This window comes from Frankia gtarii (assembly GCF_025403375.1).
Taxonomy (GTDB): domain Bacteria; phylum Actinomycetota; class Actinomycetes; order Frankiales; family Frankiaceae; genus Frankia; species Frankia gtarii.
Genome location: NZ_JAMPTM010000003.1, coordinates 1 through 57671 on the forward strand (window position 1 = coordinate 1; position 57671 = coordinate 57671).

A 57671-nucleotide genomic window follows, 5' to 3' on the forward strand; every position below is an offset into this window, starting at 1 on the left:
CCCCGGCAGCGGGGTGGCGGCAGCGGGGTGGCCGCTGCCGGGGCGGGTTCAGGCCGGTGCCGCGCCGAAGGAGTAGACCGGCCGCGGCGGCGGCCCGAAGAAGGTGCTGATGGTCTCCAGCCGCGGCCGCTCGGTGAAGGTGACGACGTCGAGGCCCATCAGCACGATCTGCCCGATGCCGTTGCGCAGCCCCCACTCCCAGCGGGCGCGGCGGTGGTGCACGTCGACCCCGCTGGTGCGCACCGGACGATGACCCGGGTAGGGCGCGAGGAACTCGCCGATGAGATCGGCGAACTCGATGATGCCGGCGGCCTCACCGAGCGGGTTGGCGTAGGTCACCGCGGGGATGCAGCAGTCGGCGAGCAGCTCGTCGCGCCGGGATACCGCCGGCTCGGCCCAGGCGGCGTAGAGGCCGTCGGCCAGGGCGGCGAGCCGTTCGGCCGTGACGGCGTCGCTGCCCGCCCCGACGCTGTGCGCGTCATGCCGCGCGGCGGGCTGGGTGCTCATGGGGTGAACCTCCGTCTGGCCTCGGCCCGCTGCAGCTTCCCGGAGGGGGTCTTGGGTACCGAGCCCGGGTCGAGCACCAGCACCGCATGTGGGGTCACTCCGAGCGCGGCGCGGATCTCCCCGGCGACCGCGCTCTTCAGCGCTTCGGGATCGGCGCCTCGGGTCTCGACGGCCACGGCGAGGCCCTCCCCGCCGAGGTGGCCGGGGCGCGGGTAGGCGAACGCGACGATGTTGCCCGCGCGGGCACCGTCCGCCCGCGCCGCGGCCCGCTCCACCTCCTCGGGATAGATGTTGCGGCCGCCGAGGATGATGACGTCCTTGCGGCGACCGCAGACGACGAGTTCGCCGTCAATGAGGTAGCCGAGGTCGCCGGTGGCCAACCAGCCGTCGCGGGCGCGCAGGGCCGCCGCCGATTCGGGATCGTCATGGTAGGACGCGGCCACCGAGGTACCGCGGACCTGGACCTCGCCGACCTTCCGCTCGGGCAGGACCCCACCTGCGTCCGGGTCGACCACGCGCACCGACAGGCCGGGGATCGGCTCGCCGAGCAGGGCCAGCCGCCTCGTGCGCACGCCGGTGTCGGCGTGCTCGGGCGGCACGAACCGGGCCGCGCCCGCGGCCAGGGCGTCCGCGTCGACCGTGTCGTAGCGCGCCCCGCGTCCCACCGCGGAGAACGTGACCGCGACCGTTGCCTCCGCGAGCCCGTAGGCAGGCATGAAGGCGGCCGGGTGGAAGCCGTGGCCGCCCGCGGCGTCGAGGAAGTCGTCGACGACCGCGGGGTCGATCGGCTCCCCGCCGCACAGCGCGTAGGCCAGGCAGGACAGGTCCAGCCGGGGGCCGGCGCGCAGCAGCCGGGCCGCGATGGCGTAGGCGGAACCGGGTCCCACCGTGTTGGTGACACGGTGGTGGGAGATCAGCTGCATCCAGCTCGCCGGCCTGGCCAGGTACTCGGTGGGTGAGGACAGCAGCGCGTCGCAGCGGCCGCAGGCCATCGGCAGGATGAACCCGCCGATGAGCCCCATGTCGTGGGACAGCGGCAGCCAGGACAGCATCCGGCCGTGCACCGTCTCGTGGCTGGTCGCCACCCGGATGCCCTCGACGTTCGCCGCCAGGTTGCCATGGCTGATCCGGGCGATCTTCGGCGCGCCGGTGGTGCCGCTGGTCAGCTGCAGGATCGCGGGGGCGTCCGCGGTCAGCATGGGCGGACGCCACGGGACCGCCGGCGTGGTGCCGACCGCCTCGGTCAGCCCGATGACCCGCCCGGCCCCGCCGGACAGCGCGGGCACGGCGTCCACCCACGGCGCTCCGACCAGCACGAGCGGCTCGCCGAGCGAGTCGAACCGGTCGCGGGTGTCGGCGAGGTACCGGGCCAGGTCGACGGTGCGGGCGGGGGTGGGGGCCATGGTGAGGCTGCCACCGGCGAGCCACGCCGCCATCGCCGCGGTGATCGTCTCCCGTGACGTGTCGGCGAGGATGACCACCGGGCGGCCCGGTCCGACTCCGCGCGACTGCAGGCCCGCGGCGACACGGCGGGCGTCCGAGTACAGCTCGGCCCAGCCGACCCGTTGACCGCCGTCCGGCGCGAGGAAGGTCACCGTGTTCGGACCGGTGCTCGCGCGCTTCATGCGATCCAGCAGATAAACCATTGTCGACGCCCTCTCCCGGCGGACGATCCCGTTATCGGGCGTCGCCGTCCGCACTGTCCCGGTAGACGGCGAGAATGAGACGGTCCCAGTAACGGCCGTGATAGAAATCGTGCTTGCGCAGCCGTCCCTCGATTGCGAGCGCCCCGCCGGGCGAGTTCTTCCGGTCCGCCCCCGCGAACTGCGGATAGTTGAACTCGGGCACCTCGAAATACAGCTTTCGGAACGGCCAGATGTCGAAGACGTAACGAACGAACAGGTCCAGTGCCTCGACGGCCAGACCCGAGCCGGTGTAGTCGGCCGAGATCGCCGCGCCCACGTAGGCGTACCCCAGGGTGAACTCCGGGTTGTAGCAGATCGCGTGGCCGACCGGCCGAGCCGTCTCGATCGACTCGATCAGGAACTGGGTCAGCACGCCCTGCCACAGCTCCTGCTCGAACTGCGGGTACGACGGCACCGAGCCCCGGTAGCGCCAGCGGAAGCCGATCTCCGGGGTGACCGCGAGCTCGTAGAGGAACGGCGTCGACGCCGGCAGTACCGGCATCAGCCGCAGGAACCGCCCGGCGAACCGCGGCGGCGGCGGCATGAGCGCATCGGCGGTCGCGGTGCCGGCCGCAGCCGGTACCGTGCTCCCCGCGTGAGCGGCGCCCAGCGCCGGGGCGGCCGCGGCGGGCGGGCCGGCACGGTAGCGGCTGTACAGCTCGCCGACCGTCTCGATTTCCAGCCAGTTCGCCTCGGAGAGGTCGACGCCGAGCTCAATCACATACAGGCAGAGTTCCATGAGCCGGAAGGAATCCAGCCCAAGGTCCTCGTGGAGCCGGCTTCCGCCGGTGACCGGCGAGCCGGCGAGACCCATTTTCCGGGCGATGAGCTGCTCGAATTCGTCTTGTCGGAGCATGCTACCTGTTCTGCGTGCGCGAAAGACGGAATTAAATCTGGACGATTTCGGGCAGTTCGGACATTAGTGACGTTAGCAAACGAGCCGAAGGGCCGCAAAGCCGGATTACCCGTTTCGGCTAACGCCCCGGTGTCACCCGCGGTCAGTAGGAGCGGGCGATCAGGCAGACCAGGTCGTCGGGGTCGCCGCCGGCCGCCGGGATCTCGCCGTCGGGCGTCTGCAGGCAGCGGACGGTCAGGGCCTCCTCGGCGAGGCGCGCCTCGCCCTCCTCGCCGACGAGGCGCCACGGGATCCGGGCGAAGCCGGTCTGCGCCGCCTGCGCGGCGTCCGCGACCGTGGTGACGTCCGCGGTCCGGCTCTCGCGCAGGGCCAGGGCCTCGGCGTGCAGGCCGGCCTGCACCTCGTCGAGCAGCACCGGGACCCGCCCGGCCGCCTCCGCGAGCGGCACCGGCGTCTTCGCCGAGGTGTCCCGGCGGACCAGGGTGACGTTCCCGGCAGCCAGGTCGCGCGGGCCGACCTCGACCCGCACCGGGATGCCCTTGATCTCGGCGTCGGTGACCCGGCGGCCGAAGGAGAGCCCCGGGCGGGCATCGACCTGCACCCGCAGGCCGGCATCGGTGAGCGCCGCGCCGATCTCGCGAGCCTTCGCGACGACGGTCTCGTCGTCGCGCACCGGCAGCACCACGACCTGGGTCGGCGCGAGCCGGGGCGGAATGCGCAGGCCGTTGTCGTCGCCATGCGCCATGATCAGGCCGCCGACCATTCGGGTCGAGCTGCCCCAGGACGTCGTCCAGGCGAGGTGCTGGGCGCCGTCAGCGCCGACGAAGTCGATGTCGAAGGCGCGGGCGAAGTTCTGCCCCAGCTCGTGGCTGGTCGCCATCTGCAGGGCCTTGCCGTCGCCCATCATGCCCTCGCAGGTCATGGTGTTCGTGGCGCCGGCGAAGCGCTCCTTGCGGGTCTTCACCCCGATGAACACCGGGATGGCAAGCACGTCGGTGAGGAAGTCGCGGTAGACCTCCAGCGCGATCCGGCGGGCGTAGGCGGCGGCGTCGGCCTCGTCGACATGCGCGGTGTGCCCCTCCTGCCAGAGGAACTCGCTGCTGCGCAGGAACAGCCGGGGACGCAGCTCCCAGCGGACCACGTTGGCCCACTGGTTGAGCAGCAGCGGCAGGTCGCGGTAGCTCTGCGTCCACTTGGCCAGGTACTCGCCGATGATGGTCTCGCTGGTCGGCCGCACGATCACCGGCTCCTCCAGCTCCTTGCCGCCGCCGATGGTGACCACGGCCAGCTCGGGGCTGAAGCCCTCGACGTGCTCAGCCTCCCGGCGCAGGTAGCTCTCCGGGATGAACAGCGGGAAGTAGGCGTTGACGGCGCCCGCGGCCTTGATCCGGGCATCCACGTCTGCCTGCATGCGTTCCCAGATCGCGTAGCCGTACGGTCGGATGACCATGGTCCCGCGAACGGGGCCGTTCTCGGCCAGCTCGGCCTTCGCGAGCACGTCCTGGTACCAGCGGGGGAAGTCGGTCGCGCGGGAGGTGAGTACAGCCACCCCGCCACGATATTGCCTACGCGGCGCCATCGGGGCCACCGGGACGGGTGGGTTGGCGCGACGCGGGCACCGGCGAGGTGCCGCTCGGGGTGCCCGCGCCGGTGTCCGCGCCGATTCCCGGGCGGTCGACCAAGCGGCCGGGTCAGCGGTGATGCAGACCTCGGCTGTGCGGCAGTGGGCCGGCGGCGGGCTCGGCCCGCCCATCCTCCCCGCTGGGAAAGGGCCGGGTGACCTCCTGGAACACCAGCGAGACGTCGACGTCGCCGTGATGGCTGACCAGGCAGGCCGTGGGCGGGACGAGGATCATGGCGGTCGTCAGGTCGGCTGCGGTGGCTCCTGGCGCCAGGAGCAGCTCGTGCCGGATCGCCAGGCCGTCGTGGATGGTGACCACTTCGGCGAGGGAACCGGGCCGTCCGCCGGTGATCGGCCGGGGCTCCGGCAGGAGATCGTCGTTGTCGACGGTGTTCATCTTCTGGCCGTCCTCCTGTATGCGTGTCGGTCCGATGCGTGCGCGTGTGGCCAGCACCGGCCTGGCGGGCGTCGGGCTTTTCCCGAGCCGGGACAACTTCGTTACGTTGCTTTGATGTTTCTCATTGCTACTGTCATGCGAAATCGTTCCCCGTATTGAGACTGTCGGGTGTTGACGGGATGCTTTCAGCAACATCGATGTTGCTTGCAAGCAAAGCACAGGAGCGGGCGGAACGCCACCGGCGATCTCCGGGCAGAGCGGACGTCCGGTGACTGAGGGCGCAAGTCCTGATCATTTGCGTAACGCCGCGTGCGGGATGGCCGCTTCGCCGGCTCCGTCCCACTGCGTCGCCGGGCGCAGCGGGCTCCGTCGGGCATGACGCGCACCGATGAACATTCGGTATCAGTGGCGCAAGTTTCCCGAGTGGCTAGATGTCGTTTGATGACGTTGAAAGGCCCGAATCCGGGCGGCGGGCCGGCCGGCCCGCCGACGCCTGGGCGGCCGCGCCATCGTGGCGGGCGGGCCGTCCGCCGTCCCGACCTCCACGCCGCCTTGTCCTCGACTTGTCCGGCAGTTGTCCCCGGGTTTGCGGGTGTAGGGGCGGCTCGCGCCCCCTGGCCGGGGGGACCGGTCGGCCGCTGCCGGCCGCTGGATGTGGTTCCTGACGGCGGACAACTGCGGGCTGCGAGCCGTCGCCGGGGCGACCCGCGGCCCCTCCGGCGGGCAGGAGCTCGTGCGGTGCCGGGCTGTCGACCCGTCGCCCGTTGATTACGGAGTGCTTATAGTTCAGTACCCGGTGTTTCGTTGGGGTGGCGTCCGGTCTGGTCAACAGGCCATAAATCGTCCGGCATGGATGTGTTCCGGTTGGTGACGGGTTGGCGTATGCGCTTGTTCATCCTTCGTTCACTCCGAATCGCTTCGATTCTCGCCGGCACCCCAGTCCGGGGGGCGGACGACATTCGGCGCCGTGAACGGCGCGAGGACGAAGGGTTGCTTGTGATCCGAGGCAAGCGTCAGGCCGCCGTCGGGGCCGCGATGGTGGCACTGCTCACCGTGGCGGCGTGCGGAACTGACGACAACAACGACTCCGGCGGCGGGAACGCGGCGCCGTCGAGTTCGGCGGGCGCGATCTCGTGCGTGAAGGGGTCCATCACGGGCTCCGGCTCGTCCGCGCAGAAGAACGCGATCGACGAGTGGGTCAAGGCGTACCAGAACGCGTGCTCCGGCGCGACGATCAACTACCAGTCGACGGGCTCATCGACGGGTCGCCAGCAGTTCATCAGCAAGCAGGTCGCCTTCGCTGGTTCGGACTCCGCGCTGAAGGACCAGCAGAAGACCGACGCGGACGCGCGCTGCACCGGCGGTGCCGCGGCCGACCTGCCGATGGCCGTCGGCCCGGTGGCGCTGATGTACAACCTGTCCGGCGTCGACGGCCTGCAGCTGTCCGCTCAGACTCTGGCGAAGATCTTCGCCGGCAAGATCACCAAGTGGAACGACCCGGCAATCAAGGCCGAGAACAGCGGCGCCTCGCTGCCGGACGCCACGATCGCGGCGGTGCACCGTTCCGACGGCTCCGGCACGACGGACAACTTCACCAAGTTCCTCAAGGGTGCGGGCGGCGCCGACTGGACGTTCGACTCCGGCTCGGACTGGAAGGCCCCCGGCGGCCAGGGCGCCAAGGGTAGCGATGGCGTCACCTCGACCGTGAAGTCCACCGAGAACTCGATCGGGTACGCCGAGCTGTCCTACGCGGAGAACGCCGGGCTGTCGACCGTCAAGGTCAAGAACGCCGCTGGCGAGTACGTCGCGCCGAGCACGGACGGTGCCTCCCTGGGCCTGAGCACCGCCAAGATCGCCGACGGTGACGACCTGAAGCTGACCTTCGACTACGCCACCGCCACGAAGGGCGCCTACCCGGTCTACCTGGTCACCTACGAGATCGCCTGCACCAAGGGTCTCTCGGCCGACCAGGCCGCGCTGGTCAAGTCCTTCCTGACCTACACCGCCTCGGAGGCCGCTCAGTCCTCGATCGGCGACCTCGGCTACGCGCCGCTGCCGGACGCGGTCGCGACGAAGGTCCGCGCGGTCGTCGCCAAGCTGGCCTGACCCGCAGCTAGCACCACGGCCGCCCCGGCCGGCCTCGGCCCATGACACGGTTCGGGCCCGGCCGGGGCGACCCGACCGGCCCGGCCGGTGCCCACGGTGGAGCGAACGACCCACCGTGGATTCGTCGATGTACGGCGGCCGCGGCACCCACGTCCCGCCGCGCGTGCCGCGCCCGGGACCTTGATCGCCAAGCCCCGCTCGGGCACCAAGGAGAAGATCATGACGACGGAGCCGGACCGCTCGGCGGGCGCCGCCGAGCAGCGGGGGGCCGCCACGGCGACGGCCCCGCCGGAAGACCCACCGCCGGCTGACAGGCCCGCGGTTGCATCCGCGGGCAGGCCCAAGGTCGGGATGGCCGACCTGATCTTCAAGAATCTCACCCGCACGGCCGGCCTCGGGCTGCTGGCGCTGATCGTCGTGATCGCCGTCTTCCTGGTGCTGCACGCCACCGACGCCCTCAGCGCCAACACCGGCAACTTCCTCACCACCGAGGAGTGGTCCCCGAACGCCTCCCCGCCGAAGTTCGGGGTGGCGGCGACGCTGTACGGCACGGTCGTCTCGGCGGCGGTCGCGATGATCATCGCGGTGCCGGTGGCGGTCGGGATCGCGCTGTTCATCACCGTGTACGCGCCCCGGCAGCTGTCCTCCTTCCTCGGCTACATCGTCGACCTGCTCGCCGCCGTGCCGAGCGTCGTCTACGGCCTGTGGGGCCTGCTTGTCCTGGCGCCGCACATGAAGGGCATCCAGCTCTGGCTGAACGACTACTTCGGCTGGATCCCGCTGTTCGACGCCGACTCGGTGGGGCGTTCGCTCTTCGTCGCCTCCGTGGTCCTGGCGATCATGATCCTGCCGATCGTCGCCGCCCTGTCCCGTGAGGTCTTCCTCCAGGTTCCGATCGCGCACCGCGAGGCGGCCCTGGCCCTCGGCGCGACCCGGTGGGAGATGATCAGGGTCGCGGTGCTGCCCTACGGCAAGCCCGGGGTGATCAGCGCGTCGATGCTGGGTCTCGGCCGAGCGATGGGCGAGACGATCGCGGTCGCGCTGGTCCTGCCCGCCTCGTTCGACATCTCCGCGCACATCCTCGAGCCCGCCGGCAACACGATCGCCGCGAACGTGGCGAACGGCTGGGGCGAGGCCAACGAGATCGGCCGCGGCGCGCTGATCGCCTCCGGCCTGGTGCTGTTCGTCGTCACGATGATCGTGAACATCATCGCGCGAGCCATCGTCGCGCGCCGTCGCGAGTTCTCCGGGAGCGCCGCATGAGCACCGCGACCGTGTCCGGACCGGCCGTCGGCGACACCGCGGACCGCCTGGGCCTGCGCGGGCAGAGCCTGCCGCGCTGGATGCCGCTCGCCGTCGCCGCCGGCGCGGTGGTCGTGTCCCTGCTGATCTACCTGCTCACGCCGGTCGACAGCGAGATCCAGATCGTGCTGATGGCCGCGCTCGGATTCGTGATCGCGATGACCGCCCTCTCGACAGCGGTGGAGGGCGGGCGCCGGGCACGGGACCGGTTCGCGACGACGCTCGTCTACACCGCGTTCCTGCTCGCCGTGATCCCACTGGTCGCGGTGCTGGTCAGCGTGATCGGCAAGGGAGCCGGTCGACTCGACGCCGGCTTCTTCACCCATTCGATGAACGGCATCGGCGCCCGGGACGTGGGCGGCGGCATCTACCACGCCATCATCGGCACGGTGGAGCAGGTCCTGCTCGCCAGCGTGCTGGCGGTGCCCTTCGGCCTGCTGGTGGCGATCTACCTGGTGGAGTATGGCCGCGGCCGGGTCAGCCGGGTGATCAGCTTCTTCGTCGACGTGCTTACCGGCCTGCCGTCGATCATCGCGGGTCTGTTCATCCTGGCCTTCTGGGTGATCGCTCTCGACCAGGGATTCTCCGGGTTCGCGGGCGCGCTCGCGCTCGCCGTGCTGATGATCCCCACGGTGGTGCGCTCCGCCGAGGAGATGCTCAAGCTGGTCCCCAACGAGCTGCGGGAGGCCGGATACGCGCTCGGTGTGCCCCAGTGGCGGACCATCCTGCGAGTGGTCGTGCCCACCGCGCTGCCCGGGATCGTGACCGGTGTCATGCTCGCGGTGGCCCGGGTGGCGGGCGAGACCGCCCCGGTGCTGCTTACCGTCTTCGGCACGAACCTCATCAACTCGAACCCGTTCTCGGGTGAGCAGTCGTCCCTGCCGCTGTACATCTACTCGCAGGCCGGCCAGCCGCAGCAGTCCGCGGTCGACCGGGCGTGGGCGGCCGCCCTGGTGCTGATCATCATCATCATGGTGCTGAACCTCGCCGCCCGGCTGTTCGCCGGACGCAACCGGTTGAGATGACCCAGCCCCGGGCCGGTGGCGTCGCCGCTGCCGTCGCCGGCCCGCACCACCAACGTTTCGCCCGAGCACCGCACAGCGTCCAGACAGATCGTGAGTCGAGGTTGCCATGGCCACCCGCATCGACGTAACCGGATTGACGGCGTACTACGGCAAGTTCAAGGCTGTAGCCGACGTGAACCTGACCATCGAGCCGAAGAACGTCACCGCATTCATCGGGCCGTCCGGGTGCGGAAAGTCGACGGTGCTGCGCACCCTCAACCGGATGCACGAGGTGCTTCCCGGTGCCCGCGTCGAGGGGAAGGTGCTGCTCGACGGCGAGGACCTCTACGGGGCCGGCACGGACCCGGTGAACGTCCGTCGCACCGTGGGGATGGTCTTCCAGCGGCCGAACCCGTTCCCCACCATGTCCATCTACGAGAACGTGATCGCCGGCCTGAAGCTCAACGGGGTGCGCAAGAAGGCGCTGCTCGACGAGCGGGTCGAGGAGTCGCTGCGCGGCGCGAACCTCTGGGAGGAGGTCAAGGACCGGCTCGGCCGGCCCGGCGCCGGCCTGTCCGGCGGCCAGCAGCAGCGGCTGTGCATCGCGCGGGCAATCGCCGTCGAGCCCCAGGTGCTGCTCATGGACGAGCCCTGCTCGGCGCTCGACCCGATCTCCACCCTCGCCATCGAGGACCTGATCACGAAGCTGAAGTCGAGCTTCACGATCGTCATCGTCACCCACAACATGCAGCAGGCCTCCCGGGTCAGCGACACCACCGCGTTCTTCTCCCTGGAGAAGACCGGAGACCCCGGCCGCCTCGTCGAGTTCGACAAGACCTCGAAGATCTTCACCAACCCGACGGAGAAGCGCACCGAGGACTACGTCTCCGGGCGGTTCGGCTGACGGCCACGGCGCAGGTCAGGTCGACCGGTCAGCCCTCGCTACTGATCGCCGACTCCGAGGTCGACGACGGAATGCTCGACGCCATCGTCGGCGGCGGGGTCGAGGTGAGCGTGGTGGCCGACGGCGCGCGGGCCCTGCTGGAGATCGGTCTCCAGCACCCCACCGCCCTGCTGATCAGCGCCCGGCTGCCGGTCGTCGACGGGGTCACCGTCGTGCGGACGGTACGCAGCGTCCCCGGCCACGATGATGTGCCGATCCTGCTCGCGGTCGGTCCCGACGACCGGCCGGCCGCCGCGGCCGGCCTGGACGCGGGCGCCAGCGCCTGCGTGGGCAAACCGTACCGGGTGCCGGAGGTGCTCGCGATGGTCGGTGTGATCGGGACGGGGCGACCCGGCGCGCACCAGCCCCGGCCGGTCGGGGACGACGTCCTGCGCGGCGGGCCGGTGCTGCTGGACCGGGCGGCCCACGAGGTCCGCTTCGACGGCGCGATCGTGCCGGTCCCGCCGCGGGAGTTCCGGCTGCTCGCGCTGCTGCTGGAGCAGGCCGGGCGGGTCGTCCCGCGGGAGACCCTGCTGCGGGAGGTCTGGGGCTCGGCGCATACCGAGACCAACACCCTCGCGGTGCACGTGCGCCGGCTGCGCCGCCGCCTCGGCGAGGCCGCCGGCGAGCCGACGGTCATTGAGAGCATCCGCGGGGTCGGCTACCGGTTCCGCGCCGCGCCCGATCTCACCTGAGGTGGACCTCGCGACGGGTCAGCCTGGCAGGGCGTAGACGCCGGGGGCGACGCGGACGATCAGGCCGTCGTCGATCAGCCCGGCCAGCGCGCGGTCCCGCTGGACCGGGTCGTCCCAGACCTGGTCGAGGAGGTCCTGGCCGACCACCTGCTCGGCGTCGCGCAGGACGGCCAGCAGCCGGCCGCGAACCTGGCGGTCGGTGCCGGCGTAGCCCTGGGGTCGGCGAGCAGGGCCAGTCCCGGCCGGGCTGCCCGCCCCCACCCAGGCGCAGCGGTGCAGCAGCGGGCAGGCGGCGCAGCGGGGGGTACGGGCCACGCAGACCAGCGCCCCGAGCTCCATCAGCGCGGCGCTGGTCATGGCGGCCGTCTCGGGGTCGGCCGGCAGCAGCTCGGCGACGGCGGCCAGGTCGCGGCGGCTGACGGTGGCCGGCGGGTCGGCCCGGCCCTCCACGGCGCGGGCGAACAGCCGGCGCACGTTCACGTCGACGACCGGGTGGCGCTGGCGGAAGGCGAACGCGGCAACCGCGCGGGCCGTGTACGTCCCGATCCCGGGCAGGGCGAGCAGCGCATCGAGGTCCGCCGGGATCTCGCCGCCGTGCCGTTCGACGATGGCCACTGCGGCCTGGTGCAGCCTCAGCGCCCGGCGGGGGTAGCCCAGCCGGCCCCAGGCCCGCACCGCCTCGCCGGCGGGCTGCGCGGCCAGCGCCGCCGGGGTCGGCCACCGGTCCAGCCAGGCCTCCCAGACCGGTAGCACCCGGGCGACCGGGGTCTGCTGCAGCATGACCTCGCTGACCAGCACCGCCCACGGCGTCGTCCCGGGGCGCCGCCAGGGCAGCTCCCGGGCGGCGGTGGCGAACCAGCCGAGCACCAGTTCGCCGAGCGTCTGCGGCCCGGCCGGCGCCTGGGCCGAGATCGGGCCCGCAGCCAGGGTCGGGGGACCGGCGACGGTCCGCGGTGCGGTGGTCATCCAGGCCATCGTGCCAGGCCCGCCGATGGCGGGCGCGGGGCGGGTCAGACGTAGCGTTCCAGGATGCTCGACTCGGCCAGCCGCGACAGGCCCTCGCGCACGGCGCGAGCCCTGGTCTCGCCGACGCCGTCGACGGTCTGCAGGTCGTCGACCCCGGCGGCGAGCAGCTTCTGGAGCGTGCCGAAGTGGTCGACGAGCCGGTCGACCACCATCCGCGGCAGCCTGGGCACCTTGGCCAGCATGCGGTAGCCGCGCGGGCTGATCTGCCGGTCGAGGATGTCCGCCCCACCGGAGAAGCCGATCACTCGGGCGAGCACGGTGAGGTCGAGCAGGTCGGTCGGTGACATCGCCGAGAGCTCGGCGAGGACCTGTGCGGCCGACCCCGCCTTCGACCCGGCGGGCAGGTAGTCGCGCACGGTGAGTTCGCGCTCGGTCTCGACGCCGGCCATCAGCTCCTCGAGCTGCAGCGACAGCAGCCGCCCGTCGGTGCCGAGCTCGACGACGTAGCCCTCGATCTCGTCGGCGATGCGGCGCACCATCTCCAGCCGCTGGCTCACCGAGATCGCGTCCCGGACCGTGACCAGATCCTCGATCTCCAGCGCGGACAGGGTGCCCGCGACCTCGTCGAGGCGAAGCTTGTAACGCTCCAGGGTGGCCAGCGCCTGGTTCGCCCGGGACAGGATGGCGGCTGAGCCGTCGAGCACGTAGCGCCGCCCGGCCACGTAGAGCGCGATGATGTGCATCGACTGGCTGACCGAGATCACGGGGTACTCGGTCTGCTTGGCGACCCGCTCCGCGGTGCGGTGGCGGGTGCCGGACTCCTCGGTGGGCACGGTCGGGTCCGGCACCAGATGCACCGCGGAGCGCACGATGCGCTGCAGGTCGGAGGACAGCACGATCGCGCCGTCCATCTTGGCCAGCTCCCGCAGTCGGGTGGCCGAGAACTCGACGTCGAGCTCGAAGCCGCCGGTGCACAAACCCTCGACGACCTTGTCATGGCCGAGCACAATCAGCGCCCCGGTATGCCCGCGAAGGATGCGCTCCAGGCCGTCGCGAAATGGAGTTCCGGGGGCGACCGCGGCCAGTGTCGCCCGGAAGATGTCGTCTCCGGGTGGTCCCGCCATCAGGCTCCCTCAGCTCCTCGGCTCCCCGCTGTTTCCCACCTCTGCCGCGATGCTATCGGGGCGATCGGAGTCGGGGCGGTCCAGCTCTTCATGGGGTAACGAAATTACTCAAAACCGACATATTTCTGGTTACGCTTCATGCATTCGGGTTATGGCAGCGATCAGATCGGGCACCTCGGTGACTTTCATGCCCTCGGGAGCGGCCCCGGCACCCACGGGTACGAGCGCCTGCCGGAATCCCAGCCGCGCCGCCGCGGCGAGCCGCTGGCGGACCGCACCCACAGCGCGCACCTCCCCGGCGAGCCCCACCTCCCCGACTGCCACGAGATCGGCCGGCAGCGGCCGGTCCCGCGCCGCGCTCACGACCGCGAGTGCCGTCGCCAGATCGGCCGCGGGTTCGGCCAGACGCACGCCACCGACAGTCGCGGCGTAGACGTCGGCCCGACCGAACCGGACCTTCGCCCGACGCTCGACCACGGCAAGAATCATCGCCACCCGGGCCGGATCCAGCCCGGACACCGCCCGCCGGGGCACCTGGGCGGATGTCTCGGCAACGAGGGCCTGCACCTCCGCGACGAGCGGCCGGCGGCCCTCCACCGTCACGGTGACACACGTTCCCGGCACCGCCTCCAGACTGCCCGCTCCCGAGCGGGACAGGAACAGCCCGCTGGGATCGGCAATCCCGTGGATGCCGGAGTCGTCCATCTCGAAACAGCCGACCTCGTCGGCGGGGCCATACCGGTTCTTGCCCGCTCGCACGAGACGAAGCGCGGAGTGCCGCTCACCCTCGAAATGCAGAACCACGTCCACCAGATGTTCCAACAGGCGTGGCCCGGCCACCAGACCATCTTTTGTCACATGGCCGACAAGTATCGTCGCGAGGCCGAGCGCCTTGGCCGTGCGGATCAGCGCGGCGGTGACCTCGCGCACCTGGGTGACGCCGCCGGCCGCCCCCTCGACCCCGGCCGCGGAAATCGTCTGCACCGAGTCGACCACCAGCAGGGCCGGCGAGACCTCCTCGACGTGGCGAAGCACGGCACCGAGATCCGTCTCGGCGGCGATCCACAGATCCTCGTGGAGAGCGCCCGTCCGCCCCGCTCGCAGCCGCACCTGGGCCGCGGACTCCTCGCCGGTGACGACCAGGGCCCGGGACCCGCCGGCCGCGCTGCGGGCGGCCACCTCCAGCAGCAGCGTGGACTTGCCGACGCCCGGCTCCCCGGCGAGCAGGATCACCGCGCCGGGGACGAGACCGCCGCCGAGCACCCTGTCCAGTTCGTCGATACCCGTGCGCCGGCGGCGGGCGGCCGTGACGTCGACGGACATCACCGGCTGCGCCGGCGCCGTGACCTCCGTGGCCACCGCCGCTCGCCCCACGCTGCCGAGGCCCGCGGCGCGGCGCGGCGCCGGCGCCTGCGCCTCGAGGGTCCCCCACTCCTGGCAACGCGGGCAGCGCCCGGCCCAGCGGACGGACTCCGTCCCGCAGCCACTGCACCGGAAGCCCGCCGTCGCACGGCCGGATGCCCGGCTGCCGGCCGCCGGCCGAGTGGATGTCATGGGCGCCACGTTAACCGGCCGGTCCGACATGTCGGAGCCAGCCGCGCGTGGGGGCGCCCACAGGTGGCGTCTGACCAGGACCTGGGCCCGGCGACGCCGTACCGGCCGCAATCGCCGCCCAGGGCAGATCACCCTTCGATTCGCTTCCCGACGGGAGGGTTCGATGCCCGGGCTGGCGGTGGCCCGCGGAGATCGGGTGTAACGGAGATCTGCGTTGGGATGACGCGAGGATGACCCGCGGCCGCCGGTCGGGCATCAGCGTGGTGAACGCGCAACCGTGTCGCGTCCCGGCCCCGGGCTCTGGCCCCGGGCTCTGGCCCCGGGCTCTGGCAATCTTGGTGTTCCGCGAAACCGTGCCGCGTGTCCGGGCGAATCCCGGCGCCCCTATTCCCTCCCGGGCGCCGCCAACCTGCCAGCCCCCGGCGGTTGCGCCGGGAATTGCTGGAGCCTGATGACGGTCGCGGGCCGGCGAACCGGGATTAACCTCCAGCATCTGCTGACCGCTATGTGGCCAGGACCGGCATCAACCGACCTGCACATCTTTGCGTGACCAGCCAGGCGCAGCAGTGAGCCGAACGATGGTGCGGTCCGCGGCCCAAGGACCTTGGCGCGCTTCCGTGCGCGATTGGTGACAGAACAAAGCGATCGATGTGGCGGTCGGTGGGGCACGTCGGCGGCCGTGGTCCGGGTCCGCCCACCGAATGCCGCCCCGCCCCGGCCCGCGCTGCGGTGACCGGGACCGGGGTCGGGAACGGTGGCCTCAGCCCGCGGTCGCGGTGGCCGTCGCCGACGGGGCGACGGCGCCGGCGGTCGGGCTAGCGCTGCCGGCCGCCGGGGTGGCGCCGGCGCTCGGTGTGGCCGATCCGGTGGCGGGTGTCTGCTGCGCCGGGCTGGCGGTGGTGTCCGGGCTGGCGGAGGTCTCCGTCGGGGCACCGGAGGCGCCGGTGGCGGCCGGCTCCACCGGCACGTCCAGGGTCACGCTGCCGGCCTTCGCGAAGGTGAAGGTGATCGGGAGCTGGGACCCGATCAGCAGGTTCTGCGTCACGCCCAGCAAGGTCGGCGCGGAGGCATCGGCGATGAAGATCCGACCACCGCCGGATGGGAGGTCCGCCGGCTTCGGCGGCTGGCCGCCGCCGGCTTCCGGCGACGACACCGAGACCAGGGTGTCCGGCTCGCCGCCCGCGTTGAAGAACGCCGACACGATCGGCGCCGAGCCGCCCTGGGACACGGGTCCGGCAACGTAGACGTTGCGCAGCGTGATGGCGCCGACGGACCCCGCGACGCTGTTGGTCGTGGTTCGCGCGAGGTTTGTCAGCGCGTCGTTGCCGGAGGCGCAGCTCGCCAGGCCGGCCGAACCGATCACCGAGGCCAGCATGGCGACGCCCACCCGGCGCGACGTCATCCGTCGCCGGAACGCGGAGCGCGAGGCGTCGTCGTCGCGGGGTGCCGCGGCGGCGGTCGTCGCATCGGCGACGGCGTTGACTGACGAGAAACAGGCACCCGGACGGCGGTTCACAGCTCGGTGGCTCCTCCTGCACAAGACCGGCGCGTGGACGGCGCCGGTGCTGGTCGACGGCCGTCGCTGAGGACGGCCACCCGGCGGCGCGCCCCGGTGCCGGTAGGTCGGACCCGGCGTGCAGGGGGTTGCCCCGGTGCCCGGAGGACCGCCGCCGACGGCCCGGTGCGCAGGGTCGTCCACGGGAGGTCTCCGTGCCGGACTAACACTAGTCACCCGGCGGCGCCACATGCCCAGGCCGACGGCCCGGTCAGCCCGCGTGGGCCGGTGCGCGGCGCGGGTCGAGGGCTTTGCGCGGGCCTCGGAATCGGCGCTGACCGGCCCGACAGGCCACGAAGGGCCGGTCGATGACGTGGGCAGAGTCACGCTCCGCCGCGGACGGCGTGCGGGCGGCCGATCGCCGCCCCGGCCGGGGCGCGCCGTCGTCGTACCGGCCACCCTTGTGTCGGCGCGCAGGCGGGGTCCATCCGCGCTACGTTCGCGGTGCGGTTGACGCTCAACGCGCAGCCAACGCCCGTCGACCTGTCGCCTGTTTTACCTGGTAGGGCTGTTCGGTGTCGTTGCGCGGTGATGTGGGGTCGGTGCGCGGATCTGTGGTGGGCGGTGTCCGTCGTCGCGAACGGTGGCTGGAAGACCCCGCCGAGCCCCTCAGCTTGGCGTTGCGGCCCTTGCGCTTGCAGCGCGCGTCTGACCTGCGGCGATGCGTGCGTGTTACGCTGGTAGAGGCGGAAGGGGCACGTGACACATGGCGTTCCAAGTCGGCGAGACCGTTGTTTACCCGCATCATGGTGCTGCTCTGATTGACGCGATTGAAACCCGCGTCATCAAGGGCGAGGAAAGACTCTATCTCGTGCTGAAGGTCGCTCAGGGCGATCTGACTGTCCGGGTGCCGGCCGACAACGTCGGCATGGTCGGGGTACGCGACGTCGTCGGGCAGGATGGGCTGGAACGGGTGTTCGAGGTGCTCCGGGCACCCCACACCGAGGAGCCCACGAACTGGTCCCGGCGTTACAAGGCAAATCTAGAAAAGCTCGCCTCCGGTGACGTGAACAAGGTTGCCGAGGTCGTTCGCGATCTCTGGCGCCGCGATCGCGAACGCGGTCTTTCCGCGGGTGAGAAGCGCATGTTGAGCAAGGCGCGGCAAATCCTTGTCAGTGAGCTCGCGCTCGCGGAGGGCACCAACGAGGACAAGGCTGAGGCGATGCTCGACGAGGTTCTCGCCGGCTGATCCAAGGCCTTGTCAACCCGGTCGTAATAGATCGGGTGCCGGCTGATCGTTCGGCCGGCACGATATCCCGGAAATATGATTTCCGGTCGGGAGGTCGGCTCCTCCGGACGCTCTGCCGTCCGGTGGGCCGGGTTCGCCGGCCGGCGCGGTCCGATGGCGGCGTACGCACCGCTCGGCTGCGCACGCCCGATCGGCGTACCGGTCGGCCGGCTCGCGTCCGGTCGGCCGGATAGGCCATGCTCTCGTGGTGGATGGCACACGGGAGGTCTGAATGATGGGCGAAGGTCTCCAGCCGCGGGCGGTCGGTCCGCGGGTTGCGGCGATCGTGCCGGCTGCCGGCCGCGGCGAGCGGCTGGGCGGGGGCACCCCGAAGGCGCTGCGTGCCCTGGGCGGTCGGCCGATGTTGGTACGTTCGATCGAAGCGCTGCGACGCGCGGAGTCGGTGACGCAGATCGTGGTGGCCGCACCACCCACTCTGGTGGAGGTTGTGGCGCAACTGCTCGGGCGGGACGTACGCGTGATTGCCGGAGGCGCGGAGCGGGTGGACTCGGTCCGCCGGGCCCTGCTCGCGGTGGACGACGACATCTCCGTCGTCCTCGTTCACGACGCGGCCCGGCCGCTGACCCCACCTTCCCTCGTTGACGCGGTCGCCGCGGCGGTGCTGGCCGGCCATCCGGCGGTGATCCCCGTGCTCGGCCTGACGGACACCGTCAAGGAAGTCGGCCCGGACGGACGGGTGATCCGTACCCCGCCCCGCGACGGGCTGCGGGCCGTGCAGACCCCGCAGGGATTCCGGCGTGACGTGCTCGCCGCCGCGTATGCCCTGAAGGACATTCCGGTGACGGACGACGCCGGTCTGGTGGAGGCTCTCGGGGTGCCGGTGATGACCGTCCCCGGCGCGCAGGAGGCGTTCAAGGTGACCCAACCGCACGATCTCGTACTCGCCGAGGCGCTGCTGGCCCGTTGCGCCCCGGGCGACGCCTCCGCGGGTGCCGACTCCCGCGGCGGGGCCGACTCCCGCGGCGGCCTGGATGTGCGCGGTGGCTCGGATGTCCGGAGTCCCGGGTGAGCCCGGACATGCCCACGTCGGCGGACGGCGGCGTGGCCCCGACGGACCGGCCGGCCCCGGCCTCGAACGCGGTGACCACCGCGGTGCTGCCGCGCGTCGGCATCGGCATCGACGTGCATCCGTTCGCGGCAGGTCGGCCGTGCTGGGTCGCCTGCCTGGAGTGGCCGGGGGAGACGGGCCTGGCCGGGCACTCGGACGGTGACGTCGCCGCGCACGCGACCTGTGACGCACTGCTCACCGCATCGTGCCTCGGTGATCTGGGGAAGGTCTTCGGCACCGACCGGCCCGAGTACGCGGGCGCCTCCGGCGCGGTCCTGCTGGCCGAGACGGCCCGGCTGCTGGCCGTCGGCGGCTGGGTCATCGGGAACGTGTCGGTCCAGGTCATCGGCAACCGCCCGCGGATGGCGGCGCGCCGCGAGCAGGCCCAGGAGGCGATGTCCGCGGCCCTGGGCGCCTCGGTGAGCCTCTCGGCGACGACCACCGACGGGCTCGGCCTGACCGGCCGGGGCGAGGGGCTCGCGGCGATCGCCACGGCCCTGGTCGTGCGGGCCTGAGCGCTGGCCGCGCCCGAGGGGTATGCCGATCCGGCATCGCTCGGTAGTGTGCCGACGGTGAGTGAAAGGCTGGGCCGTCGTTGGCCGCGCCCCGAGGAGTCTGATGGCTGGTCGCCTTCCCGAGCCGGTGCGGGCCCTCGCGGACGCGCGGATCCACGTGGTCCTGGCCACGGTCCAACCCGACGGCTCGCCGCGGATGACTGTGCTCTGGGTGGATCGCGACGAGGACGAGCTGCTGCTGTCCACAGTGCGCGGACGCGCGAAGGAACGGGACATCGCCCGTGATCCGCGGGTCGGGCTGATGTTCCTCGACCAGGAGAACCCCTACTCCTACGTCGAGGTGCGCGGCACCGCGACGCTGACCGCGCAGGGGGGCCGAGAGCTCATCGACCGGCTGTCGCTCAAGTACACCGGCGACATCTACCGGTGGGACGATCCGGGCGAGGTCCGGATCGTCATCCGGGTCGTGGCCGACCGGGTGCTGACCGTCGGCTGACGGCCGGCTGACCCGGGCTGAGTGCCCGCCGCCGGAGCCGGAGCCGTACCCTTGACAGATGGGTCTTCACCTCTACGACACGCGTAGGCGGCGTGTGCGGCCATTTGAGCCGCTGCGCCCCGGTCACGTGGGCGTCTACGTGTGTGGACCCACCGTGCAGTCGCCGCCGCACGTGGGTCACCTCCGCACGGCCCTGCCGTTCGACTTGCTGCGCCGGTGGCTGGTGCAGTCCGGGCACGAGGTGACGCTCGTCCAGAACGTGACCGACATCGACGACAAGATCATCACCAACGCGGACCGGGACGGCACCTCGGTCTGGGAGCTCGCCACCCGCCAGACCAGGGCCTTCGACGACGCCTACCGCACGATCGGCATCCTGCCGCCGACGATCCAGCCGCGCGCGACCGGCCACATCCCGGAGATGATCGCGCTGATCTCCGCGCTGATCGACGGCGGCCACGCCTACGCCGGCGGGGGCTCGGTCTGGTTCCGGGTCGGATCCTTCGCCGGTTACGGGGCCCTGTCACACCAGCGGCCGGATGCGATGCTGCCCTCGGCGGAGTCGGAGTCCGGCAAGTCCGATCCGCGGGACTTCGCGCTGTGGAAGGCCGCTCGCCCCGGCGAGCCGTTCTGGTCCTCGCCCTGGGGCGAGGGCCGTCCCGGCTGGCACCTGGAGTGCTCGGCGATGGCAGGGAAATACCTCGGCCCGGCCTTCGACATCCACGGCGGCGGGCTCGACCTGGTCTTCCCTCACCACGAGAACGAACGGGCGCAGACGGTCTGCGCGGCGGACGGCGCCACCGGCGGGGACACCGGCGAGATGGCCCGGTACTGGATGCACGTCGGGCTGCTTACCACCGGCGGCACGAAAATGTCGAAGTCGCTCGGCAACTCGGTGCTCGTCGCCGACGCCCTCGGCGCCGTCCGTCCCCAGGTGCTGCGCTACCACCTGCTGTCGGCGCACTATCGGTCGACGCTCGAATACACCCCGGAGGCGCTGGACGAGTCAGCCGCGGCGCACGACCGGGTGGAGACCTTCGTCCGCAACGCACTCGACATCCTCGGCGGGCCGGGTGAGGCGGCGGCGCTGGCGGCCGACGACGGCCCGTCCCTGCCCGGGGCAGCCGTCCGGGGACGGGCGGCTCGGGGCGGCCCCGGCAGCGAGGCCGTGGGCGGCACCGCGGGAGATGCGGTGACGGGGCTGACCCCGCAGCGGGCATGGGCCGACTTCGAAGCGGCCATGGACGACGATCTCGCGGTCGGTCGCGCGCTGGCGGCCATCTTCGGCGCGGTGGGTCAGGGCAATCAGGTGCTGTCGAAGGCGCACAGCCGCCAGCTGGCAGGCTGGGTCAACGTCACCCGCCGGATGCTCGGCGTCCTCGGGCTCGACCCGCACGAGCAGTGGCCCTCCGCCGGCGCCGAGCTTCGGCCCGCGCTCGATGGGGTCATGCAGATCGCGCTGGATCTGCGCTCGGCGGCGCGAGCCCGGCGGGACTACGCCGAGGCGGACTCGATCCGTTCGCGGCTCGCGGCGGTCGGCCTCATCGTCGAGGACACCCCTGAAGGGCAGCGCTGGCACCTGGCCTGAGCCCGCTCGGCGGCGGCCCCGCAAGCGCGGGGCTGCCGCCCGGCCGCCCAGCCGGGTGCCCGGTTACGACGGCGCGCGCAGATTGCCTGCCGGTCGTGTATCAGGCAGACAGTCTTGTGGAACGTTCGGCGCCGGCCTGAGCCACGGGCCGGCGCCTGCCGATCAGCGTGCGCGCAACGTGATGCGCGTCCAGGCACCCAGGTAGACGCGGTCGCCGTCCCGGAGCGGGACGGGCTGGCCGGGTTCGATCGGGTCCGGCTCGTCGTTGAGCCGGGTGCCGTTCGTCGAGCCGGGGTCGCGCACGGCATAGCCGCCGTCGGGGAGCTGCTCGAACAGCGCGTGGCTGCGCGAGATCCCCGGATCCTCCGGCGCGCCGGACAGGTCGATGTCCGGGTGGATGCCACGCGACTCGCTGCGCCGCCCGACGAGCATCTGCTCGCCGGCAAGCGCGAAGACGCGGCGCGGGTAAAAGGTCGGGAACGGCACCCGGTGGTCGTCGCCGCTGTCGTAGTACTCGCGCTCCGCCTCGACGATGGCCTCCCAGACGGTGGCCCCCGCCGGGGGACGGTCACGTTCCCACCCGCCGGCGCCACGCGGGTCGTCGGCGATCGGATCGCGCCGACCACCCCGCCCGGCATCGTGGCGCGGGTCGTCGAGGTCCGGGCCGCTCAGCCGCGGGTCGTCGAACCGCGGATCGCCTCCGGGCCGGGCGTAACGGGGGTCGGTGGTGTGCCGCGGATCCACGCTGCGGCCCGGCAGACTCCGGTCGGGCGCGGCGCCTGGGTCGAGGCCCAGCGGGTCGGCCTCGTAGCCGTACCCCTCGTCGCGTCGGCTGCGGCGATGGGTGTCGGACTCGCGGTCCAGGTCCTCGCCGTACCCACCAGCGCCGCGGCCCTCCCGGGCCGGCGGGTAGCCGCCGCGGTCGGCGTCGGGGTACCCGGCCGGGGCGCGGTCGTCGCGGCCGGTGGGGTAGCCGCCGCGGTCGGCCCGTTCGTCGGGGGCGCGGCCGTAGGGGTCGCGGTCGGCGTCGGGGTATCCGGCCGGGGCGCGGTCGTCGCGGCTGTAGGGGTCACGTCCGCGGTCGGCCCGCTCGTCGGGGACGCGGCCGTCGGGGACGCGGCCGTCGGGGACGCGGCCGTCAGGGGCGCGGCCGTAGGGGTCGCGGTCGGCGTCGGGGTACCCGGCCGGGGCGCGGTCGTCGCGGCCGTAGGGGTCGCGTCCGCGGTCGGCCCGCTCGTCGGTGCCCGGCCGGTCGTCGCGCCGCCGAGCGTAGGCGTCACGGTCGAAGCCGCCCGGGTCGTCGTACGGGCCCGCCGGGTAGCCGCGACCGCCACGGGGCTGGTCGGCGTAGCCGTCCCGGCCGTACCCGCCGTACGGGTCGCCGCCGCGTGGCGGATCCCCCGCGCCGGACTGGTCGGCCGGCGAGCGCCGGATGCCCAGCTGATCGTAGCCCCCCGCACCGACGGCGTCCGGGTCGTCCGGCTGCGACGGGCCGCGCCGACGCTGGCCGCCGGGCTCGTCCGTCCCATAAGGAGACCGACCACCGTCGTCGGGACGATATTCGTATCTCTCCTGACCACTCATGATCCCAATTCCGCACCGATCGCAGTAGTCGGGTCGTGAGACAGGTGCCCCGCAGGGCAACGTGCCCTCACCTGATCACCGGTTCACCCGGAGGGTCCTCGTCGACCGTGTGTCAAGGACCATCTCATCGATCTTCTTGACGTTCTTCTTCAACCGAACCGTACCTGTTGTGGCATTGTCGATGTGCACCACCTTCTGTAGGAGGCGGTAGGTGTCTTCGTTGCCGGAGGCGAGCGCCAGCTGGGCCCCACGTCCGAGCAACAGTGTTGCAGTGGCCTCGTCGCCGGATTGACGCGCCTCCAGGCCACGCAGCACCGAGGCCGTGAGCTCGGCCTGCCCGGTGTAGTGGGCAACGGCCGCGCTGACCCTGGTGGAGCGCGTCTCGTCGTCGGTCCACACCGCTCTCACCAGCGTCTGCGACGTTTCCCGGCCGTCGATGACGAGGCTGACTCGCGCGGCCAACGCCTCGGTCCCGACCGGCCGGGCCGGCACCCGGATGTTCAGGTGGTAGTCGCGCGACTCCGTTCCCCACGCGCCGGTAAGGTAGTCGACGTTGTGATCATCGGACGTGGTCGCCTCGACCTTCAGGTCGCGCAGCGTGGGGGAGACTTCCCGGAGAAACCCCACCTTGGCGCCCCGCGGGGTCCACACCCGCAGCGCCACCCGGTCCGTGGCTCGGCTGGTGGCGGTCGCGATCACGCTGGTGAAGTCCGCGACGAGCTCATCCGGGCTGCCGATCGCGTCGACCGTGCCCAGCAGGTCCGTCGCGATCAGCCGCAGCTCGTCGACGTGCCAGTCGATGCCAATGCCCCGGCAGTCGCATTGAAACCGCCCGCGGGACGCGGCGACGGCCGCTGCCAGGTCCGTCGCCAGCTCGCCGTTCTGGCCGTCGGTGAGTAGCAGCGCGTGCGCGACGGCCTGCGGCCTGGTCCCCGTCAGCGCCCGCGCCAGGTCAAGCCAGCGGCCGATGGCGGTGCCGCCGTGCGGCTCCATCTGGTTCACCGCGCGGCGGGCCTGCTCCCGGGTTGCGGGGGTGGCAGCCACCACGCGCGGACCGTCCGGGTAGATCATGCTGGCGGCGCCGGTGCCGCGCACGATCGCGAACCAGACACCGTCGGGCAGGCAGTCGATGGCGGCGCACGTCGCCCGGCGCGCCTGGGCGATCTTCTCCGGCGGATTCGCCATCGAGCCCGAGCAGTCGAGCAGGAGGACCTCGACGAGTTCCGGGCGCGGTGATCCGTCCGACGGTGGGGTGCCGTCCCACGGTGGGGTGCCGGCGCGGCTGGCGAGCCCGTGCGGGCTGTCGGGCCGGCCGGTCGACGTCACGGTGACCACGGCGTGCACGTCCGTCCCGCCGGGCGGGAGGTACTCGTTCTGGTAGACCTCCGCGGTGAACGCACCCATCAGTGATCCACCCTGGCGGCGACCACGGTGATGTTGTCGTGGCCGCCGGCGTCGATGGCGAAGTCGACGAGGTGGCGGGCGACATCGATCGCCGTGCAGTGCGGTGGTAGCTGGTTGACCAGCGAGGCCATCACGTCCGGCCGGGAGGCGTAGTTCCACAACCCGTCGGAGCAGACCAGCACCGTGGCCGGCATCTCGATCGGGAAGATCTCCGTGTGTGGGGCCACGTCCTCGACGTCGCCGCCGAGCCAGCGGGTCAGCGTGTGCGCCCGCCGATGCGTCTCGGCCTCGTTGGCGGGGATGAGACCCGCCCGAGCGGCCTCGGCGGCCCAGGTGTCGTCCGAGGTCAGCCGCTCGCACCAGCGCGGCCCGAGCAGGTAGACCCGGCTGTCGCCGACCCAGCCGACGGTGACCATGCCGGGACCGTCGGGCGTCGGTGGGGTGACGATGGCGGCGGCGAAGGTGCAGGACGGTGCCATCCGTCCCTCTACTGCGCTGAGCTGGGCGATTGTGGCCTGCGCCGCGTCGACGGCGGCGTGCAGCGCGGCCTCCGCGTCCTCCGGGGAGAAGCCTCCGACGATCGCGCGCGGCGCCGTGCGCGGCTCGTCGTACCCCGAGTACGCCGGCTCCAGGATGTCCAGCATGTCGTCGGCCGCGCTGGCGCCACGAGGGGGGCGGGTGTCGAGGTGGACCGGACGGCCGGGTCCGTGGGCCCGCACGGCGTCCGCGAGCACCGCCATCGCGGTTGCGGCGGCGGCGGCCGATGCCTGACCGGAGCCGGGCGTGGTCGAGACTCCGTCGCACACCACCGCGATGAGCGTGCCGTAGACGACGGCGAGCCCCATCGCGTCCTCGTTGGTCGTGTGGCGCACCCCCCGGTCGCACACGCCGGCCAGCTCGCCGAGGTCGACCTCGCTGTGGTCGGCGTCGCCGTGCGCCGGGTCCGGACCCTCCAGCGGGTGGCCGCAGAGCTCGCAGTAGTGGTCGTCGGAGTACACCGGCGCCGCACACACGGGGCAGCGGCCCAGGTCGTCATCGGGGTCGAAGGCCCCGCTCCCGGTGAGCTGGTAAGCCACCGTGGGTGCGTCGTCGTGCGCGTTGAGGTCCACCGTCATGCCGCCGGGAGGGAACGTTCGCGTGCGGGCGGTGTGCGCAGAGCCATGTGCTGGGTGCCTCCTGCCCCTGCTGATCCGGTTATCGGAGCTCGCCGCCGTCGCTCCGCGACGCCGAGGGCGCACGGCCGGCGACCGGACGAACTGGTCACACGCGTCGAGCTGGTCATCCTGGATTCATGGGACGTATTCTCCCAGCTTCCCCCGCGGCCCGTCGACGACGGAGATCGCCCTGGGCGAGCCAGGTCCCGGCGCATCCTCCTTCGCCGGTGCGCAAACTCAACAGAGCGTAAGGGTCGAGTGTCGACGATGGTGGCGGCCATGCCACCGCCGGGGCGTCGGCCGTGGCGGCCGACCCGGGCCCGCGCTCGTCGATCATCGGCTGGACCTCCGCTCGGGCCGAACCGGCTGGGACCACCCAGGTCACCGGCGTGGGACTGCCGCCTCAGGATAGGGCGCCGGACAGCCCCGAACGACCATGTCGTGGCAGGTGGTCGGGTTCGAGCCCGTCAGACCCCCGACCGGGGGCCCCTGGCGGGCTCGCCAGCCGGGCCGGGGCGGTCGTGTTCGGCGCCGGCCGCGTCCCCGGCGCCGGCCGTATACCGTGGTGACATGGTCATTTCCGCGGCGCACGCCGGTCGGTGGCACTGATGGCCGGCGCCGCGCGCCGCGGTGGCGGCGGGATCGCCCGGGGCGGGCAGGGCGGCCGGGCCGGTAAGACGGGCTCGCATCGCAAGGGAGCCGGTGCCGGCAGCGGTGGCCAGGGCCGCAAGGCCCTGGAGGGCCGTAAGGCGACCCCGCCAGCCCATCTGCGTCCCGGCCATCCCGCCCAGCGCCGGGCGGCCGCCGGCCGGGCCGCGCAAACCGGGGAGCGGGGGCGGGGCGCCGCCGACGCAGCCCAGGCCGGGCAGGCAGGCCCGCGCTCGCGGCGGCCCGAGGCCGACGAGCTGGTCGTCGGCCGCAACGCGGTGGTCGAGGCGCTGCGCGCCGGGGTGCCGGCGTCGAGCCTCTACGTCGCCGGTGGCCTGGACTTCGATGAGCGGCTCGCCGACGCGCGCCGCCTTGCCGCGCGGGCGGGGATCGCGGTGGTCGACGTCGCCCGCCCGGACCTCGACCGGATGTGCGGCACGGCGCCGCATCAGGGGCTCGCCCTGTCGGTCCCGCCGTTTCGCTACGCGCATCCCGACGACCTGCTTGCCCGCGTGCGTGCCTCGGCTCCCGGCCTGCTGGTCGCGCTCGACGGCGTCACCGATCCCCGCAATCTCGGTGCCGTGGTGCGATCCGCGGCGGCCTTCGGCGCCCATGGCGTCGTGGTGCCCGAGCGACGCGCCGCCGGGATAACCGCCGCCGCCTGGAAGACGTCGGCGGGTGCCGCCGCCCGGCTGCCGGTCGCCCGAGCCACCAATCTCGCGAGGACCCTGGTGTCCTTCGCCGAGTCCGGCCTGTTCGTCGTCGGGCTGGCCGCGGACGCCGACACGACCATCGACGAGCTGGAGATGGCAACCGATCCGATCGTGCTGGTGATCGGGTCCGAGGGGCGTGGGCTGTCCCGGCTGGTCGAGGAGCGCTGCGACGTGACAGTCCGCATTCCGATGGCCGGGGCGGTCGAGTCCCTCAACGCCGGAGTGGCCGCCGGCATTGCGCTGGCCGAGATCGCCCGCCGCCGCCGCCGCGCCTGACCGATTCCCGATTCCCGGTGCCCCCGGAAGGTCACGCAGCCGAGTAACTCGCGGCGGAATGCGCAGACCGCCCCGGCGTCCTTGTAGCCTCATGCCCTAACTTGGGCGTCGGGCCATCTCGGGGGAACGGACGACGGTGCGGGGCAGGCGGGAATCGTCGGCGCGGCTGTTCGTGCTGCCGAGTTTCCTCATGGCCGAACCGCGCCCGCAGCTGACGCTGCTCCCCACCATCGCGTTGCGGCAGGTGCTGGAGGCGGTCTTCGCGGCGCTGCGACTGTATGCGGCGCTCTTCCTCGTCGGCTGCGTGCTGCTGTGGCACGGCTGGTATGCGAGCCACCCGTTCGCCCTGTTGATCGCGGCGCTGGCGGTTGCCTGGTCGCTGACGTTCGCCCTGGTCGCGCTGCGTCGCGGTATCGGGCGGGCGCTGTCGGCCGGCAATGTGGCCGCGGCCCTGGCCCTGGCCTCTGGGGCACGCCTGTGGCTGCCGCCGGAGTCGGTCGGGGAGTCGGCCTCGTTCGTGCTGCTCGCGGCGACGCACGCGACCGCGGTGGCCGCCTGGGCCTTCCCCACCGGCCCGTTCCTGGCCGTGACGGTGCTGACGGCCGGTGCCTTCGCGGCCGGGGCGTCCGCCGACGGGCCGCCGTCCCCGGCGCCGCTGATCATCATCGTCTGCGTGGGGCTGCTCGTCCGGTACGTCATGCCCCAGGTGCGCGCGCTCGCGGGTGGGGCGGAGGCGCAGCTGGCCGCGGTGGCCAAGCGGCGCGTCGGCGAGGACGACGTGCTCATCCTGCTGCGGGCGCAGCGGGAACGTGAGCTGTCGATCCACAACGCGGTGCTCAACACCCTGACCGGTATCGCCTGGGGCGGTGGTGCCGACGGGCATCTCACCCGCCGCCGCTGCGCCGAAGGCGCGATGGCCCTGACGGGGCTGCTCGGCGAGCGCGACCCACCGCGGTGGGTCGGCCCGGTGCGGCGGCCGGCGGACGCCGAGATCCTGGTGTCGGCGCGTGGGCCGAGGGCCGACGAGGGCGCGGACGGCGAGCTGGTGATCGGGCCCGGGCCGGCCGGCCACCTGCCCGGTGGGCCCGGAGGTCCGGACTCCTGGGCGCCGGTGGCGCCCGCGGCCGGCTCGCTGCGTGCCCTCTACACTATGCGGTTACGCCGCGCGACCAGTCGGTTCGCCGCGCTCTGGCTGATCCTGCTGGTCCTGCCCGCCGGTCGCGCCCTGCCGCAGGTCCGTTCGGTCCCGCTGGCGCTCGCGATGCTGCTGGCGCCGTTCGCCGCGGTAGCTGTCGCCCGGCGGCGCTTCCGGACCGGGCCGTTGTCGCAGCCGGAGGCGGCGGCCGTGGTGCTGCTCTGCCTGGGGATCACGCTGGGAGGCGGGTGGAACGCCGCCGACGCCGACGGGGCGCGGATGATGGCGTGGCCGATGCTCAGCCTGCCACCACTGTTGATGTTGGTGACGGTGTCCCGCCCGATGTGGCGATGGGTGCTCGCGTCCGTTGCCGTCGCCGCCGCCATGATCGCGGTGAGCCTGCTGTTCAACCCGTGGGACCCGCTGTCGCTGTCCGCTCTTCTCCTGTGGCTCTACTATTTGTGGATCATGCAGATTTGCCTGGTCATGGTGGGTCCGCTGCTGTGGAGCACGGCCGATGTCCGCGCCTGGGCCGGCCATTGCGAGCGGGAGCTGGGCCAGCGGGCGGAGAACCGGGACCAGCTGCGTGAGCGTCGCCGAGGCCTGCTGCGGGCCGTCGAGCGGGATGTGGCGCCGCTGCTGGCCGCCGTCGCGGCGGGCCGGCTTGACCCGCGGGCTGAGGTCGTGCGCTCGGAATGTGCCCGCCGTGCGGTCGCCGTGCGGCGGCTGCTGTTCGACGACGACGCCGTGCACAGCGCGATCGGAGAGGCCATCGATGCCGCCGAACGGCACGGCACGGTCGTGTCCAGCCAGATCTCCGGCGGCCTCGACCAGCTGCCCACGTCGGTGCGCGGCGAGTTCGTCGAGCAGCTCCACCACGCGCTGCGGGTGATGCCGAGCCGTCGGGTGCTGCTCACCATCACCGCTCAGTCTCGTACCGCGAGCCTGTTTCTGTCCTGTTCATGGCCGGCGGGTCAGGTGCCGCCGGCGCCGTCGGGTCGAGCCATCGACATGATTGTCGACGTCGACGACGGGCAGCTCTGCATGGAGTTGCGCTGGCCGCCCGCGGGCACGCCGCCCCGGCTGGGAGGACCACCCGGGCTGGGAGTGCTGACCGGAGGCCCGCCCGCGGAGAGGACCTGACCGGAGGCCCGCCCGTGGAGAGGACGGAGCCCCGCCCCCCGGATGGAGGGCGGGGCTCCTGACCCGCGCTGGGTCGCGTCGCCTCGCGCAGGCTGCGGCTCACGGTCCGCCGAGCACGATCTAATTGATCATGTGCGGATCAGGGCCGGCCGAGTGCGGATGTCGGCGCGCTGTATCGGGGCCTCAGATCCGGTGTCCCCAGCAGGACTTCGACGCGTACCAGGGGCTGGTACCCGCCTGCGCGTACAGCTGCCGCGCGCGCTGCCACTGCTCCCCGACGCTGGCGTGCTGCGGCAGGCCCCTGCCGCCCAGGCCGTGCCACGTACTGGGCAGGAACTGGAACAGGCCGCCGGCTCCGATGGAGTTGACCGCGTGCGGGTTCCCGCCGGATTCGCAGGGAATGACGGCGCGCAGGAAGTGATCTGCGTTGGGGGCCGCGCTGGCCGGCTGGGACAGCGCGAGGCCGCCGCCGACGGAGGCGGCGAGAGTGGTGGCGATGACTGCGGCCCGGGTGCCGAGCTTGATCCGGTTGAGGCCCCGACCGAGCGAACGAGCGTTGGACATTGAGTTACCCTTCCCCACGCCTACGAGGTGAGCTGTCGGGTTCGGGCTGGGAATGCCCGGCCGCGGTTCTCGGCTTCACCCCTAGGGCGCCTGAACTCGGCGCCCGAAATTGGTTCCCCCATCCCTGCCACAGGTTTGATTCTCGTCGGGTGGGAGCAGGGTTCGGCGTGCCACCCGACGTCTGCCATCAGTTGACGGCATGGCGACGAACATAGCTGAGCGTGACCCGGAGAAATCAAGGGTACGTGAGGATCGACACAGTACGTTCTAATATCTTTAAATGATCTCTGAATTGCGATTTCGCGCCCGCGTGGCGCGCCCGATTTTAACGGCCTTCGGCGCACCTGGAAATACCTGATCTGCGGTTGACCTGCCACGCTCACCGTAAATCTTCCACGGTGCGTGGCAGGTCTTTTTCCGGGCGTGGCGAGAGGGCCTGCTACCCGCGTTGCCGGCAAAGCTAACGGAGCCGAAGAAAAATTTCGCGGTCACCGTGGCGGTAACGCCGATTTTTCGCTTTTCCGAACTATACGGTACGCAACCAGTAGTCCCGCTTGTGCGGATGTGTCCACCGACTGGGCCACGGGCCTGTCGGTGACCGATGCCCGGCCGGGGCGACGGGGTCTCAGGGGTGGTAGGTCCAGGCCGAACCGGTGCCGCGGTACTGCTCGACGGGGATGGGCACGACCCCGGGCCGCATCCGGTCGGTGTAGAGGTGCCCGTGCAGGTGGTCGATCTCGTGCGCGACCAGGCGGGCCAGACCCTGGCGGTACACCGTGATGTGCCGGCGGCCGGAGATGTCGGTGTGCTCCACGTGCAGCTCCAGGGAACGCGGCACGATCCCGCGGACGTCGAAGAAGCTCAGGCACCCCTCGTACTGCTCGTCGCTCTCGGGGGCGGACTCGATGACGCGTGGATTGAGCAGGGTGAGGATGTCGCCGTCCGCCGACCGCACGATCGCCGCGGCCCGGTTGATCCCGATCTGGGGCGCGGCGATGCCCATCCCCTTGCCGAAGGTGTGCAGCGCGGACACCCGTTCCATGGCCGATGACAGCTCGGCGACGACGCGGCGGGCATCCTCGGCCTCGGCGGGCAGCCCGAACGACCGGGCCGGCTGGTGGAGCATGGGATCGCCGATCTGGACGATGCCCGTCGCGGCCATCTGCTCGCTGGGCCTGGGAACGGTCCGGTCGGCCGGGTTCCGGCTCGTCGCCCCGGCCCGGAAATTCCATTCCAGGCGATACCGGGCGTGCAGGGGTGGCTTGCTGGTGGACCAGGTGAACACCCGCCTGTCGGCGGCATCCGCGCGGGCGATCGCCGTGCGGAACGGGAAGGCGTCCGCGGTCATCGACGTCTCCATGCCCCACACCACGGGATCGACCTCGGCGGGGAAGTCCAGCACGACCGACAGGAAACTGGTCGGTACCCGGACGGCTCGCTGGAACCATGGGCCCCACTTCTCCTCGCCGACCCGGTAGCTGTATTCGATCCACGCCGATTCACCCGGGTAGAGGGGGAATCGACCCTGATTGTTCTCGAAGAGGAGCCAGACCTCCTTCAGTGCGTCCCAGTCGGTCTTGACCTGCCAGGACATCTGCTCGTCGCCGCAATGTGCGCTAAGCTGCAGCTCCTCCCAGCGCAGCGGATTGCTGCGGTAGAGCCGGGCGGAGCGCTCCTGGTCCCCGGGAAAGCGGTCGACGGAGATCCGCATCAGGTAGCGCGTCACCGGTTCGATGCCGGTGTTGAGCACCCGTCGGCGCTGGTGGGCGACGTACATGCCGTCCTCATAGCGGAGCTCGGCGCGGTCCTCCTCAACGACGAGCCCACCGGAGTCGGGGCCGCCGCGGGCTGTCCGGGATGACTCGGCCGGCGCGGCCGCGGCAATGGGGGACGCCGCGCCCCCCGGCGGCGGGGGCACTTCGCCGCCGGGGCCGGCCGGCCGGGCACCCGTGCCCCTTGTTCGGGGGACGCCGTCGCCAGGCTCGCCGGTCGCCTCCCAGGGGCGCGCGGCGAGGTGGAAGTAGGCGCCCGGGATGCGTAGCGCGTCGGCGATGCGCTCGATCAGGGAGAGCCGAGCGATGTGGTCCTCGCCCTGCATGATCCGGCTGACCCGGCTCTGGCTGAGGCCTTCGACCGGGGACGCGATGCGGTTCTGGCTCGCGCCGTCGTACTTCTTCATCAATCGGAAGGCCATCCGGAAGTCCCGGGTCTCGCAGGCGGTCCGGAAGTCGGGCCGGGCGAGCAGGACGCGAGAGACCCGGTAGGGACCGGATTCGTAGGACATCGCCCGGCCTTCCGTCCAGCTCCGACATGTGTCGATCGCCGTGCCAGGACGGCGGAAAGCCCCCGGCGTCAGGCTCCGGCTGATGTATCGGAATGATGACGTTATGCCAAACCGGCATAGTTTGCCGGCGCTTGCCGGCACCGCGGGGTTGTCGCGGATCCGACATACGGCCGGGCTGGACGGCCGGGCGGCATCGGGGCGGATCTGGTACGAGGCCCGCGGCCCCCGTCTACGTCCCACCCGGCCGGGCCATCCCTTCCCGCCCCATTTGGGAGGAATCGAGGCTGCCCCGCGGCGTCGGCGCGGGGCGCGCCTCGGCGGCTGTGGTCCGGTCCGGACCACAGCGGCCAATACGAAAAGAGCATGCCTGACTGACGTTTCCCGGCCACCGCGACGCGGGCGAACCTGGAAGCAGGCCGGCCCCGCCCCGCGTCGAGCCGCGACCTCCGCCGGGCGGGGCCGGCGCACCCGGCGGCCCGGTCGACCACCGTCAGCCCGGATGGGAGGGGCGCAGCGAGGGCCACCGATCTCGGTGGCCGCCACCGGCGTTGCTGGCGGCCACCGGTGTGGCCGGCCGGGCGGACGCTGAAGCGGGGCGGCAGGCACGGAAGGGCGGTGACGATCGTGACGGAGCCGAGGAGAGATCATGATCAACCTGCGGTCGTCTACGGCGTTGTCCGGTTCGCACCCGGCGGCAACCGGCAGGTCACCGACGTGATGATCACCTTTGTCTCCGCGTCGGCCGCGGACGCCTTCGCGACCGCGCAGGGCTGGCTGGAGTACGAGGTGGCGCCCCTGCGCTTCTTCGTCCACGAGCGGCAGTCCGCTGTCGCCGGGCTGCCCCCACCGATCCGGCCATCTCCATCCGCCCCCACCACTGCCGCGCAGTCGCTGACCGGTGCCAGCCCGGGCGAGCCAGCCGCCCCTGCCGACCGGCTGCCGCGGACAGGTGACCCTGCCCTGCCCAAGCAGGGTCACCGCCCCGCCGCCGATCCGGCCGGACCCCCCGGATCGGCGGCGGCGTACCCGGAAGATCAGGCAGGGGCTACCGCGGCCGGCTCGCGGGACGCGAGCTCCGTCCTGCCGGCGGCGAATCGGCAGGACGACCGACGGGTCACCGTGACGCCCTGGGGACTGGACCGCTGGGCGGTCGTGCTGCGCGCGGGGTCCGATCCGGTGGAGGTGTTCCGGGCCGTCGCCCGGCTGCCGGCCAGCCTGGTCTTCACCGCGGCCTACGGCGACGTCGACGTGGTGCTGGTGTACGGGAAGGGGCCCGGCGGCGATCCGCCGCCGACCCGACCGCCGACCGTGGTGGAGACCGCGCTCGGCGTCGAACCGGCGGGACCGGTCCAGGCGCGCTGGATGACGGCGGGCGAGCGGGAGGCGTACCGGGCGGGGTACGCGGCCGCGGTGGACGGCATCCGGCGAGCTCTGTCGTAGCCGCCGTGCCCTCAGCCGTCGTCGCGGAAGTGCAGCGTGACGCGATGGGTGTCCGACGGCCAGGCGGGCACCCGCAGCACCCCGCGATGCGCAGCCTGCCCCCGTGGGGTCATCGCGACCTCGACCGAGCGGTCGCCCGCCGGGATGTGCAGATCCGTGCCGGTGAGGAAGCCGACCCCGAAATGGGAGGGTATCGGGGTCATGACGTCGGAGACGCCGTCGGCACCGCGATCGAACAGGTACACACCGAGGGCCAGCTTGGTGCGCGGGGCCACCGCCGCGCTCAGGACATTCGTCCCGTCGACGGTGAGGATGTCGCTGGCCCGCCCCTGGTCGCCCCACCATTCCAGGGCGCGGGTGACGACGAGATCGGTCTGTTTCGGGCCGGTCTGCATGCCGCCGCCGATCTCCTGGCCCGGCCGGCTGGTCAGGAGGCGGACGAGCCGATCGCTTCGGCGGAAGGGTTGATAGTAGAAGTGGTGCACGGGCTCCCCGGACCGGACGACGGCGAACTCGTAGGAGGCGGTGCCGTCCGCGCGGAACGGACCCCAGGAGCCGTCGGCGGGCAGGGCGAAAAGGCCCCCGAGGCCCTTCGGCAGGCGCTTACCCGTCTTCGGGTCGAGCTGGTAGATCTCCAGACGGGCCTCGTCGACCCCGGCGTTCGCGGGATAGAGCAGCACCCGGCCGGAGATTTCGATCTGACCTTTCTCGGCGGTGATGTCGGTGGTGAACGGCTCGGTACCGGTGAGGAAACGGAACATCTCCCGGAACGTGCCAGGCGAGGTCAGCAGCCCGATGCGGTCCAGGCCGGGGAAGCGGACGTTGCCCGCCCCGGGGACCCGAAAGCTGGGATCCCCGGTGCTCCAGACGACGAGCATCGGCACGCCCCCGGGGGGCTTGGCCGCCAGGGAACCATCCACACTGACCACATGCGCGATCCGATTCGCCCGCCCGGTGGAGCTGGCCAGGTACCGCTCGGTGAGCCCGGCGCCCTCCGCCAGGCCCACCAGATCGACCTTCTTCATACCGGTCGTCCTGAGCAGGCCCTGGATCTGCTTGTCGAGCTGCGGGAATACCTTCTCCGAAGAATCGGTCGAGGATGACGCGTCGTAGTCGAAGGCGGCGATCCGGTCGGCCGGATAGCCGTTGCTGGCGAACCGCTGTGCCTGCGACTCGAACTGGTCCCCCGAACCGAGGGCGCCGTGAACGAACAGCAGCGGCAGGCGTGCGGTGTCCGGCGGGGCCATGGGCCCCGCCACCTCCCGGGCGAGCGCCGTGAAGTGGGCCTGCGCGGAGGTGGAGCCCTCACCGGTGGAACACGCGCCCGTCGCCGCGGCGAGAACCACCGCGGCCGCCAGGCCGAGCCAGCGTCCGCGAGGCATGCGATGCCCCTTCCCTGCGGGATGTTCGACGGCCGCCGCCGGCCGCCGCCAGTCTTGCTTCGTCAATGACGCTACAGAAATGACGCTCAGTGGGGCATGAACCCGAAACGGTCGGGCTCGATTCCTTGGTGGAACAGCGAAAGATATCGTTGTCTTCCTTCGTCCGCCAACCATCCGGGGCAGGCGGAGCGCCCGTTGTGGCGATGGTGGGAACGGGTGGCGCGGGCTGATCCGAGCCCGCTCGGGCCCTGCACGGCCGCCGCCGATCCCTGGCTGCGCGCGGGCCTGGGTGGGGTCGGACCGGGCGGCGCGGAACCCTTCCAGGATGCGGCCGGGCGCTGGTGGCTCGGATTCCCCACCTGGAACCGGGCCGACCCGGCGGACTCTCTCCACACCGGCCGGCAGCTCGTCCTCGCCCCGCTGACGTCGCATGCTCCGCCGTCGATCGTTCTCGGATCGTGGCCGAGGATCGGGACCGTGGCCTCGGCCGCCGCGGGATGGTCGTTCCGGCCTGGTTGCGCGGAGTTTGCGGCGCCCGGTCGTGCCGCCCGGAAAATGAGATGCGGAAACCACCTCGCGCTGCCATGATTCCCGGATGGGCGCTACGGGCGACGACATTCCCTGGCAACGGAGACAAGCCCCCGAGTCCACCGGCGGCGATGTCGGGGGTGCCGACGCCGGCGATCCGGGCCGGCACGCCGGGCTGCGTTCCTACCTGGGTTTCGTTGCCACCTTCAAGGGTTCCATGGTGCTCGTGGTCGTCTTTTTCGCGGTGTCCAACGTGGCGCTCGCGGTCCTGCCCGTCTTCATCGGGAGATTCGTGCAGGCCCTGGCTGGCGTGGCGGATTCCACCGACGGTGTTTACCGGTACGCAGTGATCCTCATCGGCTGTAACATCCTCCACGACCTGACCTGGCGAGCCGCCGAGATATTGTATCTTCGGCTGCTGAACGATCGGGGATATGAGTACGAGAACATCCTCTTCCATAGAGTTATCAACGAACGCTACCCGTACTTTGTCGGCAAGTTCACAGGTAAGATCAGCAGTTATATTGCGATGTTGGGCCGCGAGTTCCGGGAGATCCTGGAAACCACCTGCTTCACCTACGTGGAGCAGATTATCAGGGTGCCGTCGATCATCATTATCATGTTCTCCGTCAACCTGTACTCGGGACTCACATTTTTCTTGGCCGTGCTGCTGATGATGGCGATCGGCCGACATACCGTGCGCCGTTCGTCCCGGGCGGAGAAGCGTCTCGCGGACGAAATCTCCGAGCTGGACGGCTATGTGATCGACGTCATCGCGAACTTCGTCAGCGTGAAGTCCTTCCGGCAGGAGGGGACCGAGCATGAGCAGGTGATCCGGCGTCGCCGCACCGTCATCGAGGCCGCCCGCCGCTCGTACTTCTGGACCATCGTGTTCTGGGCCTCGATGTCCCTCGTGGTGCGCTATCTGGTCTGGCCGGTCTCGATCCTGCTCAACCTGCACCTGTACCTGACGGGCCAGCTCGGCCTGGCTCAGTTCACGACGTTCCTGTCGGTGTTGGTGATGTTCTCGGACTTCATCTGGGGAACGGTCTGGGAGATCGCCCAGCTGAATCTCCGCCTGGCGCGGGTCGAGGAGGCCTACCGTTACCTTTTTGCCGACCGGCCCATCGCCGTGGACCCGCCGGTCGAGCTGCCCGGGACGACCCTCGCGGCCGCGTCGCGTGCGCCGGGCCGACTGGAGTTCCGCGGGCTGTCGTTCGCCTATCCGGAGAACGACGGCCGGCCGGTGCTCGCCGGCATTGATCTGACGATCGAACCAGGCGAGAAGATCGGTATCGTGGGTCGCAGCGGAAGCGGCAAGACGACATTGATAAAACTGCTGCTCGGATATTATCCGCTGACGGTGGAAACCGTCCGGGTGGATGGCCGTCCGACGTCGAACTATGCGCTCGCCACGAGAATCTCCTATGTCCCGCAGGACACCACGCTGTTCCACCGGTCCATCCGGGACAACATCACCTATGGGACAGCCGCCGCAGCGACGCAGGAACAGATCGAGTCGGCCGCGCGGCGGGCCCACGCGCACGGTTTCATCAGCCAGGCGCCGGAAGGCTACGACACCATCGTCGGTGAGCGCGGCATCAAGCTGTCAACCGGACAGCGGCAGCGGATCGCGATCGCCCGCGCATTCCTCGATGCCAAACCCATCCTGATTCTCGACGAGGCGACGAGCGCGCTGGACAGCGAGAGCGAGGTGCTCGTCCAGCACGCGCTGGAGGAGCTCTGGCGCGACAAGACGGTGATCGCTGTGGCGCACCGACTGTCGACCCTGCTGAACATGGACCGGATCATCGTTTTGGACGCGGGCGGCATCGTGGAACAGGGGTCGCATCGCGAGCTGCTCGACCGGCACGGCAAGTACCGCGCACTGTGGCAGCGGCAGAGCGGCGAAATGCGCTCCGTAGACGGAGTGTGAAGGTCGGCCGGCGTTGCCCGGCGGACCTCCTCCGGGTACCGTCGGCCGGCCACGGCGGGTGCAGGCAGCCGGAACGAAGCGGAGAGGTGACCCCCGCGCATGATGTCGACGGGTGGGTTCGGCAGGTCTCTGGCCCGTTCGGCGGAGGCGACGGCTGGTCCGAACTGGCGGCGCAGTTTCGCGTGGATCAGTCGAGGACGTCCCAGGACATCTCGGAGCCGACGGCGGCGGCGATAAGGCGGGGGATGCCCTCGGCGAGCGCCCTCGACCACGGCGGCGGCGCCGCCGCGGTGGTCAGGATCGCCGGGAGAGCTTGCGCCGACGGGCCGCCGCATCCGGCCGCGAGCTGCAGCGGCCCCCAGGGGCCGCCGGGCAGGCAGGTGCTCGCCGAGTGCACGCTCGCCGGGCTGGCCGTGAAGGTCGCGGCAATTCGGCTGACGGGCGCGATGGCGGCGGTCGGCCCCGAAGGCGTCGTGGCCGACCCGGTACCACTCGCGGGCGCGGTACCCGGCCCGGATTGCTGGGCGGCAGTCGGGAAGGCGACCTCGCGGACGGTCGCCGACGGCGGTGACCCCGCGCCCACCCCCGCCGTCATCGCCGAAGGGGGAACCGCGTCCTGCAGCGAGCCCGTCGCCGCCACGGGGGGCGCCCCGCCTGCCGAGGCCGCCGCCGCACCGGCCCGGGTGGCTGTCGAGGGGACCCACGCCGTCGAGCCCACCAGCGCCGCAGCGCCGGTCGCCGCCCGGCCGGCCGACGCCGCGGGGTAGGCCGCCGCCGAACCGGGCGGTGCCCCCAGGACCGTTCGGCCGGTCGGGTCGGTCCGGCCGCCCGGCAGCGGTTGCACGGCGGTCTCGGGCCCGGCCAGGACCCCAGGACCGGCCGCGCCGGCCTGGTAGCCGGCGGTCGGGTCGCCGCCGGTGAGGTCGTCGGTGGTGGGGCCGTCGGTGGTCGGGTCAGTCGCGGCACCGGGGATGTTCGAGCCACCGGCGATGAGGGACTTCCCCCCGCCGGGCGGGGAGGGGACGCGGGAATGGGGGCTGGTCGCATCGCCCTCGGTGGCGCCGCCCGCCGCGATGGCGTTGGGCGGCTCCGCCGGTGCGGTGGCGAGGAGGATCGCGGCGGTCACCGCCGCGGCGACCGCGGTCACCCCCGCACCGGGGACCAGCACGCCGCGCCGCTGCCGGGGCCGGCGGGTGGCCCGCCGTTCGCGGGGGAGCGTCGGGGTCGGCTCGCCGCCGGCCCCGCGCAGGCGGGTGACGGGCGTGCGGCCGCCTGGCAGGGCGACGTCGGCGTCCGCGCCGTCGGCCGCCGCGGCGCCCGCGGTGGCGGCGATCTGGCTGAGGATCCGGTGGGCGTCCGGCCGGCGTTCCGGCCTTTTGCGCAGGCTGGCAGCAACCACACCGCGCAACGGGCCGGGCAGGCCGCTGAGGTCCGCCTCACCGTGGACCGTCCGGTAGAGCAGCGCGTCCAGGGGGCCGCCGCCGAAGGGCGGGCGCCCGCTTGCGGCGAAGCACACCGTCAGGCCCCAGGAGAAGACGTCGGCCGCGGGGCGTGGGCGACGCGTGGTGGTCAGCAGCTCGGGCGCAAGGTAGCCGATGCTGCCCATCACCACGCCGGAGGCGGTCATCATGCCGGGCAGGCCGGCGACGATCCCGAAGTCGATCACCTTCGGGCCGTCCGCGGCCAGCATGACGTTGCCCGGCTTGAGGTCGCGGTGCACGACGTCGGCGTCGTGGATGGCGCACAGCGCCTCCGCGAGCCCGCGGGCCACCTCCCACAGCGCCTCGCCGGACAGCGGCCCGCCGGTGGCGACCGATGAGTACAGGGTGGGTCCCGCCACGTACTCGGTGGCGATCCACGGCTGGTCGCCGTCGACGTCCGCGGCCAGCAGCCGGGCCACCCGGGGGCTGTCGATCGCGGCCACCGCCGCGGCCTCCCGGTGGAAGCGGTGGCGGAACGCCGTGTCGGCGGTGTGCTCCTCCCGCATGACCTTGACCGCGGCCCGGGTGCCCGCGTCGTCCTCGCCGAGGTACACGATGCCCATGCCCCCGCTGCCGAGCCGACCCTTCAGCCGGTACGGACCCACTTCGGGCGGATCGCCCGCCCGCAAAGCCTTCCAGGACACGCCACGTCCCCCTCGGATGCTTGCGTCGTGCCGAGGCCGCGCCCAGGCGCAGCCGTGCCGGGCACCGGGGGTGCGGCGACACCACGAACGCCGGCACGCCCGGTCGCGGCCCACGCCGCTACCCGACCAAATCAGTTGTACCCGGACGATTCGGGCGGAATGTTTACCGAGCGAGCACTGTCGGTGAAAGTGGCCTGGTCGGGCTGGTACCCCCGAGGGGTGGGTTTGGGCCAGCCGACCAACCGACCCGGCCGGACGACGCAGATGCGATTACCCCACGCTCACCTGCACGTTCGGCCGGGTTCGGCGCTCGAGGGGCTAGCGGGCGGCCAGTCGGCGGACGTCCGCGGCGGAGGTGCCTAGCCCGGTTGGGCTACCGAAGGGCCGCCGGTCGGCGGAGGGGTGGTAGCGCAGTTCGGCCTCCTCATATCGGTGCGTCCCTTGGTGCCAGCGCAGGACGCCGACCAACCAGTTCTGGAGCTCCCGGGCGTAGGAGCCGATCGCCGCGCGGGCGTCGCCGTCGAGGTCGAGACGGTCGAACAGGTCGGGCAGCTCCCTGTCCACGACGTGCTCGAACTGCCGTATCCGAGCGGTCATCAGCCCGTTGACCACCTCGACGGCGCGGTCGCGGTCGCAGCCGAGGAAGTTCTCGACGACCAGCACCGCGTTGTGGATCTCACCTTCGAACTGGATTTCCTTCTGGTAGGAGTAGAGGTCGTTGAGCAGGCAGGCGAAGTCCGCGGCGGCGTTCTCCAGGGCCCGCAGCGGCCGGGTCCGGAAGACCTCCGCCGGCACGCTGTTGCCGCGGGCCAGCCGGCACAGGCTCATCGTCAGGTCCGAGCCGAACGTCGCGCGGCGCATCTCCAGGTAGTCGATGGGGTCGGGGATGCGGTTGTGAAACTGGTTGGCCAGCTCCCACAGCCAACTGTCGAGCATCACGTCGATCGCCCGGCGAAACGATGCCTGCGCGGCGGGTTCCATCCCTCGGGTGGTGCGTTCCCACAGGTCGGCGAGGCCCCGTTCCAGGGCGCTGACCGGCAGCTCGGTCAGCGGGCCGTCCACTGGCATGAAGGAACGCAGCCGCTCGTTGCACAGCTTCGCCGCGGCCAGGTTCCGGGATGCCCCGAAGATCGCCGGGTAGTAGTCGTCCGCATAGGTTCCCCAGGTCAGCCAGCCCGTCGTGATGTCGAGCTCGTCGGCGGTCGCGTCCGGGTGGATGCCCGCCGAGCACAGGGCGAAGTCGGCCGCGCGCAGTTTGTGCTCGTCCCAGATGCCCGGAACCCGGTCCAACAGGCCCATCGACCGCGCCCAGCGGACGACCTCCTGTCGCGAGGAGTCCAGGTGGGGGCTCTGCCCGGTGGTGTAGGGCAGGTAGAACTCCGGCAGCGGGGTCGGACCGACGACCCGGAACGGCACGTTGGCGAACGACCGGATCCGCCGCGGCGCGGTGGCCAGCAGGGACGGGATGACCCGGATGGCCGAGGTGCCGAGGCTGGGGATCCCGGGGATGCCGGGCAGTCCGGCGGTGGGGACGAGGCTGCCCGTCCCCCCGAGCCCGACGGGGAGCCCGAGGCCGGGCGGGACCCCGTCGGGCGTCGCCTCGCGGTTCATGTAGCGGCTGGAGCGCAGGTGCCACTCGTGCCCGCCGGACTGCCAGTCCTGCAGACCCTTGACGTACGCCAGCGTCGCGAGCCGGCCCGCCGGGTCGATGGCGTGCTCGTCGAGGACGGCCGGCAGCTCGGTGGCCGCGGTGTGCTCGAACTGGTGCAGCCGGGAGGTCAGCAGGTCGTTGACGGTCTCGGCGGCGGCCTGCGTGTCGATGTCGAGGAATCGCTCCACGACCAGCACCCCGTTGCTGAGTTCACCCTCCTCGGTGACCTCGCGTTCGTAGGAGAACAGGTCGTTGCGCAGGTGCACCGCGTCGGAGAAGGTGTCGCGCAGCACCTGCAACGGGCGGGTGGCGGCGACGCGGGCGGGAACCTCGGCGTCGGCGGCGTGCTCGACGAGGTTCGCCGACCAGGGGGCGCCGCCGACCTTGCGGCGCATCTCGACGTACTCGATCGGGTTGGACAGCCGGGCGGCGTTGATGTTCTCGAGTTCCCAGAGGGACTCGTCGAGCAGGTTGCGGGTGCTGACGGCGAAGCGGGCCCGCCAGTCGGCGGATCTGGCCGGCACGGTCCGCGTCCACAGGTCGGCCAGGCCCCGCTCCACCGGGTTCGACGGCTCCTCGGTGATCGCACCCTCCACCGGCATGAAGGCGGGGAGCCGGTCGAGGTAGGCGCGGGCGCCGGCCATGTCGTTCGTCCGCTTGTAAAGCTCCAGGAAGTGGTCGTCGAAGTAGAAGACCCAGACGTACCAGTCAGTGATCAGGTTCAGGCGATCGGCGGTGGCGTCGGGATGGGTGTAGCCGCACAGCAGGGCGTAGTCGTGGGCGTCGAGGTCATGCTCCGTCCAGATCGCGATGCCGTGCTGGGGAGTGTCGATCATCTCCATCTCCCGAGCCCACGCCTTGCTGTGTTCCCGGGCCTGCTCCAGATGGGGACTCAACCGCGCCGGATAAGGCACGTAGAACTCGGGAAGGGTGAAAGGCTGCATAGTTTCTCCGGGAAAACCCTCGTCTGCCGCGGGGGGTCGGGGCGGTGCGGTCTGGAAAGCGCCACCGAAACCAGCGCGCCGCCGCGGGATGCTGTCCGCGGCGGCGCGCCGGTCGGCGGGTTCAGCGTCCGATCTCGACGCTCTCCAGGATCCCGAGCGCGTCCGGCACGAGGACGGCGGCGGAGAAGTAGGTCGTCACGAGGTAGGAGATGATCGCCTTCTCGTTGATGCCCATGAATCGGACGGACAGCCCCGGCTCGTATTCGTCGGCGAGCCCGATGTGGTTCAGGCCAATCACGCCCTGGTTCTCCTCGCCGGTGCGCAGCGCGAGAATGGACGTCGTCCCGGTGGAGCTGATCGGAATCTTGCTCACCGGCAGCAGCGGCACGCCGCGCCACGCCGGCACGTGCTCGTCGTGGAACAGAACGGTCGCCGGGTAGATGCCCCGCGCCGTGCATTCCCGGCCAAACGCCGCAATGGCCCGAGGGTGGGCAAGCAGGAAATGGGTGCTGCGCCGCCGACTGAGCAGCTCGTCGAGGTCATCCGGGGTCGGCGGACCCGAACGGGTGTGAATACGCTGGCGCAGGTCGGCGTTGTGCAGCAGGCCGAAGTCGGGGCTGTTGACCAGCTCGTGCTCCTGGCGTTCGCGCAGTGCTTCGACGGTGAGCCGCAGCTGCTGGGAGAGCTGGTTGATCGGCTCGTTGTACAGGTCGGCGACCCGGCTGTGGATGCGCAGCACCGTCTGGGCGACGGACAGCTCGTACTCGCGTGGGGCCAGCTCGTAGTCGACGAACGTGCCCGGCAGGTTCGGCTCGCCGGAGTGTCCGGCCGCGATCGCGATCTCCGCCTCGCCCTGCTTGTTGCTCGCCGGCCGCGGCCGGCTGCGGTAGTCCTCCAGGTGCCCGCTGAGTTCGGCGTCCTGCCCGGTGATCTCGGCGAGTTGCTGGCGAGAGAGCACCAGCACAGTGGTCGCCGTCAGCGCCCGGGCGGTGTAATCCCACGTCAGCCCCGCCTCGGTGAGGACCTCGTCGCCGAAGTACTCGCCGTCCGCGAGCACCCCGAGGGACCGCTCGTCGCCGTAGGTACCGGGTCCGAACTTCCCGACCTTGCCATGGGCGATGAGGAACACCTCGTCGGCGGGCGCACCCGTCTCCGCAAGCACGTCGCCCGCGGAGTACTCCCGCTGGGCGAACCGGTCGGCGAGGCCGGCGAGCGCCCCGCCGCCAAAGCCGCGCAGCGCGGGCAGCTCGGCGAGCTCGCCGGGCACCACCCGCACGTCGGATCCGACGGACGTGAACGTGACGAGGCCGTCGCCGAGCACGTAGGTCAACCGGCGGTTGACCCGGTAGACGCCGCCGGCGGTCTGCACCCAGGGCAGTACCCGCAGCAGCCACCGGGAGGTGATCTCCTGCATCTGCGGGACGGACTTGGTGGTCGTCGCGAGGTTGCGCGCGGCCGCCGTGCTCAGACTCAGTCGGAGGTCCTCGCCGGGGGCGGCTGAGCCGGTCGCTCCGGTGTCGGTCGGTACGGGCTCGGTCATGGCAGACTCCACCTATCTTTGGTCTTCCAGGGGCTGGGGCGAAACCCTTGGGCTATGGGGCGAAACCCTGAGGCTCTGCGATCAATCCTTGCGGTCAAACCTTGGAGTTGCGCGGTGAAACCAGGGGCCGGCATGGAACGGTGACGCGGCCGCACGCCGAACCCGCGCACGGAAGAATGACGGTATCTCGACGATTACCGCGGTATTTTTCCGGTGGGAACCGGGTTCGAGGTGAGGCTGGCGGCCCCGTCAGGTCAGGACCTGAACAATGGGCACGCGCGGGCTCCGGTCGTCCGCGACACGGCTGATCGCACCGTTGAGCGCTCCATATACCAGTAACCCCCGTGGGTGTCGCGCGGTTCGCCGACATGCGCATTTTTCTCGTGCTGGCAGGCGCGTCTCTCGCCGCGCATCGGCAAGCCTCCCGCACCGGTGGCGTGGCCGGCAAGCACTTTGCGGAACCAATCGGGGACTGGCCCGGTAAGAGGACCCCTTCTAGCCCCACCTCGGGGCACGTAGTCACAGACAGTAAATACTTGCGCGGTCCCGAGAATTCTTCGGAATGAATGGCCGGCGTTCTGGTGAACCGTACGGATGGCCGTATCCAAACTGCCCGTCCGGGTGCGGCTGGCATGGCTGAAAAAAAGCCGGACACCGCAACCGTCGGCCGTAGGCCCTCGGCCGCCGGCCGGGTCGGCGAACCGTTCGCCTGGCCTGGTGCGGCGGCAGTCGGGAATGTGCGGGCCGCCGCCGGGCGGGCCGCGGACCGTCCGGCGGCCGAGTCGACCGTCCTTCCGGGGGCGCCACAAAATGCGTCCTCCGGAGTGCGTAGGCGACTCCGTTCGGTGGCCGTTGCGTGGCGCGTTCCGTCCCTGTGGGCCGGCGCCGGGCTCCGGCGGACCTGCCTTTGTCGCGCCGGACATGTCACCGGGGGGACGCGGACCGTGTCGGTGGACGGGGGCGCACAGTGACCGGTGTCGCGCGCACCGCAGCTGGCGCGGGCGGAATGCCAGGTCACTGATGTCGGTGATGGCTCGCCGTGGGATGGAGCCGACAGGCGGGCGTCGCCGGGCGCCACGCGGGGGGCGGACCGGGACCGCACGCGAGGCCGGGGTGGTAGGCCGCAACGGACACGGCTGCCCGGACCCTGGCCGGTGTCGAGCGGCCAGCGATCCGACACGAAGGTGGTGCTCGATCGGGACTAACTACCTGGTGGATACGGGACTTCATCCCATTGCCTATGGCTGGAATTCGTGCATGCCAGCGGAGGCGTGATCCGTGCTGCACGTGATGTGCGGCGGAAGGAACGCCGCGGAGGCGAGGCGCGGCCGCTGCGGCGGAGGCGGCCGCGGATGCGCTCGGTGACCCCATACCGGCCGAAGTGGCCTGGGTTGCTGAGACGCAACGGTATCTCGGCGATTTCGGGGAAGCTTCCAGTGAAGTGACAGGACTGTAACTCGGCAGAGCTTTGGCGGAATGCCGGCCAGCCACTTAGGGTGATGATCCCTTTGCGGTCACCTGTTGACGGAGCGTGACGCGGGCCGGGCTGCTACTAGTACCAATTAGCTACGGATGCCCGATCCGAACTCGCCCATCCTGGCCACAGGGCCTAGCCCGTGGACCGATCTAGGACGGGCGACGGGTCGCCTGCATGCCCCGAGGGGGCGGTCCTGAGGTCACCGGGCCCATCCGGGCGGCGCTCGGCCTCGCCGGTGCCGACCGGCAGCGCCCGGATGGGCATCCGCATGCGGTGACCGGTCAGCCCGCGGCACCGCGTGCGGCCGTCAGCGGGTGCGCGGCCCGGCCGAACGCGGTCATCTGGTCGACCGACCAGGGGCTGAGTGCCCACGGCGCGGCGAGCGCCGCCTGCCGGTAGCTCTCCCACTCGACCCAGCGCCACTCCACGACCTCGGCCGGGTCCGGGTCCGGGTCACCCACCGCCCGGGCCACATAGACGGGGCACACCTCGTTCTCCACCAGCCCGTCGGCGGCGGTGGCGCGGTAGGCGAAGTCCGGCAGCGCGAGGTGCAGGTCGGTCAGCGTGAGCCGCAGCTCCTGCTCCACCCGGCGTTCGACGGCGACGGCGATGTCCTCACCGGGGCGGGGATGTCCACAGCAGCTGTTGGTCCACACCCCCGGCCAGGTGCGCTTGCCCAGCGCCCGGCGGGTGACGAGCAGCCGGCCGGCCGCGTTGAACAGGTAGGAGGAGAAGGCCAGGTGCAGCGGTGTGTCGAGACCGTGCACGGCGAGCCGGGGTGCCGTCCCGCAGGGTCGGCGGTCGGCGTCCAGCAGCACGACCTGGTCGTCGACGTCGACGGCGGTACCGGGTCCTTGTGGACTCACGCGTGGGCCTCGCTTTCGGTGGAAGTGGTGAACGCGGCCACCGGGCGTGGGCGCCAGGCGTCGAGCCCCATGTCGGTGGCCTCACCACTCCATCCTCCCGCCGCCGCGACCAGGTCGCGGCCCGGCCCCGGATCCCGCTGGTCACACCGGCGGCGAACCGGCCCGCGGCAGGGGCCGGTCGACGGTGTGGGGGCGCCTGGAAGTGGCGCGCGCCCGCCGTCGACGACCCTGCGGGAGGCCGACGACCCTGCGGGAGGCCGATGACCCTGGCGGTCAGGTGCCGATGAGGCTGGTTCCCGTGCGGATGTCGGCGAGGAGATCCCACTGTTCGTTGCTGAGGACGCCGAGGGCGGCAGGGAAGAGCCCCTCTTGTTCCTTGACGATGTGGCGCCGTAGCAGCGTCAGCATTTCGACGGCCCGGGCGGGCCAGGCCGGGTCGGTGCGGGCGGTGCCGTCGGCGGCGCCCGCGAGCACCGCCTCGATCCGGCGGTGTTCGCCGCGAAGGATGGCGATCTTCTCGGGGAACTCGGCGGCCATCGGGGGGAACAGACCGCGCTCCTCCACCACGGTGTGCGGGCCGAGAACCGTGGAGATCCTGGAGCAGTAGTCGATGAGCGAATCGACGTCGCCCCGCCGGTAGGCCGCACGCGCCTCGGCCGAAAGCTCGACCAGCTCGTCATGCTCCCGGATCAGGTCCTCGATGGCCGGAGTGGCCGTGCACCAGCAGTATTCAGACACAGTAGGGCCGTCCTCGGGGAGAAGAAGATCGGCTGATTTCCGGCGTCGGGGATCGAGATACGCCGGATCCGTCGCGCGCTTGCGGGGACCGACGCAACCATGCTCCGAACTGGTTGTGCCGGTTCTGCCGGATGCCCGCAGGCGCGGTCGCGGACGGGAATCGGGCCGATGGGGGCGGGTCCGGGCAGCGTGGATGCCGGCGAGGTCCGCCAGACGCCCGGCGGCCGGCAGGGACGGGCCGACCGGATGACCGCGCCGCAACCGGTGACGCGGTCAAGCTCCGGCACTGTCATCTCGCTCCTGCCCCGCCCGGCGGCGCACGGGGCGCGCCGCTGCCGCCATCATCGGCCGGCGCGCGCTTGCGCTATATGGACTTTCGTCCCGTTCGCGGCCTTACGAACGACTGCGTCGGTGGGTCCGGGAGTCGCCGGTATCCACCACCACGGCCGGGGCGCGGAAATCCCGAGCGGAATGCGCGCAGCGCAGCCTGATTGTCCGGACGACTCCCGTCGGCCACAGTCCGAACGTGCTCCCGCCGACGGGACTTCTCGGCCCGTGCCTGCCTGGTGGCCCGCCGCCGTGCCGGCCGGCGGGGCGGGTCAGGACAACGGCACGGTGAGGCAGGCCGCTCGCGCGCCCGCCACCCCGGCGGCGCCGGGGGAGCTGTCCGTGTGGTGCTCGTGAAGGATGATCGCGTGCGCGCCGCCGGCCCGGAAGTCCCATTCGACGACCGCGAACGCGGCCCCCGCTCCGTGGGCGTCGGTGGTGAAGTCCAGCCATACCTCGTTGTGCGCGTTGGCGTAGGCCGGGTCCACCGACGGTTGGACGGGGTCGGGGACGTTCTGGTAGTGCGGGCCGGCGGCGGCGCCGGTCGCCCCGCAGGCCTTCTGGTGGACGTGCGCGCCGTACTGGTGATTCGGCATCAGACCCTGGACGATGAGACCGATCACCGTGCGCTTGCCGCGGACGGCGAGTGCGATCGCCGCCGCGCCCGTCGGCACCAGATGCTCGTCGTAGGTGACGGCCGTGGGCGGCTGCCGGGCGTCCCAGGCGCGGAACACGCCGGGCTCCGCGATGATCCCGCCGCCCGCGGGCGGACTCGGGGATGGCGAGCCGGCGGCCCCGGCCGGCCCCGCGGTGAGCAGGATCACCCCGAGCCCTGCCGCGATGATGGACAGACGCCGTCGCATGAAGACCCCTCCGGTGCGGGAGTTCCGGTCGGTGGTGACAATCGTAGGGCGGACGGCGCCGACTGACCAAGCCAGCCGGATTGCACGCCGGAAATAAGTGCCATCCCGGGCCGCAACATTTTTGGGAAGCCCGTGCGACGTCGCCTCGATCACTCGCCGAAGGATTTCCACTGCCGCAGTCGAATTACATTGCCCGAGAGTAGCGTTCGTCGGCGGTTGCGGTCACGCATCGTTCGCCGAGTGTCGAGATCTGACCGGGTCGAGATCTGACCGGGCGGGGAGCACCTTGCCGCCTCGCGACGTCGTCTCGGCCGGGCCGCACCACGATCGCCCAGGTCACGGGGCGCGTTCCGCTGGCGCCGAGGCAAAGAGGCTGATCGGATGGGGAAGCCGGGCGTCGATCCGGGGACTGGTCGCCAGACGGGGGGTGCCGATGCCGCCGGATTCGCCTCGGTCGGAGCCGGGACAGCGCGGGGGCCTGCTGCCCGCGACCGAGCGGCTGTTGCTGCAGCGGGTCGCGGCCGAGCAGGCGGGCGGGCGGGCGCCGTCGCTCGTCGCCGCCGTGGCGCGCGATGGCCGCCCGGTGTGGACGGCCGGGCGGGGCCGCGTCGTCGGACTCGATCCGGCCGGCGGCGGTGCCGGCGCCGACACCCAGTACCGGATCGGTTCGATCACGAAGACCTTCACCGCGGTGCTGGTGATGCGCCTGCGTGACGAGGGACGCCTGGCCCTCGGCGACCCCCTCGACCGGCATCTGCCGGGCACCACTGTCGGGGACCGCACGGTCGCGCAGCTGCTGTCCCATCTTGGCGGCATCGCGGCGGAGACCCCGCCGCCCTGGTGGGAACGGGTGGCGGGGCAGGCCCATCCCACGCTTGCCGACGCGCTCGGCCCGGCCCCGGACCGGTTCCGCCCGGGACGTCGTCATCACTACTCCAACGTCGGTTTTGCGGTCCTCGGTGAACTCGTCGCCCGGCTGCGCGGGATGAGCTGGGCGCAGGCCCTGCACCACGAACTGCTGGCGCCGTTGGGGATGTCCCGCACGACCGCGGTGCCCGCCGCGCCCCACGCCCACGGCTTCGCCGTCCACCCGCATGCCGACGTGCTGCTGCCCGAGCCCGCCCACGACGCCGGCGTGCTGGCCCCGGCCGGTCAGCTCTGGTCGACCACCGCGGACCTGGTGCGTTGGTCGGCCGTCCTCGCCGGGCACACCGATGCCGTGCTGTCCGCGGACACCCTCGCCGAGATGCGCGAACCGGCCGCCGTCGAGCCGGACAGCGGCGAGTGGCGGCTGGGGGCGGGACTCGGCGTGCAGCTGCTGCGCGAACCCGGTGGCGTGCTCGTCGGGCATGGCGGTTCGATGCCCGGTTTCGTCGCCGCCCTGTGGGCCCGGCCGGTGGGGACGGCGGCGGTGGCGATGGCGAACGCGACCAGCGGAGTCGCCGTCGTCGACCTCGCCATCGGCCTGATCGACGCGGCCGACACGGCCGAACCGCCGCTGCCGGCCGAATGGGTGCCCGCGCCGGTGGCCGGGCGGGAGCCGCTCGACGTCACCGGCGTCTGGTACTGGGGGCCGGCGCCCTACACGCTGTCGCTGCGGCCGGACGGCGGCCTGCTGCTCGCGCCGCTGGGCCGTTCCGGCCGGCGTTCCCGCTTCCGTCCTGGCCCCGCCGGCCGCGGCACCTTCCTCGGCGTCGACGGCTACTTCGCCGGGGAGACCCTCATTGCGCGGCGTCAGTCCGACGGCGGCCTGCGCCACCTCGAACTCGCCTCGTTCGTCTTCACCCGGTCACCGTACGACCCCGCCGACCCGATCCCCGGTGGCGTCGACGCCGACGGCTGGCGCCCGGCCCCGAACGCGGGCGGCGGGCAGGACTGATCGGCCCACGCCCCGGCGGCGATCGCCCCTGCCTGCCGCGGCCGACGGGTGGTGGGGGTTTTGCCGGGCCGTCATCGGAAAGATGTTACGTGGCGCATACGGACGTATTGTTACCGTGAGTAACGGAGCCGCTGTGTGACCGCCCCACTTCGTCACCGTGCCACTGTGCGGCGTAGCCGAGGAGCGATGGCATGCCCTTCTTCGATCCGCTCGAGTCCACCTTCTACGGTCACTGCGTCGAACGACTGCTGACGTCGAAAGACCTTGCGCCGCTGCTTGCCGACGGCATCGTGGAGCTCGGTCCGGGGACGGCCCGCCCGGTCGTCGAGGCGCTGCGCCGGTCCGGCTCACGGGTGCCGATCACCGGGTACGAGCTGGACGCCGACTCCGCGCGGATCGCGAGCCGGGCCACGGCCCGGGCGAAGCTGGGAAATTACACCGTCATCCAGGGCGACTTCTTCGCCGCCACCGACAAACCGGGTGCGCGCCAGCACGGGGACCCCGCGGACCGGCGCAAAGCCGGCGTCGTGAACCTGCCGGTCGGGGGTGCAGCGGTGCGGCGGGCGCGGTGCGCGATCGGCAACCCGCCCTACCTGCCGGCAATCGCGCGGCCGGTCGGCGCATCCCAGCTGTGGGGCGGCCACGACGGCGCGCACGTCGCGCGGCGCGTGCTGGCCCAGGAGATGGACGTGGTGCTACTCATGATCGCCTCCATCTCCGACCCGGTGGGCCTGGTGCGCCACGCCCGCGCTGCCGGCTACCGGATCGCGGACTGGTCGGTGCGGCCCATCCCGTTCGGCCGGTACTCCCACCAGCCCTGGGTCAGCCGCCGGATCGGTGAGCTGGCCCGATCGGGCCGCGCCTTCTTCGGCCCGGAGGGCTACCTGCTCGCGGGGGTCACCTGGGTGCGCGGCGGCGCACCGACCGGCGCGACCGGCGCGACCGGCGCGACCGGCGCGACCGGCGAGCCTGATGCACCTGACGATGCCGCCACGGTGCTCCGCCGGATCCTCACCGCGGCGGGCAGCGCCACCAGTCTCGACGAGACCGCGGGAGTCGGCCGGACGGCGGGCGCCCGCCGCCGGGTACGGATCGCTTCCGGGCTGCATGAGGTGCCGCATCGGCCCGCCTCCCGTCTGTCGGGGAGCGGTTGATGCCCATCGCGACAGGGCCCGGTATCGCGCGGGACGTCGGCGTTGCGCCGGCCGGTGATCGGCCGGCGAGTCCGCCGGGGGCGGAGTACGGCGCCGTGCTGACGCCGGCCGAGCTCGGTCAACCGCGCCTGCCCGAGGCCCGGGGAACGCTGTCCGAATTTCTGTTTGACCGGCTGCGGCGGGCGCCCGGCGCAGCCGGTCTCGGGCCGGCTCCGGCCGCAGACGACGACGTGCTGTACGGCGAGGACGGTCCGCTCGCCCTCTACTGCCTTTACGGACTGCACTACCGCGGCTTTGCCGAGGTCGACGACGACTGGGAGTGGGAGCCGTCGCTGCTCGCCGTGCGCCGCCAGCTGGAGACGGCCCTGCTCACCCGCCTGCGCGACGAGGCCGGCGGGGACGGCGGGGCGGTCGGGGACGTCGAGGCCGCGCTGCGGGAGGTGATCGCGTGCGCCGGCGGCCGTTCCCTGTCGCGGCACCTGGCCACCACCGGCACGCTCGACCAGTTCCGCGAGTACGCGATGCACCGTTCGCTGCTCCAGCTCATCGAAGCCGATCCGCATACCTGGGCGATCCCGCGCCTGACCGGTGCCCCGAAGGCGGCGCTGGTTGAGATCCAGGCCGACGAGTACGGGCACGGCGTTGAACGTGACATGCACCAGAACCTGTTCGCCGTGACCATGCGTGCCCTGGAGCTCGACGCCCGTCCGGGCGTCTACCTGGACCGGCTACCCGGGCACGCGTTCGCGACCGTCAACGTGCCGTCGCTGTTCGGCCTGCACCGGCGGCTGCGCGGCGCACTCGTCGGCCACCTGGCGCTGTTCGAGATGACGTCGGTCGAACCGATGGGCGCCTACGCGGCGGCACTGCGCCGGCTCGGACTTGCCGCCGGGGCCCGCCACTTCTTCGAGGTCCACGTCGTCGCCGATGCCCATCACCGGACGGTCGCCGGCCGCGACCTCGCCGCGACCCTCGTCGCCCAGGACCCGGTTCTGGCCGCCGACGTCGTCTTCGGCGCGCTGGCGACGACCGCGGTCGAAGGCCACTGCGCGGAGGCGATCCTCACCGCGTGGGACGAGGGCCTGTCCTCCCTGCGTGGTCAGCCGCCGGCGCCGCGCTGAAGAAGTCGAGTGTTGCGCGTGTCTTGGTCTGTTGCGGACCGGTGAGGTCCAGGCCGTGCCGGCGCAGGACGGCGGACATGCGCGCGGCGGTTCGTGCGGCTGCCTGCGGTGTGGCGCGGGTCGACAGTTCGAGGAGGCGGGAGCCGTCCGGAAACGTCCATTCTTCGGCCTGAAGCACCCGATCGAAACCCGCCGGGGTGAACCGGTGCCGCGACGCCTCGATCGGTCCGAGGACAACGAGATCATCGATGTGGCCGGGGCGGGGCAGGTGGGTGGCGAGCAACCTCGCCTGCTGTTTCGAGAACAGGGCGTGTAGCGGGCTCCGGCGGGCCATCGCGCGCCGCACGTCGTCGGGACCCAGACGGGTGCGCAGGGCGGCGGAGCAGACATAGGAGCCGGGCATCGCATCCACCTCGACAACAAGCTGCTTCGATTGGCGCAGCCGCGGGGCGACGTTCGCCGGCACGACCGGCCGGAGTTTGACGACGGAATCGTCCGGTCTGCCCCGGGTGCTGCGGACGCGGACCACCACTCCGCGTCGGTGCAGCAACCGGTCCGGGGTGTCCAGGTAGTAGACCCGTTGACGCCGAGGTGTCGTCGAGGCGATCCTGAACACCTCGAACGCCCGCTGATGCGCGGACGTGGGCACGACGAACTTGAGCTCCACCCGATCCACCTGGCGGGTGAGTTTCACCATCGCGTGCAGGTCGGCGTCGGGTAACTGCCAGAATTTCTGCGCCGCGCGCAGCACGGCCGTGCTGCGCGTCGCGGCAGCCATTGCATCACCCTCTCCCGCCCGCCCGCTGCGCGGAACACAGCCTGGTTGTGCCGCGCGGGTCATGCTTTCACTCTTCCGCGACCAGAGTGCACCTACCATCTGGATAGGCTCCTAAACATCGTGCCTGGCAGGGATCGCCGGCGGTGGGCCGCAGTCCACGCGAGTGGAGTCCACGCACATGCCGCAGGCGCACTCCAGCGGCACCCCGGCGGCGAGAATGCCTCGCGGATCCGAGCACCGGCGAGGTCCGCGTCAACGGGCTGGAAGTCCCATCCGGTGATGCACCTCGGCCGGGCCAGGCGCATGATCGAAGACCTATGGCGAATTCTGCCGGGGGAACATTTTCCAGCGGCCGATCTCCCGAGGAGGACCTCATGCTCCGTAGATCGGTGCGCCGCGGCACCCTGGCCCGACCGATGACCGCACGACTGATACGGGATGCGGGGCCACCGCGGCCCGTCCGCGTCGTCTTCGGCTACGACCGGACCGATCCGATCGCCGTGACCCTGACCGCCGGCGCGGTCGGCGCGGTCGGCGCGGGTCCGGTCGTGTGGCGCTTTGCCCGCCGGCTGCTCGCCGACGGCGCGCGCCGGCCCGTCGGCCTGGGCGACGTACGGGTCCGCCCGATCGTGCTGCGCGGCCAGCCGGCGATCGCGCTGTGCCTGTGCGACCCGTTCGGAACCGCCGAGCTGGAGCTGTCCGCGCGGGAGGTGACGGCGTTCCTGTGGCGCACGTTCGCCCTGGTGACCGCCGACGCGGAGGCCGGGATGATCGACTGGACGGCCGAGTTCAGCTTCATGTCCGGCGTCGGTACCCGCCGGTCCCGGGTCCTGCCCGGTGCCCGGATCCAGCACGCCCGCACCTGATCTCGGTCCGACCCCGGCGTTGCGGGCGTTGTCGGCCGGCGTTGCCCTGTTGCCGGCGCAGCAGGTGGAAGGTCTGTCGTGGCGAGGGCCGGACGTTCCGGTGGGGCGGGGCGGCATGCCTGTGGTTCTGGAAGGATTTTTCGGCTCGGGTGCCGTCCTCGTGCTCACTCGTCTAGCCCGAACGTGGTGTCGCCGCGGAGTCTGGCGACGCGGCGACCGGCCCGTCCACCGGGACGGAGGGGGCGGCAGACCCCCGACTACCCGACCAAGGTCCCTGGTTCGCGCCGCCCCGACAGGGCACGCTTGGGAATCCGCAGATTCACCGGCGGGATGAACCCGGGAGGCCGGCCGTGCGTGAGGTCCCGATGCCGCAACCCCGGCCGGCTCCAGACCCCGGGCCCGAACCGTCCCCGGCCGACGGACCGTGCGCCTGCGGCATGGGGGCCTACTGGCGGCTGCACGCGGCCACGCCCGGCGCCAGCGGGGACTGGGTGGATGTGTTCGATCTCGATGACGGCCGGTTCGCGGTCTGCGTCGGCGACGCGGCCGGGCATGGCTCGCAGGCGGCTGCGTTCGCGGGCCGGGTGCGGGCGGTGCTGCGCCGGCGCCTGCTGGCCGGGGCGCAGCCGGAGGCGGCCGTCAGCGGCACGGTCGACGAAGTCGCGGGGCTGGGCGATCTCGGGGAGATGTTTGCCACGGCCTTCGTCGCGGTCGCCGATCCGTCGACCGGCCGTGTGGTCTACGTCAATGCCGGTCATCCGCCCGCCGTGCACCTGGCCCGATCCGGCGCGGACACCGACGTCGAGGCTCCCGGCGCGCAGTCGACTCCCGCCGGCCTGCCGCTGGGGCCGACCGGCCCGATTCTGTCGGACCTGTTCGCGGGCACCTCCATCTGGTCGTCCCGATCCCTGCGGATGGCCCCCGGCGACCGCGTCGTGGTCTACACCGACGGCATCAGCGAGGCCCGCGACGCCGCCGGCGAGCTGTTCGGTACGGGCCGTATCGGCAGTGTGGTAGGCGCAGACATCTCCGACATCCCGCCCGACCTGCTTATCGACCGCCTTTTAGCCAGAGTCGCCGCCCACACCCACGCCGAGGCCCGCGATGACCGCACCGTGGCGGTTCTGGCCCGCCAGTTCGGGCCCCCCGCCGCGATCTCTCCCATCGCCGAATCCCCGGCGCGGCACAGCTCCTGACCGCCCCGCGTGTCAGGCTCGGAGGTCAAGCTCGGGACTCATCTGGTCGCCTCCGCGAACGGCGTCGGTGATGCGCCCCATCAGGGATCGGCCGGCGGACACCACCGTCTCCCGATCATGCGTGATCACGAACTCGAACCGACGATCGCGATCCGGACCTCCGTCGGCGAGATCGCGGGCGATGAGCGCGCTGGCATAGTGCGGTCCGACGACGATCACAGCCCACTCCCCGACCAGCGGGTCCGACGCTGCCAGGGAGACGTGACACCCGCCCGGACAGGCCGGGCGGGTGAGGCCGGCCGCCAGGACGCCGACGAAGGGACAGGCGACAGCCAGGCACGCATACCGTCGGCTCGTTCTCGGGGTGAGCCACTCGGCGGTCTGAAAGGCGGCCAGCACCACCGGCGGATCACCGAGTGACATTGCCTGCCGCTCGATCTGGTGCGACATCGCCAGGAGAAGCTTCTTGCGGCCGACCCGGAGATCCTTGGCCTCTCGGATGAGCTCGAACGGGGTCGTCGGCGGTTCCGCCGGTCGTTCCGTGAACGGTAGGCGAGCCGTCGACGCGGCCTCGGGAAGCGGCCCCGGGCGGCCGAAGAACCAGCCCTGCCCGTACCTCGCGCCGTACGCGAGGGCCTGCTCCAGATGATCGTGGGTTTCGACGCCTTCGGCCAGGATGACGGCACCGGTCCGCTCGGCGTGCGCCAGGATGGCCGCGATCGTGCGGGCCTGATGCGGCCCCGGTGTCTGCTGCACGAGCGACAGGTCGAGTTTGATGACGTCGGGGGCTACGAACGGCAGCAGGGCGAGTGAATCCGGGTTCACGCCGACATCGTCGAGCGCGATCCCCCAGCCCTGTTCCCGTGCCCATCGGATGGTCCGGAGCAGCTCGGACGGGTGGGTCAACAGCGAGTTCTCCGTCAGTTCGAGCACGACGCGCAGCTTGTGGATCGCCTCGTCGACCAGTGTGCGTGCCGCCGACGACCGCGGGGCCACCGAGGACGAGGCCTCCATGTTGACGAACAGGGTCTGTTCGTTTCCCAACGACGTGTCGAGCGCGCCCCGCAGGGCGGCGAGCCGGCAGGCCCAGTCGAGTTCCTCCAGGCGTCCCTGGGCCCGAGCTTCGGTGAACGCGGTGGCCGGATCGACCCGGCCGGTAACCGGCCAGCGGGCGAGCGCCTCATATCCGACGACCGCGCCCGATTCGAGGTCGACGAGAGGCTGGTAGCTCGGCACCAAGGCGCCGGCCGCCAGGATCTCGTCGAGATCGCATCCGCGGCGGCCGCCGACTGGCACCCGCGCTGCCATCCGCTTACCCCCAGAGGCGGCCGAAGGGCCTTGAGCCTCGGGCGGCGATGCGGCGTGGCATCGGCCAGAGGCGACCCACGCCGACAGGGTCAGCGGCGGCGCCGAAATCCGGATCTCCCAGCTTCCATATTCGACGCTACGCCTCTGTGGCCGTTCCGGTCGGGTGAGGCCGGGGCTGGCCGCCTAGCCCACGCGATCGGGGCAGGACACGCCGGCCCAGGACATCACCACGCAGTACGAGCTTCGCGCCACCTTCCATCTTCCGCCGACGAGAACGGCGTCCCCGCGAAGGGTGCCGTAGGCGGGCGCGTGGCTCAGCACCACCTCGAAGGGGAGCGAGGCGTGGGCCGGGTCGGTGAACACCGGCTCCCCGACCAGCACCCGCGCGCTCGCCGTCGGCTGCGGATGACGGTGGTGCACCGTTTGCAGCGTCGACCGCAGGGACGCACCGTCGTCGACGGCGGCCAAGGTCGTCTCGATGCCCTGACCGCCCGTGAAAGCTGTGGTGAAGGCCGTCCGGACCTCGGCCGCGGCCGCCGCGACGTCGGCCGGCGGCGAGCCGGGCTCGGGCAACCCCACGGCCGGCCACAGGTCGACGGCACGGTCGGCGGCCGCGCGGATCGCGGCGCCGTCCACGGCGACCCGCGACTCGGGCAGGCCGCGGGCGAGGAAGTCGGCGACGAGGGTCAGCGGACCGGCCGGCGGCAACGGCCAGAGCCAGTACCGCAGCCGGTGCACCTGCTCCGTCCTCGAGCCGACGATGCTCGCGGTGGAGCCGTAGCTCGCGGTGGAGCCGTACACGAGCCCTCGCCGTACGGCGGGCTGGAAGTCCGGCCCACCGAACGGCATGTACTGATCTCCCGACCCGTCCGACGCGGTCCCGGCCGGCAGGGCCGTCAGCAATGGGCCGCCCGGCTCGCCGAGGCGGGCGGCGACCGGTTCCCCGGGCCCGGCGGCGACGGCTCGCGAGCCGTCGGGAAGCGCGATCCCGAAGCGGACCATCCGGGTGGCGTCCCGGTTCCAGCCCACCGCCAGCCGTGGGTCGACACCGGGTTCGGTGCCGGGCCGCAGCCGGATCTCCACAGTGATCTCCACTCCCGCGGGATACGCGGCGAGGCATGCGACGGACACGGCGGTGTCGGCATTGCGGCCGATGGCCGGGGCAAGGGGAACCACGCCGGCGAGCTGGTGGTCCGGTGGGGCGAGCCACGGGCCGACCGGGCGTGGCGGGACGGCCGAGGAGACATTGTCGAAAAAGTTCATAACTCACCCATCGTGGCGTTACCATCACGGTCGGGTCAATCGAATTTCGCCGGGCCGTCGCCGGAGCACGCGCCGCCGGCTTCGACCCGGTCGCCCCAACCCCCGCTGCGGCCACATCCTCCCTGCATCCCGTCAGGCGCTGGTGCGGTGGCGGGACGTCAGGAGAGGAAGTC

44 protein-coding genes and 1 riboswitch (1 of these 45 running past the window's edge) are annotated in these 57671 nt (G+C 71.9%); of the genes, 19 read left to right on the top strand and 25 right to left on the bottom strand.

The annotated features are described in order from the left end of the window. Positions 1–48 precede the first annotated feature (48 nt). The 5 genes from NBZ83_RS00960 to NBZ83_RS00980 all read right to left on the bottom strand — a co-directional run bounded on the left by NBZ83_RS00960 (position 49) and on the right by NBZ83_RS00980 (position 5066). Entirely contained in the window at positions 49–507 is a 459-nt protein-coding gene (locus NBZ83_RS00960; protein ID WP_261574142.1) for a hypothetical protein, read from the bottom strand. Then, positions 504–2153, bottom strand: coding sequence for a long-chain-fatty-acid--CoA ligase (locus NBZ83_RS00965; RefSeq protein WP_261574143.1), 1650 nt, complete (start codon positions 2151–2153; stop codon positions 504–506). Before NBZ83_RS00965 ends, NBZ83_RS00960 begins: the two co-directional genes overlap by 4 nt. Positions 2154–2184: 31 nt before the next feature. Further along, the gene (locus tag NBZ83_RS00970; protein ID WP_261565693.1) at positions 2185–3048 is read right to left on the bottom strand and encodes an acetyltransferase; all 864 of its coding nucleotides are present in this window, start codon (positions 3046–3048) and stop codon (positions 2185–2187) included. Positions 3049–3190: 142 nt separating this feature from the next. After that, on the bottom strand, positions 3191–4597 hold the full coding sequence (gene proS / locus NBZ83_RS00975; RefSeq protein WP_261565695.1) for a proline--tRNA ligase: 1407 nt from the start codon (positions 4595–4597) through the stop codon (positions 3191–3193). A gap of 142 nt (positions 4598–4739) precedes the next feature. After that, positions 4740–5066, bottom strand: a complete 327-nt coding sequence (locus NBZ83_RS00980) for a hypothetical protein (RefSeq protein WP_261565696.1) — start codon at positions 5064–5066, stop codon at positions 4740–4742. Positions 5067–6101: 1035 nt separating this feature from the next. Here NBZ83_RS00980 and pstS point away from each other — a divergent pair. From pstS to NBZ83_RS01005, 5 genes are all read left to right on the top strand, one after another. After that, positions 6102–7172: a phosphate ABC transporter substrate-binding protein PstS gene (gene pstS / locus NBZ83_RS00985; protein ID WP_261565783.1), complete on the top strand. Its 1071-nt coding sequence runs from the start codon at positions 6102–6104 to the stop codon at positions 7170–7172. A gap of 219 nt (positions 7173–7391) precedes the next feature. After that, positions 7392–8435 carry a phosphate ABC transporter permease subunit PstC gene (pstC, locus tag NBZ83_RS00990; RefSeq protein WP_261565698.1) on the top strand — a complete coding sequence of 348 codons (1044 nt, stop codon included), beginning with the start codon at positions 7392–7394 and terminating at the stop codon, positions 8433–8435. Then, the gene (pstA, locus tag NBZ83_RS00995) at positions 8432–9499 is read left to right on the top strand and encodes a phosphate ABC transporter permease PstA (RefSeq protein WP_261565700.1); all 1068 of its coding nucleotides are present in this window, start codon (positions 8432–8434) and stop codon (positions 9497–9499) included. Before pstC ends, pstA begins: the two co-directional genes overlap by 4 nt. A gap of 106 nt (positions 9500–9605) precedes the next feature. After that, positions 9606–10382 carry a phosphate ABC transporter ATP-binding protein PstB gene (gene pstB, locus NBZ83_RS01000; protein WP_261557368.1) on the top strand — a complete coding sequence of 259 codons (777 nt, stop codon included), beginning with the start codon at positions 9606–9608 and terminating at the stop codon, positions 10380–10382. Continuing rightward, positions 10379–11116 carry a response regulator transcription factor gene (locus tag NBZ83_RS01005; RefSeq protein ID WP_261565784.1) on the top strand — a complete coding sequence of 246 codons (738 nt, stop codon included), beginning with the start codon at positions 10379–10381 and terminating at the stop codon, positions 11114–11116. The genes pstB and NBZ83_RS01005 overlap by 4 nt, the downstream gene beginning before the upstream one ends. A gap of 18 nt (positions 11117–11134) precedes the next feature. Here the strand turns inward: NBZ83_RS01005 and NBZ83_RS01010 are convergent, their stop codons facing one another. The 4 genes from NBZ83_RS01010 to NBZ83_RS01025 all read right to left on the bottom strand — a co-directional run bounded on the left by NBZ83_RS01010 (position 11135) and on the right by NBZ83_RS01025 (position 16276). Beyond that, positions 11135–12091 carry an HhH-GPD family protein gene (locus NBZ83_RS01010; RefSeq protein ID WP_261574144.1) on the bottom strand — a complete coding sequence of 319 codons (957 nt, stop codon included), beginning with the start codon at positions 12089–12091 and terminating at the stop codon, positions 11135–11137. A 35-nt stretch (positions 12092–12126) separates the two neighbouring features. Further along, positions 12127–13206 carry a DNA integrity scanning diadenylate cyclase DisA gene (gene disA, locus NBZ83_RS01015; RefSeq protein WP_261557366.1) on the bottom strand — a complete coding sequence of 360 codons (1080 nt, stop codon included), beginning with the start codon at positions 13204–13206 and terminating at the stop codon, positions 12127–12129. A gap of 129 nt (positions 13207–13335) precedes the next feature. Beyond that, complete coding sequence (gene radA / locus NBZ83_RS01020; protein ID WP_261574145.1) at positions 13336–14790, bottom strand: DNA repair protein RadA; 1455 nt, start codon at positions 14788–14790, stop codon at positions 13336–13338. Positions 14791–15520: 730 nt separating this feature from the next. Further along, positions 15521–16276, bottom strand: a complete 756-nt coding sequence (locus tag NBZ83_RS01025; RefSeq protein ID WP_261574146.1) for a copper chaperone PCu(A)C domain-containing protein — start codon at positions 16274–16276, stop codon at positions 15521–15523. A gap of 745 nt (positions 16277–17021) precedes the next feature. Here NBZ83_RS01025 and NBZ83_RS01030 point away from each other — a divergent pair. The 5 genes from NBZ83_RS01030 (at position 17022) to cysS (ending at position 21211) form a co-directional block, all read left to right on the top strand. After that, the gene (locus NBZ83_RS01030; protein ID WP_009741775.1) at positions 17022–17504 is read left to right on the top strand and encodes a CarD family transcriptional regulator; all 483 of its coding nucleotides are present in this window, start codon (positions 17022–17024) and stop codon (positions 17502–17504) included. 274 nt (positions 17505–17778) lie between these two features. Beyond that, positions 17779–18573: a 2-C-methyl-D-erythritol 4-phosphate cytidylyltransferase gene (gene ispD, locus NBZ83_RS01035; protein ID WP_261574147.1), complete on the top strand. Its 795-nt coding sequence runs from the start codon at positions 17779–17781 to the stop codon at positions 18571–18573. A gap of 71 nt (positions 18574–18644) precedes the next feature. Beyond that, entirely contained in the window at positions 18645–19127 is a 483-nt protein-coding gene (ispF, locus tag NBZ83_RS01040) for a 2-C-methyl-D-erythritol 2,4-cyclodiphosphate synthase (protein ID WP_261574162.1), read from the top strand. A 103-nt stretch (positions 19128–19230) separates the two neighbouring features. Next, entirely contained in the window at positions 19231–19623 is a 393-nt protein-coding gene (locus NBZ83_RS01045) for a PPOX class F420-dependent oxidoreductase (RefSeq protein WP_261565707.1), read from the top strand. Positions 19624–19681: 58 nt separating this feature from the next. Further along, positions 19682–21211 carry a cysteine--tRNA ligase gene (cysS, locus tag NBZ83_RS01050; RefSeq protein ID WP_261565709.1) on the top strand — a complete coding sequence of 510 codons (1530 nt, stop codon included), beginning with the start codon at positions 19682–19684 and terminating at the stop codon, positions 21209–21211. A 162-nt stretch (positions 21212–21373) separates the two neighbouring features. On the opposite strand, the gene NBZ83_RS01055 is transcribed toward cysS, so the two are convergent. From NBZ83_RS01055 to NBZ83_RS01065, 3 genes are all read right to left on the bottom strand, one after another. Further along, entirely contained in the window at positions 21374–22795 is a 1422-nt protein-coding gene (locus NBZ83_RS01055; RefSeq protein WP_261574148.1) for an FHA domain-containing protein, read from the bottom strand. Positions 22796–22870: 75 nt separating this feature from the next. After that, entirely contained in the window at positions 22871–24199 is a 1329-nt protein-coding gene (locus NBZ83_RS01060; RefSeq protein WP_261565712.1) for a vWA domain-containing protein, read from the bottom strand. Next, positions 24199–25314 (bottom strand): PP2C family protein-serine/threonine phosphatase, encoded by a 1116-nt coding sequence (locus NBZ83_RS01065; RefSeq protein WP_261565714.1) that lies wholly within the window; start codon positions 25312–25314, stop codon positions 24199–24201. The genes NBZ83_RS01060 and NBZ83_RS01065 overlap by 1 nt, the downstream gene beginning before the upstream one ends. A 647-nt stretch (positions 25315–25961) precedes the next feature. Here NBZ83_RS01065 and rlmB point away from each other — a divergent pair. Both rlmB and NBZ83_RS01075 read left to right on the top strand, forming a co-directional pair. Continuing rightward, on the top strand, positions 25962–26990 hold the full coding sequence (gene rlmB, locus NBZ83_RS01070) for a 23S rRNA (guanosine(2251)-2'-O)-methyltransferase RlmB (RefSeq protein ID WP_261574149.1): 1029 nt from the start codon (positions 25962–25964) through the stop codon (positions 26988–26990). 136 nt (positions 26991–27126) lie between these two features. After that, positions 27127–29268, top strand: coding sequence for a hypothetical protein (locus NBZ83_RS01075; protein ID WP_261574150.1), 2142 nt, complete (start codon positions 27127–27129; stop codon positions 29266–29268). A 183-nt stretch (positions 29269–29451) separates the two neighbouring features. Here NBZ83_RS01075 and NBZ83_RS01080 read toward each other — a convergent pair whose 3' ends face one another. Next, the gene (locus NBZ83_RS01080; RefSeq protein WP_261565719.1) at positions 29452–29832 is read right to left on the bottom strand and encodes a transglycosylase family protein; all 381 of its coding nucleotides are present in this window, start codon (positions 29830–29832) and stop codon (positions 29452–29454) included. Between the two features lie 2 nt (positions 29833–29834). Further along, positions 29835–30010, bottom strand: a riboswitch (cyclic di-AMP (ydaO/yuaA leader). 447 nt (positions 30011–30457) lie between these two features. Next, a complete protein-coding gene (locus tag NBZ83_RS01085) occupies positions 30458–32116 on the bottom strand; it encodes a peptide deformylase (protein WP_261565721.1) in 1659 nt (552 codons plus the stop codon). 615 nt (positions 32117–32731) lie between these two features. Here NBZ83_RS01085 and NBZ83_RS01090 point away from each other — a divergent pair. Further along, a complete protein-coding gene (locus NBZ83_RS01090) occupies positions 32732–33556 on the top strand; it encodes a hypothetical protein (protein ID WP_261565722.1) in 825 nt (274 codons plus the stop codon). A gap of 11 nt (positions 33557–33567) precedes the next feature. Here NBZ83_RS01090 and NBZ83_RS01095 read toward each other — a convergent pair whose 3' ends face one another. After that, positions 33568–34938: a lipase gene (locus tag NBZ83_RS01095; RefSeq protein ID WP_261565723.1), complete on the bottom strand. Its 1371-nt coding sequence runs from the start codon at positions 34936–34938 to the stop codon at positions 33568–33570. Between the two features lie 595 nt (positions 34939–35533). On the opposite strand from NBZ83_RS01095, the gene NBZ83_RS01100 reads away from it, so the two are divergent. Next, a complete protein-coding gene (locus tag NBZ83_RS01100; protein ID WP_261565725.1) occupies positions 35534–37402 on the top strand; it encodes an ABC transporter ATP-binding protein in 1869 nt (622 codons plus the stop codon). Positions 37403–37589: 187 nt separating this feature from the next. On the opposite strand, the gene NBZ83_RS01105 is transcribed toward NBZ83_RS01100, so the two are convergent. The 6 genes from NBZ83_RS01105 to NBZ83_RS01130 all read right to left on the bottom strand — a co-directional run bounded on the left by NBZ83_RS01105 (position 37590) and on the right by NBZ83_RS01130 (position 47933). Then, the gene (locus NBZ83_RS01105; protein WP_261565727.1) at positions 37590–39527 is read right to left on the bottom strand and encodes a serine/threonine-protein kinase; all 1938 of its coding nucleotides are present in this window, start codon (positions 39525–39527) and stop codon (positions 37590–37592) included. 318 nt (positions 39528–39845) lie between these two features. After that, on the bottom strand, positions 39846–42122 hold the full coding sequence (locus NBZ83_RS01110; protein ID WP_261565729.1) for a family 2 encapsulin nanocompartment cargo protein terpene cyclase: 2277 nt from the start codon (positions 42120–42122) through the stop codon (positions 39846–39848). Positions 42123–42243: 121 nt separating this feature from the next. Then, positions 42244–43662, bottom strand: a complete 1419-nt coding sequence (locus NBZ83_RS01115; protein ID WP_261565731.1) for a family 2B encapsulin nanocompartment shell protein — start codon at positions 43660–43662, stop codon at positions 42244–42246. A 1758-nt stretch (positions 43663–45420) separates the two neighbouring features. Continuing rightward, a complete protein-coding gene (gene idi, locus NBZ83_RS01120) occupies positions 45421–46005 on the bottom strand; it encodes an isopentenyl-diphosphate Delta-isomerase (protein WP_261565732.1) in 585 nt (194 codons plus the stop codon). Positions 46006–46278: 273 nt separating this feature from the next. After that, a complete protein-coding gene (locus tag NBZ83_RS01125; RefSeq protein WP_261565735.1) occupies positions 46279–46743 on the bottom strand; it encodes a hemerythrin domain-containing protein in 465 nt (154 codons plus the stop codon). Positions 46744–47342: 599 nt separating this feature from the next. Further along, the gene (locus NBZ83_RS01130) at positions 47343–47933 is read right to left on the bottom strand and encodes a superoxide dismutase family protein (protein ID WP_261565737.1); all 591 of its coding nucleotides are present in this window, start codon (positions 47931–47933) and stop codon (positions 47343–47345) included. Positions 47934–48366: 433 nt separating this feature from the next. Between NBZ83_RS01130 and NBZ83_RS01135 the strand changes: the two genes are divergently transcribed. The 3 genes from NBZ83_RS01135 to NBZ83_RS01145 all read left to right on the top strand — a co-directional run bounded on the left by NBZ83_RS01135 (position 48367) and on the right by NBZ83_RS01145 (position 52087). Further along, a complete protein-coding gene (locus NBZ83_RS01135) occupies positions 48367–49812 on the top strand; it encodes a serine hydrolase domain-containing protein (protein ID WP_261565739.1) in 1446 nt (481 codons plus the stop codon). A 191-nt stretch (positions 49813–50003) separates the two neighbouring features. Next, positions 50004–50966, top strand: a complete 963-nt coding sequence (locus tag NBZ83_RS01140) for a class I SAM-dependent methyltransferase (protein WP_261565740.1) — start codon at positions 50004–50006, stop codon at positions 50964–50966. Further along, the gene (locus NBZ83_RS01145) at positions 50966–52087 is read left to right on the top strand and encodes an iron-containing redox enzyme family protein (RefSeq protein ID WP_261565742.1); all 1122 of its coding nucleotides are present in this window, start codon (positions 50966–50968) and stop codon (positions 52085–52087) included. The genes NBZ83_RS01140 and NBZ83_RS01145 overlap by 1 nt, the downstream gene beginning before the upstream one ends. On the opposite strand, the gene NBZ83_RS01150 is transcribed toward NBZ83_RS01145, so the two are convergent. Then, entirely contained in the window at positions 52029–52865 is an 837-nt protein-coding gene (locus tag NBZ83_RS01150) for a CYTH domain-containing protein (protein WP_261574151.1), read from the bottom strand. The two genes, NBZ83_RS01145 and NBZ83_RS01150, sit on opposite strands and share 59 nt — an antisense overlap. Before the next feature lie 374 nt (positions 52866–53239). Here NBZ83_RS01150 and NBZ83_RS01155 point away from each other — a divergent pair, with 374 nt between their 5' ends. Both NBZ83_RS01155 and NBZ83_RS01160 read left to right on the top strand, forming a co-directional pair. Next, complete coding sequence (locus NBZ83_RS01155; protein WP_261565745.1) at positions 53240–53731, top strand: SsgA family sporulation/cell division regulator; 492 nt, start codon at positions 53240–53242, stop codon at positions 53729–53731. A gap of 437 nt (positions 53732–54168) precedes the next feature. Then, complete coding sequence (locus NBZ83_RS01160) at positions 54169–54927, top strand: PP2C family protein-serine/threonine phosphatase (protein ID WP_261565747.1); 759 nt, start codon at positions 54169–54171, stop codon at positions 54925–54927. Between the two features lie 12 nt (positions 54928–54939). On the opposite strand, the gene NBZ83_RS01165 is transcribed toward NBZ83_RS01160, so the two are convergent. The 3 genes from NBZ83_RS01165 to NBZ83_RS01175 form a co-directional block, all read right to left on the bottom strand. Then, entirely contained in the window at positions 54940–56235 is a 1296-nt protein-coding gene (locus tag NBZ83_RS01165; protein ID WP_261574152.1) for a sensor domain-containing phosphodiesterase, read from the bottom strand. 183 nt (positions 56236–56418) lie between these two features. Then, entirely contained in the window at positions 56419–57498 is a 1080-nt protein-coding gene (locus NBZ83_RS01170; protein ID WP_261574153.1) for an MTB12 C-terminal domain-containing protein, read from the bottom strand. Positions 57499–57656: 158 nt separating this feature from the next. Further along, a protein-coding gene (locus NBZ83_RS01175) for an AMIN-like domain-containing (lipo)protein (RefSeq protein WP_261574154.1) crosses the window boundary here: on the bottom strand, positions 57657–57671 show its 3' portion. Its footprint extends 654 nt past the window's final position; 15 of the gene's 669 nt are visible here — the last part of the coding sequence; its start codon lies beyond the right edge, outside the window; the stop codon is at positions 57657–57659.

What these genes read in the sequence shown, in the direction of transcription:
- NBZ83_RS00960 (WP_261574142.1), bottom strand. Translation starts at nt 507, where the DNA reads ATGAGCACCCAGCCCGCCGCGCGGCATGACGCGCACAGCGTCGGGGCG.
- NBZ83_RS00965 (WP_261574143.1), bottom strand. Translation starts at nt 2,153, where the DNA reads ATGGTTTATCTGCTGGATCGCATGAAGCGCGCGAGCACCGGTCCGAAC.
- NBZ83_RS00970 (WP_261565693.1), bottom strand. Translation starts at nt 3,048, where the DNA reads ATGCTCCGACAAGACGAATTCGAGCAGCTCATCGCCCGGAAAATGGGT.
- NBZ83_RS00980 (WP_261565696.1), bottom strand. Translation starts at nt 5,066, where the DNA reads ATGAACACCGTCGACAACGACGATCTCCTGCCGGAGCCCCGGCCGATC.
- pstS (WP_261565783.1), top strand. Translation starts at nt 6,102, where the DNA reads ATGGTGGCACTGCTCACCGTGGCGGCGTGCGGAACTGACGACAACAAC.
- pstC (WP_261565698.1), top strand. Translation starts at nt 7,392, where the DNA reads ATGACGACGGAGCCGGACCGCTCGGCGGGCGCCGCCGAGCAGCGGGGG.
- pstA (WP_261565700.1), top strand. Translation starts at nt 8,432, where the DNA reads ATGAGCACCGCGACCGTGTCCGGACCGGCCGTCGGCGACACCGCGGAC.
- pstB (WP_261557368.1), top strand. Translation starts at nt 9,606, where the DNA reads ATGGCCACCCGCATCGACGTAACCGGATTGACGGCGTACTACGGCAAG.
- NBZ83_RS01010 (WP_261574144.1), bottom strand. Translation starts at nt 12,091, where the DNA reads ATGGCCTGGATGACCACCGCACCGCGGACCGTCGCCGGTCCCCCGACC.
- disA (WP_261557366.1), bottom strand. Translation starts at nt 13,206, where the DNA reads ATGGCGGGACCACCCGGAGACGACATCTTCCGGGCGACACTGGCCGCG.
- radA (WP_261574145.1), bottom strand. Translation starts at nt 14,790, where the DNA reads ATGTCGGACCGGCCGGTTAACGTGGCGCCCATGACATCCACTCGGCCG.
- NBZ83_RS01030 (WP_009741775.1), top strand. Translation starts at nt 17,022, where the DNA reads ATGGCGTTCCAAGTCGGCGAGACCGTTGTTTACCCGCATCATGGTGCT.
- ispD (WP_261574147.1), top strand. Translation starts at nt 17,779, where the DNA reads ATGGGCGAAGGTCTCCAGCCGCGGGCGGTCGGTCCGCGGGTTGCGGCG.
- NBZ83_RS01045 (WP_261565707.1), top strand. Translation starts at nt 19,231, where the DNA reads ATGGCTGGTCGCCTTCCCGAGCCGGTGCGGGCCCTCGCGGACGCGCGG.
- cysS (WP_261565709.1), top strand. Translation starts at nt 19,682, where the DNA reads ATGGGTCTTCACCTCTACGACACGCGTAGGCGGCGTGTGCGGCCATTT.
- NBZ83_RS01055 (WP_261574148.1), bottom strand. Translation starts at nt 22,795, where the DNA reads ATGAGTGGTCAGGAGAGATACGAATATCGTCCCGACGACGGTGGTCGG.
- NBZ83_RS01060 (WP_261565712.1), bottom strand. Translation starts at nt 24,199, where the DNA reads ATGGGTGCGTTCACCGCGGAGGTCTACCAGAACGAGTACCTCCCGCCC.
- NBZ83_RS01065 (WP_261565714.1), bottom strand. Translation starts at nt 25,314, where the DNA reads ATGACGGTGGACCTCAACGCGCACGACGACGCACCCACGGTGGCTTAC.
- rlmB (WP_261574149.1), top strand. Translation starts at nt 25,962, where the DNA reads ATGGCCGGCGCCGCGCGCCGCGGTGGCGGCGGGATCGCCCGGGGCGGG.
- NBZ83_RS01080 (WP_261565719.1), bottom strand. Translation starts at nt 29,832, where the DNA reads ATGTCCAACGCTCGTTCGCTCGGTCGGGGCCTCAACCGGATCAAGCTC.
- NBZ83_RS01085 (WP_261565721.1), bottom strand. Translation starts at nt 32,116, where the DNA reads ATGTCCTACGAATCCGGTCCCTACCGGGTCTCTCGCGTCCTGCTCGCC.
- NBZ83_RS01095 (WP_261565723.1), bottom strand. Translation starts at nt 34,938, where the DNA reads ATGCCTCGCGGACGCTGGCTCGGCCTGGCGGCCGCGGTGGTTCTCGCC.
- NBZ83_RS01100 (WP_261565725.1), top strand. Translation starts at nt 35,534, where the DNA reads ATGGGCGCTACGGGCGACGACATTCCCTGGCAACGGAGACAAGCCCCC.
- NBZ83_RS01110 (WP_261565729.1), bottom strand. Translation starts at nt 42,122, where the DNA reads ATGCAGCCTTTCACCCTTCCCGAGTTCTACGTGCCTTATCCGGCGCGG.
- NBZ83_RS01115 (WP_261565731.1), bottom strand. Translation starts at nt 43,662, where the DNA reads ATGACCGAGCCCGTACCGACCGACACCGGAGCGACCGGCTCAGCCGCC.
- NBZ83_RS01130 (WP_261565737.1), bottom strand. Translation starts at nt 47,933, where the DNA reads ATGCGACGGCGTCTGTCCATCATCGCGGCAGGGCTCGGGGTGATCCTG.
- NBZ83_RS01135 (WP_261565739.1), top strand. Translation starts at nt 48,367, where the DNA reads ATGCCGCCGGATTCGCCTCGGTCGGAGCCGGGACAGCGCGGGGGCCTG.
- NBZ83_RS01140 (WP_261565740.1), top strand. Translation starts at nt 50,004, where the DNA reads ATGCCCTTCTTCGATCCGCTCGAGTCCACCTTCTACGGTCACTGCGTC.
- NBZ83_RS01145 (WP_261565742.1), top strand. Translation starts at nt 50,966, where the DNA reads ATGCCCATCGCGACAGGGCCCGGTATCGCGCGGGACGTCGGCGTTGCG.
- NBZ83_RS01150 (WP_261574151.1), bottom strand. Translation starts at nt 52,865, where the DNA reads ATGGCTGCCGCGACGCGCAGCACGGCCGTGCTGCGCGCGGCGCAGAAA.
- NBZ83_RS01155 (WP_261565745.1), top strand. Translation starts at nt 53,240, where the DNA reads ATGCTCCGTAGATCGGTGCGCCGCGGCACCCTGGCCCGACCGATGACC.
- NBZ83_RS01160 (WP_261565747.1), top strand. Translation starts at nt 54,169, where the DNA reads ATGGGGGCCTACTGGCGGCTGCACGCGGCCACGCCCGGCGCCAGCGGG.
- NBZ83_RS01165 (WP_261574152.1), bottom strand. Translation starts at nt 56,235, where the DNA reads ATGGCAGCGCGGGTGCCAGTCGGCGGCCGCCGCGGATGCGATCTCGAC.
- NBZ83_RS01170 (WP_261574153.1), bottom strand. Translation starts at nt 57,498, where the DNA reads ATGAACTTTTTCGACAATGTCTCCTCGGCCGTCCCGCCACGCCCGGTC.